The sequence below is a fragment of the Synechococcus sp. MU1642 genome (genome assembly GCF_020514115.1).
In the GTDB taxonomy this organism is placed as follows: Bacteria; Cyanobacteriota; Cyanobacteriia; order PCC-6307; family Cyanobiaceae; genus Parasynechococcus.
Window position 1 is genome coordinate 1 of record NZ_VTKZ01000004.1, and the last position, 54949, is coordinate 54949.

General features: G+C 59.0%; 62 protein-coding genes and 1 tRNA gene (1 of these 63 cut by a window edge). 35 read left to right on the plus strand and 28 right to left on the minus strand.

What is annotated here, in order from left to right:
- The first annotated feature begins 23 nt into the window (after positions 1-23).
- The 11 genes from FZZ85_RS05290 to cbbX all read left to right on the plus strand — a co-directional run bounded on the left by FZZ85_RS05290 (position 24) and on the right by cbbX (position 11512).
- Entirely contained in the window at positions 24-365 is a 342-nt protein-coding gene (locus tag FZZ85_RS05290) for a ribulose bisphosphate carboxylase small subunit (protein WP_006043651.1), read from the plus strand.
- A gap of 101 nt (positions 366-466) precedes the next feature.
- Complete coding sequence (locus tag FZZ85_RS05295) at positions 467-2839, plus strand: CsoS2 family carboxysome shell protein (protein WP_226412940.1); 2373 nt, start codon at positions 467-469, stop codon at positions 2837-2839.
- Positions 2840-2846: 7 nt separating this feature from the next.
- Positions 2847-4592, plus strand: a complete 1746-nt coding sequence (locus FZZ85_RS05300; protein WP_226412942.1) for a carboxysome shell carbonic anhydrase — start codon at positions 2847-2849, stop codon at positions 4590-4592.
- 2 nt (positions 4593-4594) lie between these two features.
- Positions 4595-4906 (plus strand): carboxysome peptide A, encoded by a 312-nt coding sequence (locus FZZ85_RS05305; RefSeq protein WP_006850911.1) that lies wholly within the window; start codon positions 4595-4597, stop codon positions 4904-4906.
- A complete protein-coding gene (locus FZZ85_RS05310) occupies positions 4906-5157 on the plus strand; it encodes a carboxysome peptide B (RefSeq protein ID WP_011363752.1) in 252 nt (83 codons plus the stop codon). Before FZZ85_RS05305 ends, FZZ85_RS05310 begins: the two co-directional genes overlap by 1 nt.
- A 53-nt stretch (positions 5158-5210) precedes the next feature.
- Positions 5211-5747 carry a BMC domain-containing protein gene (locus FZZ85_RS12100; protein WP_304623281.1) on the plus strand — a complete coding sequence of 179 codons (537 nt, stop codon included), beginning with the start codon at positions 5211-5213 and terminating at the stop codon, positions 5745-5747.
- A gap of 111 nt (positions 5748-5858) precedes the next feature.
- Positions 5859-7703 (plus strand): NAD(P)H-quinone oxidoreductase subunit F, encoded by a 1845-nt coding sequence (locus FZZ85_RS05325; protein WP_226412946.1) that lies wholly within the window; start codon positions 5859-5861, stop codon positions 7701-7703.
- 10 nt (positions 7704-7713) lie between these two features.
- Complete coding sequence (locus FZZ85_RS05330; protein WP_226412948.1) at positions 7714-9204, plus strand: NADH-quinone oxidoreductase subunit M; 1491 nt, start codon at positions 7714-7716, stop codon at positions 9202-9204.
- Positions 9201-10337 (plus strand): CO2 hydration protein, encoded by a 1137-nt coding sequence (locus tag FZZ85_RS05335; RefSeq protein ID WP_226412950.1) that lies wholly within the window; start codon positions 9201-9203, stop codon positions 10335-10337. Before FZZ85_RS05330 ends, FZZ85_RS05335 begins: the two co-directional genes overlap by 4 nt.
- Positions 10338-10371: 34 nt before the next feature.
- Complete coding sequence (locus tag FZZ85_RS05340) at positions 10372-10623, plus strand: 4a-hydroxytetrahydrobiopterin dehydratase (protein WP_226412952.1); 252 nt, start codon at positions 10372-10374, stop codon at positions 10621-10623.
- Positions 10607-11512 carry a CbbX protein gene (gene cbbX / locus FZZ85_RS05345; protein WP_226412954.1) on the plus strand — a complete coding sequence of 302 codons (906 nt, stop codon included), beginning with the start codon at positions 10607-10609 and terminating at the stop codon, positions 11510-11512. The genes FZZ85_RS05340 and cbbX overlap by 17 nt, the downstream gene beginning before the upstream one ends.
- Here cbbX and FZZ85_RS05350 read toward each other — a convergent pair.
- From FZZ85_RS05350 to FZZ85_RS05365, 4 genes are read right to left on the minus strand one after another with little or no spacing between them, the layout of a single operon-like run.
- The gene (locus FZZ85_RS05350; RefSeq protein ID WP_226412956.1) at positions 11466-12692 is read right to left on the minus strand and encodes a chloride channel protein; all 1227 of its coding nucleotides are present in this window, start codon (positions 12690-12692) and stop codon (positions 11466-11468) included. The genes cbbX and FZZ85_RS05350 overlap by 47 nt on opposite strands.
- On the minus strand, positions 12689-12928 hold the full coding sequence (locus tag FZZ85_RS05355) for a 2Fe-2S iron-sulfur cluster-binding protein (RefSeq protein WP_226412958.1): 240 nt from the start codon (positions 12926-12928) through the stop codon (positions 12689-12691). The genes FZZ85_RS05350 and FZZ85_RS05355 overlap by 4 nt, the downstream gene beginning before the upstream one ends.
- Complete coding sequence (locus FZZ85_RS05360; protein ID WP_226413301.1) at positions 12925-14394, minus strand: cobyric acid synthase; 1470 nt, start codon at positions 14392-14394, stop codon at positions 12925-12927. Before FZZ85_RS05360 ends, FZZ85_RS05355 begins: the two co-directional genes overlap by 4 nt.
- Before the next feature lie 23 nt (positions 14395-14417).
- Complete coding sequence (locus tag FZZ85_RS05365; RefSeq protein ID WP_226412960.1) at positions 14418-14861, minus strand: Npun_F0494 family protein; 444 nt, start codon at positions 14859-14861, stop codon at positions 14418-14420.
- On the opposite strand from FZZ85_RS05365, the gene FZZ85_RS05370 reads away from it, so the two are divergent.
- The gene (locus tag FZZ85_RS05370) at positions 14860-15426 is read left to right on the plus strand and encodes a nucleoside triphosphate pyrophosphatase (protein ID WP_226413303.1); all 567 of its coding nucleotides are present in this window, start codon (positions 14860-14862) and stop codon (positions 15424-15426) included. The genes FZZ85_RS05365 and FZZ85_RS05370 overlap by 2 nt on opposite strands.
- Here FZZ85_RS05370 and FZZ85_RS05375 read toward each other — a convergent pair.
- Together FZZ85_RS05375 and rpsD are read right to left on the minus strand one after the other, a co-directional pair.
- Entirely contained in the window at positions 15423-16043 is a 621-nt protein-coding gene (locus FZZ85_RS05375; RefSeq protein WP_226412962.1) for a DUF4079 domain-containing protein, read from the minus strand. The two genes, FZZ85_RS05370 and FZZ85_RS05375, sit on opposite strands and share 4 nt — an antisense overlap.
- A gap of 60 nt (positions 16044-16103) precedes the next feature.
- Positions 16104-16712 carry a 30S ribosomal protein S4 gene (rpsD, locus tag FZZ85_RS05380; RefSeq protein WP_226401654.1) on the minus strand — a complete coding sequence of 203 codons (609 nt, stop codon included), beginning with the start codon at positions 16710-16712 and terminating at the stop codon, positions 16104-16106.
- A 76-nt stretch (positions 16713-16788) separates the two neighbouring features.
- On the opposite strand from rpsD, the gene yidD reads away from it, so the two are divergent.
- From yidD to FZZ85_RS05395, 3 genes are read left to right on the plus strand one after another with little or no spacing between them, the layout of a single operon-like run.
- Positions 16789-17067, plus strand: a complete 279-nt coding sequence (gene yidD, locus FZZ85_RS05385; protein ID WP_226413305.1) for a membrane protein insertion efficiency factor YidD — start codon at positions 16789-16791, stop codon at positions 17065-17067.
- Positions 17067-17339 (plus strand): glutaredoxin family protein, encoded by a 273-nt coding sequence (locus FZZ85_RS05390; protein WP_226412964.1) that lies wholly within the window; start codon positions 17067-17069, stop codon positions 17337-17339. The genes yidD and FZZ85_RS05390 overlap by 1 nt, the downstream gene beginning before the upstream one ends.
- 36 nt (positions 17340-17375) lie before the next feature.
- Positions 17376-18881 carry a UDP-N-acetylmuramoyl-L-alanyl-D-glutamate--2,6-diaminopimelate ligase gene (locus FZZ85_RS05395; RefSeq protein ID WP_226412966.1) on the plus strand — a complete coding sequence of 502 codons (1506 nt, stop codon included), beginning with the start codon at positions 17376-17378 and terminating at the stop codon, positions 18879-18881.
- 34 nt (positions 18882-18915) lie between these two features.
- Here the strand turns inward: FZZ85_RS05395 and FZZ85_RS05400 are convergent, their stop codons facing one another.
- From FZZ85_RS05400 to FZZ85_RS05420, 5 genes are all read right to left on the minus strand, one after another.
- On the minus strand, positions 18916-20082 hold the full coding sequence (locus tag FZZ85_RS05400; protein WP_226413307.1) for an aminotransferase class V-fold PLP-dependent enzyme: 1167 nt from the start codon (positions 20080-20082) through the stop codon (positions 18916-18918).
- A 72-nt stretch (positions 20083-20154) separates the two neighbouring features.
- The gene (locus FZZ85_RS05405) at positions 20155-20382 is read right to left on the minus strand and encodes a hypothetical protein (RefSeq protein WP_226412968.1); all 228 of its coding nucleotides are present in this window, start codon (positions 20380-20382) and stop codon (positions 20155-20157) included.
- Between the two features lie 665 nt (positions 20383-21047).
- Entirely contained in the window at positions 21048-21770 is a 723-nt protein-coding gene (locus tag FZZ85_RS05410; RefSeq protein ID WP_226413309.1) for a GAF domain-containing protein, read from the minus strand.
- 104 nt (positions 21771-21874) lie between these two features.
- The gene (locus FZZ85_RS05415; RefSeq protein WP_226413311.1) at positions 21875-22177 is read right to left on the minus strand and encodes a gamma-glutamylcyclotransferase; all 303 of its coding nucleotides are present in this window, start codon (positions 22175-22177) and stop codon (positions 21875-21877) included.
- Complete coding sequence (locus tag FZZ85_RS05420; protein WP_011128549.1) at positions 22174-22419, minus strand: NifU family protein; 246 nt, start codon at positions 22417-22419, stop codon at positions 22174-22176. Before FZZ85_RS05420 ends, FZZ85_RS05415 begins: the two co-directional genes overlap by 4 nt.
- 80 nt (positions 22420-22499) lie before the next feature.
- On the opposite strand from FZZ85_RS05420, the gene FZZ85_RS05425 reads away from it, so the two are divergent.
- Positions 22500-24008, plus strand: a complete 1509-nt coding sequence (locus FZZ85_RS05425) for a malate:quinone oxidoreductase (protein WP_226413313.1) — start codon at positions 22500-22502, stop codon at positions 24006-24008.
- Positions 24009-24011: 3 nt separating this feature from the next.
- Here FZZ85_RS05425 and FZZ85_RS05430 read toward each other — a convergent pair whose 3' ends face one another.
- The gene (locus FZZ85_RS05430) at positions 24012-24332 is read right to left on the minus strand and encodes a multidrug efflux SMR transporter (protein ID WP_226412970.1); all 321 of its coding nucleotides are present in this window, start codon (positions 24330-24332) and stop codon (positions 24012-24014) included.
- Positions 24333-24403: 71 nt separating this feature from the next.
- On the opposite strand from FZZ85_RS05430, the gene lepA reads away from it, so the two are divergent.
- Positions 24404-26224, plus strand: coding sequence for a translation elongation factor 4 (lepA, locus tag FZZ85_RS05435; protein ID WP_226412972.1), 1821 nt, complete (start codon positions 24404-24406; stop codon positions 26222-26224).
- Between the two features lie 230 nt (positions 26225-26454).
- On the opposite strand, the gene FZZ85_RS05440 is transcribed toward lepA, so the two are convergent.
- A complete protein-coding gene (locus tag FZZ85_RS05440; RefSeq protein ID WP_226412974.1) occupies positions 26455-26901 on the minus strand; it encodes a hypothetical protein in 447 nt (148 codons plus the stop codon).
- Between FZZ85_RS05440 and FZZ85_RS05445 the strand changes: the two genes are divergently transcribed.
- On the plus strand, positions 26901-27773 hold the full coding sequence (locus FZZ85_RS05445) for an ABC transporter permease (protein ID WP_226412976.1): 873 nt from the start codon (positions 26901-26903) through the stop codon (positions 27771-27773). The genes FZZ85_RS05440 and FZZ85_RS05445 overlap by 1 nt on opposite strands.
- 19 nt (positions 27774-27792) lie before the next feature.
- Positions 27793-28008 (plus strand): hypothetical protein, encoded by a 216-nt coding sequence (locus FZZ85_RS05450; RefSeq protein ID WP_226412978.1) that lies wholly within the window; start codon positions 27793-27795, stop codon positions 28006-28008.
- A 2-nt stretch (positions 28009-28010) separates the two neighbouring features.
- On the opposite strand, the gene FZZ85_RS05455 is transcribed toward FZZ85_RS05450, so the two are convergent.
- Together FZZ85_RS05455 and trmH are read right to left on the minus strand one after the other, a co-directional pair.
- Positions 28011-28184, minus strand: coding sequence for a hypothetical protein (locus FZZ85_RS05455; RefSeq protein WP_226412980.1), 174 nt, complete (start codon positions 28182-28184; stop codon positions 28011-28013).
- 63 nt (positions 28185-28247) lie between these two features.
- Entirely contained in the window at positions 28248-28937 is a 690-nt protein-coding gene (trmH, locus tag FZZ85_RS05460; RefSeq protein WP_226412982.1) for a tRNA (guanosine(18)-2'-O)-methyltransferase TrmH, read from the minus strand.
- A 96-nt stretch (positions 28938-29033) separates the two neighbouring features.
- On the opposite strand from trmH, the gene FZZ85_RS05465 reads away from it, so the two are divergent.
- Positions 29034-29402, plus strand: a complete 369-nt coding sequence (locus FZZ85_RS05465; protein WP_226413315.1) for a methylated-DNA--[protein]-cysteine S-methyltransferase — start codon at positions 29034-29036, stop codon at positions 29400-29402.
- A gap of 3 nt (positions 29403-29405) precedes the next feature.
- Positions 29406-30743, plus strand: a complete 1338-nt coding sequence (locus FZZ85_RS05470; protein WP_226412984.1) for a 16S rRNA (cytosine(967)-C(5))-methyltransferase — start codon at positions 29406-29408, stop codon at positions 30741-30743.
- Between the two features lie 9 nt (positions 30744-30752).
- On the opposite strand, the gene FZZ85_RS05475 is transcribed toward FZZ85_RS05470, so the two are convergent.
- Genes FZZ85_RS05475 through FZZ85_RS05485 form a run of 3 tightly spaced genes read right to left on the minus strand, consistent with a single transcriptional unit; the run spans position 30753 to position 33975 of the window.
- Positions 30753-32798 carry a PBP1A family penicillin-binding protein gene (locus FZZ85_RS05475; RefSeq protein ID WP_226412986.1) on the minus strand — a complete coding sequence of 682 codons (2046 nt, stop codon included), beginning with the start codon at positions 32796-32798 and terminating at the stop codon, positions 30753-30755.
- Positions 32795-33748, minus strand: coding sequence for a chlorophyll synthase ChlG (chlG, locus tag FZZ85_RS05480; RefSeq protein WP_226412988.1), 954 nt, complete (start codon positions 33746-33748; stop codon positions 32795-32797). The genes FZZ85_RS05475 and chlG overlap by 4 nt, the downstream gene beginning before the upstream one ends.
- 11 nt (positions 33749-33759) lie before the next feature.
- Positions 33760-33975, minus strand: coding sequence for a DUF2862 domain-containing protein (locus FZZ85_RS05485; protein ID WP_226412990.1), 216 nt, complete (start codon positions 33973-33975; stop codon positions 33760-33762).
- 56 nt (positions 33976-34031) lie between these two features.
- Between FZZ85_RS05485 and hisF the strand changes: the two genes are divergently transcribed.
- The 6 genes from hisF (at position 34032) to FZZ85_RS05515 (ending at position 38056) form a co-directional block, all read left to right on the plus strand.
- A complete protein-coding gene (hisF, locus tag FZZ85_RS05490; RefSeq protein WP_226412992.1) occupies positions 34032-34802 on the plus strand; it encodes an imidazole glycerol phosphate synthase subunit HisF in 771 nt (256 codons plus the stop codon).
- On the plus strand, positions 34799-35500 hold the full coding sequence (gene ubiE, locus FZZ85_RS05495) for a bifunctional demethylmenaquinone methyltransferase/2-methoxy-6-polyprenyl-1,4-benzoquinol methylase UbiE (protein ID WP_226412994.1): 702 nt from the start codon (positions 34799-34801) through the stop codon (positions 35498-35500). Before hisF ends, ubiE begins: the two co-directional genes overlap by 4 nt.
- 82 nt (positions 35501-35582) lie before the next feature.
- A complete protein-coding gene (locus FZZ85_RS05500; protein ID WP_226412996.1) occupies positions 35583-35933 on the plus strand; it encodes a hypothetical protein in 351 nt (116 codons plus the stop codon).
- Between the two features lie 42 nt (positions 35934-35975).
- Positions 35976-36866 carry a glycine--tRNA ligase subunit alpha gene (gene glyQ / locus FZZ85_RS05505; RefSeq protein ID WP_226412998.1) on the plus strand — a complete coding sequence of 297 codons (891 nt, stop codon included), beginning with the start codon at positions 35976-35978 and terminating at the stop codon, positions 36864-36866.
- A gap of 268 nt (positions 36867-37134) precedes the next feature.
- The gene (locus tag FZZ85_RS05510; protein ID WP_226413000.1) at positions 37135-37890 is read left to right on the plus strand and encodes a hypothetical protein; all 756 of its coding nucleotides are present in this window, start codon (positions 37135-37137) and stop codon (positions 37888-37890) included.
- 79 nt (positions 37891-37969) lie between these two features.
- Positions 37970-38056, plus strand: a tRNA-Ser gene (locus FZZ85_RS05515).
- Between the two features lie 382 nt (positions 38057-38438).
- Here FZZ85_RS05515 and FZZ85_RS05520 read toward each other — a convergent pair.
- Positions 38439-38780, minus strand: a complete 342-nt coding sequence (locus tag FZZ85_RS05520; protein ID WP_226413002.1) for a hypothetical protein — start codon at positions 38778-38780, stop codon at positions 38439-38441.
- Positions 38781-38838: 58 nt separating this feature from the next.
- On the opposite strand from FZZ85_RS05520, the gene FZZ85_RS05525 reads away from it, so the two are divergent.
- From FZZ85_RS05525 to FZZ85_RS05540, 4 genes are all read left to right on the plus strand, one after another.
- Positions 38839-39615 carry a hypothetical protein gene (locus FZZ85_RS05525; RefSeq protein WP_226413004.1) on the plus strand — a complete coding sequence of 259 codons (777 nt, stop codon included), beginning with the start codon at positions 38839-38841 and terminating at the stop codon, positions 39613-39615.
- Positions 39616-39649: 34 nt separating this feature from the next.
- On the plus strand, positions 39650-39913 hold the full coding sequence (locus FZZ85_RS05530) for an AlpA family transcriptional regulator (protein WP_226413006.1): 264 nt from the start codon (positions 39650-39652) through the stop codon (positions 39911-39913).
- Between the two features lie 1303 nt (positions 39914-41216).
- Positions 41217-43976, plus strand: a complete 2760-nt coding sequence (locus tag FZZ85_RS05535) for a Calx-beta domain-containing protein (protein ID WP_226413008.1) — start codon at positions 41217-41219, stop codon at positions 43974-43976.
- 117 nt (positions 43977-44093) lie between these two features.
- The gene (locus FZZ85_RS05540; RefSeq protein ID WP_255616026.1) at positions 44094-44261 is read left to right on the plus strand and encodes an AlpA family transcriptional regulator; all 168 of its coding nucleotides are present in this window, start codon (positions 44094-44096) and stop codon (positions 44259-44261) included.
- A 352-nt stretch (positions 44262-44613) separates the two neighbouring features.
- Here FZZ85_RS05540 and FZZ85_RS05545 read toward each other — a convergent pair whose 3' ends face one another.
- Both FZZ85_RS05545 and FZZ85_RS05550 read right to left on the minus strand, forming a co-directional pair.
- Complete coding sequence (locus FZZ85_RS05545) at positions 44614-44937, minus strand: hypothetical protein (protein WP_226413012.1); 324 nt, start codon at positions 44935-44937, stop codon at positions 44614-44616.
- Positions 44938-45133: 196 nt separating this feature from the next.
- Positions 45134-45403: a hypothetical protein gene (locus tag FZZ85_RS05550; RefSeq protein WP_370631148.1), complete on the minus strand. Its 270-nt coding sequence runs from the start codon at positions 45401-45403 to the stop codon at positions 45134-45136.
- A gap of 111 nt (positions 45404-45514) precedes the next feature.
- On the opposite strand from FZZ85_RS05550, the gene FZZ85_RS12185 reads away from it, so the two are divergent.
- The 3 genes from FZZ85_RS12185 (at position 45515) to FZZ85_RS05560 (ending at position 47496) form a co-directional block, all read left to right on the plus strand.
- Positions 45515-46243: a hypothetical protein gene (locus FZZ85_RS12185; RefSeq protein WP_370631141.1), complete on the plus strand. Its 729-nt coding sequence runs from the start codon at positions 45515-45517 to the stop codon at positions 46241-46243.
- 76 nt (positions 46244-46319) lie between these two features.
- Positions 46320-46706, plus strand: coding sequence for a glycosyltransferase (locus FZZ85_RS12190; protein WP_370631142.1), 387 nt, complete (start codon positions 46320-46322; stop codon positions 46704-46706).
- A 31-nt stretch (positions 46707-46737) separates the two neighbouring features.
- Positions 46738-47496, plus strand: coding sequence for a sugar transferase (locus tag FZZ85_RS05560; RefSeq protein WP_226413016.1), 759 nt, complete (start codon positions 46738-46740; stop codon positions 47494-47496).
- A 7-nt stretch (positions 47497-47503) separates the two neighbouring features.
- Here FZZ85_RS05560 and cbiB read toward each other — a convergent pair whose 3' ends face one another.
- The 5 genes from cbiB to FZZ85_RS05585 form a co-directional block, all read right to left on the minus strand.
- Positions 47504-48523, minus strand: coding sequence for an adenosylcobinamide-phosphate synthase CbiB (gene cbiB / locus FZZ85_RS05565; protein ID WP_226413018.1), 1020 nt, complete (start codon positions 48521-48523; stop codon positions 47504-47506).
- A gap of 119 nt (positions 48524-48642) precedes the next feature.
- Positions 48643-49638: a ketol-acid reductoisomerase gene (ilvC, locus tag FZZ85_RS05570; protein ID WP_226413020.1), complete on the minus strand. Its 996-nt coding sequence runs from the start codon at positions 49636-49638 to the stop codon at positions 48643-48645.
- 62 nt (positions 49639-49700) lie between these two features.
- Positions 49701-50303, minus strand: coding sequence for an ATP-dependent Clp protease proteolytic subunit (locus FZZ85_RS05575; protein ID WP_011363833.1), 603 nt, complete (start codon positions 50301-50303; stop codon positions 49701-49703).
- Positions 50304-50356: 53 nt separating this feature from the next.
- The gene (locus FZZ85_RS05580; protein ID WP_041435522.1) at positions 50357-51025 is read right to left on the minus strand and encodes an ATP-dependent Clp protease proteolytic subunit; all 669 of its coding nucleotides are present in this window, start codon (positions 51023-51025) and stop codon (positions 50357-50359) included.
- A gap of 24 nt (positions 51026-51049) precedes the next feature.
- Positions 51050-52207 carry a PIN/TRAM domain-containing protein gene (locus FZZ85_RS05585; RefSeq protein WP_226413022.1) on the minus strand — a complete coding sequence of 386 codons (1158 nt, stop codon included), beginning with the start codon at positions 52205-52207 and terminating at the stop codon, positions 51050-51052.
- A gap of 39 nt (positions 52208-52246) precedes the next feature.
- On the opposite strand from FZZ85_RS05585, the gene hemW reads away from it, so the two are divergent.
- Positions 52247-53446 (plus strand): radical SAM family heme chaperone HemW, encoded by a 1200-nt coding sequence (hemW, locus tag FZZ85_RS05590; RefSeq protein ID WP_226413024.1) that lies wholly within the window; start codon positions 52247-52249, stop codon positions 53444-53446.
- A gap of 373 nt (positions 53447-53819) precedes the next feature.
- Here the strand turns inward: hemW and FZZ85_RS12195 are convergent, their stop codons facing one another.
- Together FZZ85_RS12195 and panB are read right to left on the minus strand one after the other, a co-directional pair.
- A complete protein-coding gene (locus FZZ85_RS12195; RefSeq protein ID WP_370631143.1) occupies positions 53820-54155 on the minus strand; it encodes a hypothetical protein in 336 nt (111 codons plus the stop codon).
- Positions 54156-54216: 61 nt separating this feature from the next.
- On the minus strand, positions 54217-54949 hold the 3' portion of the coding sequence (gene panB / locus FZZ85_RS05600) for a 3-methyl-2-oxobutanoate hydroxymethyltransferase (protein WP_226413026.1). It continues 77 nt past the right edge of the window; only the last 733 of its 810 coding nucleotides appear in the window; its start codon lies beyond the right edge, outside the window — the gene reads right to left on this strand; its stop codon occupies positions 54217-54219.

The following is a 54949-nucleotide window of genomic DNA, read 5'->3' on the forward strand; positions in this document are numbered from 1 at the left end:
TTTTTCTTAAACCCAGGATCCCCATGCCTTTCCAGAGCACCGTGGGTGACTATCAAACAGTCGCCACCCTGGAGACCTTCGGCTTCCTCCCGCCGATGACCCAGGACGAGATCTACGACCAGATCGCATACATCATTGCCCAGGGTTGGAGCCCGCTCGTTGAGCATGTCCATCCCAGCAACTCCATGGCCACCTATTGGTCTTATTGGAAGCTCCCCTTCTTCGGTGAGAAGGATCTGAACGTTGTCGTCAGTGAGCTCGAGGCTTGCCACCGCGCATACCCCGACCACCACGTGCGCATCGTCGGTTACGACGCCTACACCCAGAGCCAGGGTGCATGCTTCGTGGTCTTCGAAGGACGCTGATCCTTCGGACCCATGGTTCTGAGCCCTGACTTGATCAGGGCTCCAGCTTTTTCCGGAGGGGCAAGTGCCCTTCCACCTCACGACGACTCCCTCGGGCGGACATGGCAAGACTCTCCAGTCGCGAACTCGCACTAGAACGCCGTAAGGCGCTGACCACTTCCGGTAAGAAGTCCTCAGCTGCAGCTGGTACTGGCGCCAACCGTGTTCGCACCGTTGATGACGCCCGTCCCACCCGCACGAATGCGGCTGCAGTTGCAGAACCTGTTTCTGCACCTGTTGTTCCCGCTGCTGTAGCTCCGCAGCGAACAACTTCATTCACCGCTGCTCCTTCCAGGCGCAGTTCACAGGTCAAGCCGCCTCGCGATGCAAGCCGCGATCTGGTGCTTGCTCGTCGCGAAGCCCTGTCCCGTCGCGGCAAAACCGCAGACACCAGCCGCGATCGCAACCGCGCTGATGTTGCCCGTCAGACCAAGGCTGCTGCTCCTGCAGCGGCACCTGCTGAAACCACCAAGAACTGTGGCTGCGGCGGCAAGCGTGCTGCCGAGAAGACCGCACTGACCTCATTGAGTGCCTCGGCCCCCAAGCTTTCCGTTCGCACAGAACGTCGTGCAGCGGCCCCTAAGCGCCGCGCTATCGAGAATCCCAGCCGCGCCCTGGTTTTGGCCCGCCGCGATGCCATGGCAAAGCATGGCAAAACCGCAGGCAAGCAGTCCACCAGTGCCGCTGCAGTTGCTCGTCAGGCCAATCCCGATCTCACCAGCCGTGAGCTGGCCCAGCAAGTGCGCGAGCTGCGCACCAAGGCAGGAGCCCGCAACAAGCAAAGCGCTGGTGTGACCCGCCCAACCGGTCCCAACCGCCACGGCGCCAAGCAAGCCGCAGCTGCTGATGCCCATTGGAAAGTTGGTGAAAGCACTACCACGGCTGGCCAGACCGTGACTGGAACCCAGGCCAACCGCTCGGTCAAAACCACCGGCAATGAAGCCAGCACCTGCCGTTCCATCACAGGCACGGAGTACTTGGGTGCTGAAGTCTTCCAGACCTTCTGTCAGACGGCTCCAGCTGCCACAACTCCCGCCAAGGTGCGCGTCACCGCCACCAGCCACGGCAACCGCGTTACTGGTAACGAAGTCGGCCGTTCCGAAAAGGTCACCGGCGATGAGCCTGGCACCTGTAAGAGCGTGACCGGCACCGAATACATCTCAGCCAACCAGTCTGCTGCCTACTGCGGTGGTGGTACGACTTCCCCTCGCAAGGTGGGTCACAGCCTCACCGAACAGGGTCGTCCCGTGAGTGGTGTCATGGTTGGCCGCTCCGCCAGCGTCACTGGTGATGAGGCCGGCGCGAATCGCAGCCTCACTGGCGATCAATACCTCGGTTCTGACCCCCTTCCTGAAGGTCGTCCGGCAGCCAAGGTTGGTTTGTCAGGCACCCTTTCTGGTACTGGCGTTACTGGAACTTTGGTGGGTCGCTCCTCCCAGGTCACCGGTAATGAATTCGGCTCCTGCCACCGTGTGACCGGTGATCAATACATCAGTGCTGAGCAGGTCAATTCCTTTTGCGGCGGCAAGCCTGAGCCTGAAGCTGCCAAGGTTGGTTTCAGTGTCACCAACCGAAACCAGGTGGTGAGCGGAACCCGCACCGGCCGCTCGGAGCACGTCACAGGTGACGAGCCCGGCAGCTGCCAGGCCGTAACAGGAACTCCTTATGCAGGCCTCGAGCAGGCCGGCCAACACTGCGGCACTCCCGCCGTCAAAGCCATTCGTGAGCGCACTCCTGTTCGTGTCGGCACCCCTTCTGCTGCCATGACGGGCATCCAACCTGGTGTGGGTGGTGTGATGACCGGCGACAAGCGCGGTGCTTGTGAAGCAGTCACCGGCACTCCTTATGTGGGTGCTGACCAGCTGGCTGCTGCCTGCGGTGCTGATGCCCCTGCCGGCACCGATACCCACGGTCAAGCCCCTGAGGGTGCTGCTTGGACCCGCTTCAGCGTGGTGTCACCAGCCCGCGCTGCTCAGCAGCAACGTGAGGCCAATGCCGGCGTGACCGGTACGTCTTACGAGGATGGCAATCGCATCACCGGCCCTTTTGACATGGCTGGCGGCAAGGTGACCGGTACCGAGCAGTTCCGCTTCGATAACCGCGAGTTCCAGAACCGTCAGCAGCAGCGCCAGTTTCAGCCCACCGTGGCTGTGGTCAGCGAGCCCTCTGAAAAGCCAGCATCTCGGGTGACCGGCGAGGGTTCCTCCACCAAGATCACTGGCGACGACTGGGATCGTGGGGAGCATGTCACCGGCACTGAGGGTGCTTCGGCCCGCCGTCGTAACCCCAGCCGTCCTGGCCCGATGAGTGCCATGTCTTCCTTCGAGCGCAAGCGCAACGAGGAGACCGAATGGCCTGTGAGCCGCGTGACCGGCTCCAGCGGTAACACCGAGAAAGGCTCCTTGATAACCGTCTCCGGCGGCGCACGGGGCTGATTCACTGATGGTTCGCTCCAAGCCTCTCCGTGGCGGGCGACCTCAGGCCCCCTCGGCACCCACTCGACGCCAGCTTCAGCAGCTGGCCACAACGTCTGATTTCGCTCAGACCGCTTCTGAGGTGGAGTCTTCCACCCGCCGAGCCGCTCTGGAAAGACGCCGTGCCCTCACCACATCGGGTAAAGCCGCTCAACTGGGTGGCGGCTCATTGGGAGGTGGTCGGATTCGCTCCAGCAACGACGTCAAGCGTCCCGCTCCTTCACAGCCGGGCTGGGTACGACGTGAGAAGGCAGCCACCCGGGCGGTTCCTTTCAATCTGAGCCGCAGCTCTCTGCCGATCACCCATCGGCGCCATCCCTTAACGGATGCAGCGGCCAATGCCTGTCTTCTGGCCTACGAGTTGGAGATCAAGGGACGTTTTGATCGGATCGTTCCCCTGCTCCAACAGGTTTCAGCGCTTCAGCACGAAACCGATTTCATCCCCCAAGCCCAGCGGTTGTGCCGGGCCGAACTCGGCTTTGATCTGCCGGATCACATCCTGCAGCGGGCATGGGTTCGCCCCCTCGACATGCGCGCCCTGTTCGCCTGGTGTGTCTTTGAAAGCCACCGACTGTTTAGTGATCGCTTTTTTCAAGACGACCCACTGGATGCCGGCACAGGCAGTGCTGCCGCTAGAGAGTTCGAACAGTTTTTGCTCGACTGCGGGATCCATCTGCTCGACCTGACGCCCTGTGCCGATGGTCGCTTGGCCCACACCGTGGCCTACGCCCTGCGCATTCCCTTTAGCGCTGTGCGTCGCCGTTCCCACGCTGGTGCCATGTTCGACGTGGAGAACACGGTGAACCGCTGGGTCAAAACCGAGCATCGTCGCTATCGCGAAGGTTCACCCAATCCCTCCACGGAACCGACCCGTTACCTGAAGGTGGTTACTTACCACTTCAGTTCCCTCGATCCTTCCCACCAGGGCTGCGCTGCCCATGGCAGCAATGACGAACTGGCGGCAGCGGCAGGTCATCAGCGCCTGCTCGATTTTCGTGAGTCGGTGGAAAACAGCTTCTGCTGCGGTGCCTCCGTTGATCTTCTGCTGATCGGCCTTGACACCGACACCGACGCGATCCGGGTGCACCCCCCAAGTCGTGACAGCGAAATGGTGCTCGACCGTTGGCTCTGCGCCAGGGAACTGCATGCCGCCACAGCATCCATGAGTGCCGATCAAGCGATGGCACAGGTTGCTGAAGCTGTTGAGAGCGCGGCTCCCGGCCCCATGGATGCCGGCATGGTTTCGTTCCTGACCCGGTTGCTCGCCAATAACTTCTCCCAGATCGATTACGTGCAGGATCTGCACGGTGGCACTTACCCCGATGCCGGACACGCAGAGCGTTTCATTGGCGTTGGCATCGGCTTCAAAGAGGTGCATCTGCGCAACCTCACGTATTTCGCTCACCTCGACACCGTCGAGGAGGGCGCCCCTGATCTCGATGTGGGCGTGAAAATTTTCAAGGGTCTGAATGTGTCCCGGGATCTGCCTATTCCGGTTGTGGTGCGTTTCGACTATTCCGGTCGGGTGCCCGGAGCTCGGGAACGGGCCATTGCTGATTGCCAACGGGTCAACCAGGCCATCGCCGATCGCTACGCAGCCCTCGTTCATGAGGGTCTGCTCCACACTTGTCTCACCATTCGCGACCGCAACCAGACGGCTCCAGCCGAGGTCGTCGGTTCCACCCTCGACCCGCAACTTCCGGAGGCTCACTGATCATGCTCATCGTCAAGGTCGTCAAGCCGCTTGTTTCCACCAACCGGATCCCCGATTTCGAGCACAAGCACCTACAGGTGGTGCTCGATGGCAGCACCAAGAAGGTGGCTGTCGATGCGGTGGGTGCGAAACCTGGTGACTGGGTGATCTGCGTCAGCAGCTCGGCCGCCCGTGAAGCCGCCGGCAGCAAGTCCTATCCCAGTGACCTCACCATTGTGGGGATCATTGACCACTGGGAACCCGACCCTCCGAAGACCTCCGCTCCCTCTCCATCCCCCAGCCCCAGCAAACCCGCAGGAGGCAAAGCCAGCTGATGGAAATCATGCAGGTGATGGGAACGCTGGTCTGCTCCTACCGGGTTGCCGGTTTGGATCACATGCACCTGCGCATTCTCAAGAACAACAAGGGCAAGAAGTTGGTGGCCGTTGACCCCGTGGGTGCCCGTGAGGGCAACTGGGTGTTCACCGCCAGCGGTTCCGCTGCCCGGCATGCCTGCCCTGACAACACCGTTCTCACCGATCTCACCATCGGTGGAATCATCGATTTCTGGAATCCGGACGGATAGGGATCCTTCATTTCCCTCCGCCGTTTCCGTTCCGCTTCCACACCTTCCAATCCATGGCCACTCCTTCCCCCACCCCCCGTCGTCGCACCACCCGCAGCACCGCTGCAGCAAACAAGACCGTGGATGTGAAGCCTGTGGCCAGCACCCCTGCTCCCGCTTCAACTCCCGCCAAGGCAGCTCCTGCTTCAACCACCCGTCGCGCGTCCACAACAACGCGTCGCAGCAGCGCCTCCAACACCGGATCCGGCGGCGGATCAGCTGTGGCCAAACCCTCTGCAACCCCTTCCCCCATCGTTCCCGGTGTGGCCCTGGGGATGATCGAAACCCGCGGCATGGTTCCCGCCATCGAGGCAGCCGATGCGATGACCAAGGCTGCGGAAGTCACCCTGATCTGCCGTGAGTATGTGGGTGGTGGCTACGTCACCGTGATGGTGCGTGGTGAAACCGGTGCCGTGAATGCCGCTGTTCGTGCCGGAGCTGATGCCTGCGAGCGGGTCGGTGACGGCCTCGTTGCCGCTCACATCATTGCTCGCCCCCACAACGAAGTGGAACCAGTGTTGGCCGGCAGCGGCGCAGCCCGCCGTAGCTGAAGGACCAAAAGCCACCTCATTGCCGTTCACAAAGAGCACTTTTGCTGATGACCGGTTCTTAGATTCGCCGGCCATCTAGCGACAAGCTCGATCATCATTCCGCTCGCTGTTTTGACTCCGGAGCTTTCGCTACCTCAGCAGACCGCCTGGTTGATCCCGCTCTACGGGTTCATCGGGATGTTGGTCTCTTTGCCGTGGGCCTGTGGCTGGTTCAGGCGTGATGCGCATCGACCGGCGGCGTATCTGAATATTTTTCTGACCCTGGTGGCCTTCGTTCACGGAAGCCTGATCCTGCAGGAGGTGTACCAATTAGGGCCAGTGGATCTGGCATTCCCTTGGCTCACTGTGGCCGATCTGGAGCTGGATATCAGCTTCAGTCTTTCGCTCACCAATTTGGTAGCCCTGGAACTGATTACGGGCCTCAGCTTGCTGTCCCAGGTGTATTCCCTGGGATACATGGACAAGGAGTGGGCGTTGGCTCGCTTCTTTGCACTGCTCGGATTTTTTGAGGGGGCGATGAGCGGCGTTGTGCTCAGCGACTCCCTGTTCCAGAGCTATTTCTTGCTGGAAATGCTGACCCTCTCCACCTATCTGCTGGTGGGTTTCTGGTATGCCCAACCCCTGGTGGTGACCGCAGCCCGGGATGCCTTCCTCACCAAGCGCGTTGGTGATGTGTTGCTTCTGATGGGTGTAGTGGCGCTCTGCAGCTATTCCGGAGTGATGGGGTTCAACGACCTCTATGCCTGGGCCGCCCAGGACACCCTCTCTCCTCTGGCCGCGACGCTGTTGGGTTTGGGCCTGGTTGCCGGCCCGACGGGCAAATGCGCCCAGTTCCCTATGCACCTCTGGCTGGACGAAGCCATGGAGGGCCCGAATCCCGCCTCGATTCTCCGCAATTCGGTTGTGGTGACCTGCGGCGCGATTGTGCTGTTGAAGGTGATGCCGATCCTGCAGCTCTCTCCCATCGCTATCGGCGTGATGCTCGTGATCGGCAGCATCAGTGCGATCGGCGGCTCCCTGGTGGCCCTGGCCCAAGTTGACATCAAACGCACGCTGTCGTACTCCACGACGGCTCATATGGGGCTGGTCTTCATCGCTATCGCGCTGCAGATCCCGGTGCTGGCCCTGTTGCTCCTGTTCACCCATGCCGTCTCCAAAGCTCTGCTGTCGATGAGCATTGGTGGGGTGATTGCTTCCACCAACTGCCAGGACATCACCGAGCTGGGTGGCCTGGGCAGCCGGATGCCTGCCACCACCACAGCCTTCCTGGTGGGGGGTGCCGGCCTGATCGGGTTCCTTCCTTTGGGTGGTTTCCTGGCGCTTGCTCAGTCGATCGAGTTGCTGAGCGTGCGCTCGGTCCCCTTCATGGCCGTGTTCCTGCTCACCAATGCCCTTACAGCAGTTGGGTTGGTGCGGGTGTTCCGCCATGTGTTCATGGGCAATGCATTGATCAAGTCCCGCCGGGCTGCGGAGGTGAACTGGCAGATGGCCCTGCCGATGGTGGCGCTCACCGTGATTGTGCTGATCACTCCGCTCCTTTTGGTGCGGCTTGAATCCCTGGATGGTTTGTTGGCCTTCCCCCTCTGGGCAGCAGCTCTGGTGGTGGGAAGCGGACTACTGGGCCTTCTGGCCGGCGCCGTGCTCCCCTTAAGCAAGGCATGGTCCCGCTCGCTGAATCCTGTGCTGCGCTGGTGGCAGGACCTGCTGGCCTACGACTTCTACACCGAGCGCTTTTATCGCCTCACGATCGTCAACGTGGTGGCTGGCTTCTCTCGCCTGGCCTCCTGGTTCGACCGAAATGTGGTGGATGGTCTTCTCAATGGGGTGGCTCGCTTCTCACTGGCCAGTGCCGACAGCCTCAAGCTCAGCGTCAGCGGCCAGAGCCAGTCCTACGTGTTGACGGTGCTCCTGGCCATCGTTCTTTTCCTCACCGCGGTGAGTTGGTTCCTCACCTGATCGCCCCGAGATGCTTCTTTCCCTCCTGCTTCTGATTCCCTTCCTCGGGGCTCTGGCTCTGATCCTCTGGCCGGGATCCCCTTCCAGTGCGCGCCTGCGTGATGTCTCCATCGTGCTGCTGGTGATGCAGTGCCTGGCGAGCTTTGCCCTGCTGTTGCCCTTCGATGCAGCCGATGCTGGTTTGCAGTTGGTGGAACAGGCCCGCTGGGTGCGTGCCATCGGGCTTGATTACGCATTGGCCCTGGATGGTCTGTCGTTACCGCTGGTGCTGATGAACGGGGTGCTCTGCCTTGTTGCGGCCATTTCATCGCGCACGATCGAGAACCGACCTCGGGTTTACTTCGCCCTGCTGCTTGTGATTTCAGGAGCGGTGAATGGGGCCTTCCTGGCCCAGAACCTGCTGCTCTTTTTCTTGTTCTACGAACTGGAACTCATCCCCCTCTGGTTGTTGATTGCCGTTTGGGGCGGTGCCAACCGTGCCTACGCCGCCACCAAGTTCCTTATCGTGACGGCCGTTTCAGGCGTTCTGATTCTCGGCGCGTTCCTCGGAATTGCGTTTGTCACTGGAACCATGGACTTCAGCCTGCGGCCGATCCTGGCTGGTGAACTGGGCATGACCACCCAGCTGGTGCTTATGGGCGCTCTGCTGATCGGCTTCGGTATCAAGATTCCCCTCTTCCCTTTCCACACCTGGCTGCCGGATGCCCACACCGAGGCTTCCACACCAGTGTCGGTTCTTTTGGCCGGCGTGCTGCTCAAGCTGGGCACCTATGGCCTGCTTCGCTTCTGCCTTGGCTTGTTCCCCGATGCCTGGCAGGTGGCTGCTCCCTGGTTGGCCGGCTGGGCAGCGATCTCGGTGCTCTACGGATCCCTGGCGGCGATTGCCCAGAGCGACATGAAGCGCATGGTGGCCTACAGCTCTGTTGGACACATGGGCTATGTGCTGCTGGCCGCCGCCGCCGCCACGCCCCTTGGGTTGATGGGAGCCCTCTTCCAGATGGTTAGCCATGGCCTGATCTCCGGAGTGCTCTTCCTGGTGGTGGGTGTCGTTTACGCCCAGACCGGCACCCGCGACCTCAACGTGTTGCGTGGCCTGCTCAATCCCCAGCGCGGCCTGCCGCTGACTGGATCTTTGATGATCATCGGCGTGATGGCCAGTGCCGGAATTCCTGGTATGGCCGGCTTCATTTCCGAATTCCTGATTTTCCGCGGCAGCCTCCAGCCCTTTCCCCTGGCCACGCTGCTTTCGATGGTGGGATCGGGCCTGACGGCGGTGTATTTCCTGCTGTTGGTCAACCGCGCCTTCTTTGGTCGCCTGGCGATCGCTCCCGGCGAGGTGGTGAATCCCCGTATCCTCAACCGCGTGGCGCTGCGGGAGCAGGCTCCGGCCATCGCCCTCAGCCTCGGTGTGCTGGTGCTTGGCCTCGCTCCGGAGCTGCTCTCGAATCTCAGTGAGGCAGCCACCACGGGCCTCAGCCTGATCACCGGAGATATGTCATGACCCCGACCGCGACCCCCGTGCACCCCCCGGTTCTGCCGAATCAGGAAGAGCTGATCCGTCGTCTGCTCAGCGATACTCCGCTGCTCAAGGACACCCCCGACCATCTGCTGCAGGTGGTGAATGTGCTCGAGAGCTATGGCCTGGTTCTCGATGCCTACAGCAAGAACCTTGTGGATCAGGGGGAGCAGCAGATGCTCAATCCTTTCCCGGTGTTCCGCTTTTTCCACGAGGGGTTCAGCCTCAAGCGCTTCTGGACCCACCTCATGGGGGATCGGATCAACTTCGAATACGCCGAGTACTGCCAGAAGGCGATGTTCTGGCATGGCACCGGCGGGCTCGATGCCTATCTCGATACACCTGAATTTGCAGAGGCCTGCCAGCGGATCATCAAGTGCAAGTCGGCGCGCGACCCTCTGCTGGCCCTGAACAACCGCCTCTATCCCGACTTCGCCCCCGAGGCCATCCGTTCACTCACCACCATTTACTGCCTCGGTCTGTTCTGGCGGGTCATGAGTGACATCTTTGTCGACCTAGCCCGTCGTTACGCGATCAAGGAAGTCACTTGCGTCAACGATGTGGTGCATCACATCCGTGATGGCTTGGTAGCGGCGGCGGGAAGCCCGATTGAATACAAGGTGTCGATCGGTGGTGAAGAGATCTGGGTCCTCCCCCCCGAGGCGGGTCTCACCTTCCTTGTGGATGTGGCGGTGCCCTACGTGGAGGCTGTCTTTTTCCGCGGCATGCCTTTCCTGGGAACGGTGTCGTACAACGCCCAGGCCCGGCAGATCTCACCGGACATTAGTGATTTCAAGTACGGCGCCCTTTACGCCGATCCGATTCCCAGCATGGGTGCGGGGATTCCCCCCAGCCTCTGCATGCAGGACATGTACCGCCACCTACCCGAAGAACTCAGCCTTTGGTACGACGACAATGGCCGTGGGCAGACCGATGTGCACGTTCAGATCTGCGTCAGCTTCCAGAAGTCGATGTTCTGCGTCACCAATGCAGCCATCGCCGGCACGATGCCGCATCCGCTGGATTCCGATGATCCTGAGCAGCAGGCCGCCAATCGGGCCTACGCCAAGGCCTGGTCTGGGCGCCTGATGGGCTGTCAGCGGGTGGCGCTCCTCTAGGTTTTCAGCAGGTTCAGGCTGAACGGGGGCTCTGATGAATCAGTGGCAGGAGCGGAAACGACCCGTATGCCTCGAGTGTCGTTTCGAGTTCGACAGCTACGACGCCACCCGCGATTTCCTCGACAAGCTTGGCCAGCACAGCGAGGCGACCCAGCGCTTTCCTGACATCAGCTTCGGGCGCACCTACGTGAACATCACGATCCGCCCGGAGGATGACGGCCCGGAGGCCCAGCTGAGCGAAGCCGATCGCGCCTTCACAGCAGAGATCGATGCCCTCCTCGGTTGATCTGGCTTCTGCCTACGCCGATTCCGGTGTGGCTGAGGTGTTGGACCAACTGGACCGTGAACTGATCGGCCTGGCGCCGGTGAAGACGCGGATTCGTGAGATCGCTGCTCTGCTGCTGGTGGATCAGGCACGGCAGCAGCTGGAGTTGCCCAGCACCGCGCCCAGTTTGCACATGTCGTTCACCGGCCATCCCGGTACCGGCAAGACCACCGTGGCACAGCGGATGTCGCAAATCCTGCATCGCCTGGGCTACCTGCGCAAAGGCCATGTGGTGACGGCCACCCGCGACGATCTCGTAGGTCAGTACGTGGGGCACACCGCCCCAAAAACCAAGGAGATGCTCAAGCGCGCCCAGGGGGGTGTGCTGTTCATCGATGAGGCCTATTACCTCTACAAACCAGACAACGAACGCGATTACGGCGCCGAAGCCATTGAGATTCTCCTGCAAGAGATGGAGAGCCGGCGCAGCGACGTGGTGGTGATCTTCGCGGGCTATAGGGATCGGATGGAGACCTTCTACAGCTCTAATCCAGGCCTGTCCTCAAGGGTGGCGCACCATCTCGATTTCCCCGACTACAGCAACGACGAGCTGATGGCGATCGCAGGCCTGCTCCTGGAGGCACAGCACTACCAGTTCAGTGCCAAGGCCGAGACAGCTTTTTTCGAGTACGTCTCGCGCCGGCGTCAGCTGCCTTTCTTCGCGAATGCGCGCTCGGTTCGCAATGCCTTGGACCGGGCCCGTCTGCGCCAGGCCAACCGGTTGTTTTCGCGGATGGGGGAAGCCCTCACCAAGCAGGACCTAACCACCCTTGAGGAGGGAGATATCCGGGCCAGCCGTGTGTTCAAGGGCGAAGTGGAGGGCCACCATCCAGCTCAGAACGGCACCTGATCAGGTGCGCCATGCCGAGGCCCACCAGCAGGCCGGCTGTGCCGTGGCCCTGCAGGAGGGCAACCCCGAGCACAAGAACCGCCAAGGGTGCATGAAGCACGCAGCGGTACAACGCACCTGTGAGGGCGCCGCACCAGCTGCCAAGGCTGCCCAGCTCCGGCAGCAAAAAGTGGAGTCCCATCCCAAGTGCGCAGGCGACCAGGAACAAGGGAAAGAACACCCCTCCGCGCCAGCCGGTTTCCAGGCAAAGGCCCAGCATCAGCAGTTTTACGATCGCTGAGAGGAGTAGGACCCAGGCCTCACTTGAGTTCTGGCCCTCCAGCAGGGGCCGCAGCTGGTCTTCCCCGGCAAAGGGAACCAACGGTAACCAGTGCATACAGGCGCCCAACAGCAGGCCGGTCAGCAGCGGCCACCAGGGCCATCGGGCCAGGAGTTGGCGCTGCTCCAGCCAGCCTCGCCACTGCAGCAACAGCCAGCCCAAGCCGCAACCAACCACTCCCCCCAACAGGCCTGCGCTGAGGGTGCCGAGATCTTCCCCCAGGCTGCTGGGCCAGGTGTATGGGAGCCGTTGCAGCGATCCACCGCTGGCAGTTCCCAAGCCATTGAAGGCGGCAAACCCGGCAACACCGCCGAGGCTGCCAGGCAACCAGCGGTCGAGGAATGTCTGCCTGCGACTGTTTGGGTGAGAGCCCCCGCCAACCAAAGCCCCCCCCAGTAATGGAGCTCCGAAAAAGGCGAGGCTCCCTGCCACTGTTGCCTGCTGAAGCTTTTGGTCACGACCACGCCAAATCCTCTGGCTGATCAGTGCGGCCATACGGCTCATTAGGGCTTCCGGTCCGACGGCACCTCCACCGATCTGGGCCAAGGTCGCTCCAAGAAGACCACGGCCTTCATCGCGCTTCGGAGCCTGGTCCGGATGATTCAGATCGTTCAGGGTCTCCCGGAGCTCAGGCAGCAATGTGGTGGGGCCGGGGCGATGCAGCAGCGAAAGGATCAAGCCGCTGCCGCCGCAGATCAGCAGCGACCAGCCCAGGGGAAGGCCGCGATCTAAGCCCTCGAGCACTGGATCTCCCCAGAGCAGCTGGATCAAGCCGCCGATCCAACCCATCACAACAGCCACGCCGGCGCCGCTCAAGGCGCCGGTGAGCAGGGCTATCAGGCTGAGGCGAAGGGGAGTCACCAGTGCGGGTCGGTTGCGAATTCAACGGTGAGTTTCGCTGATTTCGACGCCGGAACGGTGCTGATGCAGGCACGCACCGTTTTGCCGTTCACGTCGATCTCGCAGGCCCCGCAGCTGCCCCCAAGGCAACCGGTGGGAATGCTGATGCCCGCTCCACTGGCGGCCACCAACCAGTCCTGGCCAATGGTTTCGTGGGTTGTGCTCCCATCGGGCCACCGCACAGGAATCGAAGTCATGACTGGAGCAACGGAGCGAGGTTCACATGTTGCTCGAAGGCATCTGCCAGGCGATCGAGCAATAGATCACGATGGGCGCTGTGGTTCTTGGGATCGTTGGCTAACGGTTGCAGCCCCCGTTGATCGCGAAGCCTGTTGAGCCAGGCCCGTCGCCATGGGCCGTTGTCCAGCAAGCCGTGCAGGTAAGTGCCCACCACGCTCGACCCCTTAGGGCCGGGAGCCCACCAACCCAAACCAGGGTCGCTGCTTAGGGGCTGAAGACCGAGATCCGGGGTGGTTGTTCCGTAGTGCAGTTCAAATCCGCTCAGCGGCGTCTCCATGGGCCAGAGGCCATCGATGCTGCGCTGACTCAGCCGTTTTGTGCCGCTGAAGATGGTCTCCAGGGGCAGGAGTCCCAAGCCGTTCTGGGGCCCCCTCTGATCCGTTCCCTCCAGTCCCTCCGGATCGCTCAAGCTTCTGCCCAGCATCTGCATTCCGCCGCAGATGCCTAGGACGGATCCCCCAGCGCGGGCGTAGGTCCGGAGTTGATCGGCCAGTCCACAGCTGTTCAATGCCTCCAGATCCCGCAGCGTCTGTTTGCTTCCCGGAAGAATCACGGCATCCGGCTCGCCCAGGGGTTCTCCGGGTTGAATCCAGTGCAGCCTCAGACTGGCTTCGGCTTCGAGCGGATCGAGATCGGAAAAGTTGCTCAAGGAGGGCAACCGCAGCACTGCGATCTCCAGATCGGTGGCTCCCCGGGTGGGTTTGCGTTCCAGCAGATCGAGAGAATCTTCAGGTGGAAACAGCTCGTTCAGCCAGGGCATCACTCCCAGCACTGGTACCCCGGTGTTGGCTTCCAGCCAGCGGCGACCCTCGTCAAACAGTTCCCGCCGACCGCGGAAGCGGTTGATAAGGATGCCTTTGATGAGCGGGCGTTCCACCGGGCGCAGCAAAGCGAGCGTCCCAACGATCTGGGCAAAGACACCGCCGCGCTCAATGTCGGCGACCAACAGGCAGTTGGCTCGCAAGTACTGGGCCAGGCGCAGGTTGGTGAGGTCGCGACGTTGCAGGTTCACTTCCACAGGGCTTCCCGCCCCCTCCAGCACGAGCCGGCCTTGGGGCCATTGCTGCTGGAGCTGCATCAGTCCGGTGCGGATCGCCTGCCAACCCGGGCGGAACCAGTCGCGGTAGTAGTGCTCGGCGCGGGCGATTCCCACGCTTTGACCCCCATGGATCACCTCACTGGTGCTGTCTCCCCGGGGCTTCAGCAGCACGGGATTCATGGCGCAGCAGGGTTCAAGACCCGCCGCCCAGGCCTGCATGGCTTGGGAGTAGGCCATCTCGCCGCCGTCGACATCCACCCAGGCGTTGTTGCTCATGTTCTGGCCCTTAAAGGGCAGCGCCTGTTCTCCCCGGCGTTGGAGCACCCGGCACAATGCCGCCGTCATCAGCGATTTGCCGGCACCGCTGGAGGTGCCCAGCACCATCAGGGGGCGCGGCGTGTTGCCGGTCACAGCGGCCAGTGCCGACGCAGGCTGTGGCGCAGCCGATCCAGCACCGGAATCGAACGCTGCAGGAGTGCAGGGTCGTCATCGAGGAGTTGGCGACCCAGGGGGGTGAGCCTGAAGCGGCTGGTCAGCCCCTGACCATCCACTTCGCGGCGCAGCACGCCCACGCTGATCAGCCAACGCAGGTCGTCCTCGAGGGCTTCGCTGTTGCGGAACCAGCGTGTCTTGCGGCCGTAGCGGCCGGGTTCGCTCCAGAGGTCTCCCGCATCCAGGCCTTGCTGCTGAAGATCCCGGTAAAGGGCTTCAGAGAAGGGCAGGCATCCCATGGCCCTGCAAGCCCGGTCACGGCTGCGTCGATCCAGCAGGTCGGTGGGGTGTGCGATGGCGAAGCCTCCTGTCCCTGGCAGCCTACGGAGCGTTGTTCTGCGGTGTGTTCCCGTGCTCATGCTTGCTTCCGCCTCGCCGGCGCGTCGCCGCTTGCTGGAGCAAGCGGGAGTTCAACATCAGGTGCGCGTCAGCGGTGTGGATGAGGACCAGATCCAGCATGCAGATCCAACAGAGCTGGTGAAATTGCTGGCTCAGGCCAAGGCCACGGCTGTTGCCCAGACGCTTGATCCTGTGGGCGATGCTGAGATCACGGCCGTGCTGGGCTGTGATTCCGTGCTCAGTTTTGAAGGGCAGGTGTTTGGCAAGCCCTCGGGGCCAGCCGTAGCGATGGAGCGCTGGCAGCGCATGGCTGGCGGCTGCGGATCACTGCTGACGGGCCATTGCCTGATCCGAAACGGACAACCTGAGGTGTTGGCTTGCGTGGAAACGGTGGTGCGCTTTGCCCCGCTCAGCAAGGCCGAGATCGAGGCTTATGTGGCCAGTGGAGAACCGCTGCAATGTGCTGGTGGTTTTGCACTGGAGGGCCGCGGCGGCCTCTGCATCGATGGCTTGGATGGCTGTTATTCCAACGTGATCGGCCTCAGCCTTCCCTGGTTGCGTCAGCAGCTTTCGGCTTTCTTTTAGTGCAAAAGCAGATTTCTCGTCCCCGAGATCGCTTGCATGGCCAGCAGCAAAGCCACCAGCAGGTTGCTGCTGATGTGAATGCGCCTGGCCCTCATGGAATGACCAATCAAGGGCTGCAGCGCTGTTGAGCTCAGCAACAGGGTGGTGAGCAACATCCCCATCCAGAAATGGGACTGCCAGAACAGGGGGCTCCAGGGAACATCGCTGAACCGCTCCACGGCGGGTTGCAGCCCCAGCAAAAGCAGGCCGACTGCAGCGGCAACAGCCCAGAGAAAGCGCTGCCAGGCCATCCGGGTCGCCAGCAGGCGTCCGAAGCTGAACATCACAGCGCTGCCGGTGACGACCAGACCCAGGGGATGGCTGCTCCAGAGGCTGTGGCCGAGGCCGATCAGCACCGCCACCAGCACCCCGCCGGTGACCCAGGCCCCATGCTGCGCGTGCTCCAACGGCACCGTGTCGGCGATCGGGTTGATCTTCAATCGTTTTTCCCGCGCCAGGATTCCCAGCCGGATCGTGGCGCCCACCACCGGGTAGACGAACAGGATCATCAGCACGGGGTGGATTAATCCAAGCCAGTCGTGGCTGGTGAGCGCTTGCAGTGCCAGGGGATCAACCAAAAAAAAACGCAACCCTGAATCCAGGGTTGCGCATCGTGGGGTTTGAGCTGCGGATCTGGATCAGACCTTTCTGGAGTAGTACTCCACCACCAGCAGTTCGTTGATTTCCAGGGCAACCCATTCGCGTTCGCAGCGGGCAGTGACCTTGGCGCTCAGCTTGGACTTGTCAAGCTCGAGGTGGCTCGGCACGTTGGCCAGACCAGGGAACTCGAGGTTGCCTTCAGCCAGCTTCTTGCTGCACTTGCGCTCGCGGATGGCGATCACATCGCCAGGCTTGCACTGGTAGCTGGCGATGTCGGTAACACGACCGTTCACGGTGACGTGACCGTGGTTCACCAGCTGACGGGCGCCGGGCACGGTGGGACCGAAGCCGAGGCGGAAACAAACATTGTCGAGACGATTCTCGAGCAGCTTGAGCAGGTTGGTTCCCGTGGAACCTTCCTGGGCGCGCGCTTTCTTCACGTAGCGCACGAGCTGACGCTCGGAGACTCCGTAGTTAAAGCGAAGCTTCTGCTTCTCTTCGAGACGGATCGCGTATTCAGAGCGCTTGCGACGGGCTTGGCCGTGCTGACCGGGGGGATAGGACCGTTTGGCGGCCTTCCGGGTGAGACCGGGGAGGTCTCCCAAGCGCCGCGTGATCCTCAGGCGAGGGCCGCGGTAACGAGACATAAGTGGGAAGGTGTGTTTAGAGATCGTGCGGTTGTTGGCCATGCTGGAACCGGAACAGCCCCAGGCATCTGACGCGATGCACGAATCCACCACTGTATCTGTCGGCCCAATGCCCCAGCTGCGACAGGCATTGAACCAGGCTCTAGCGGCTGTTCTCCTGGCCGGCATTGGCTTTTATCGGCGCTTCATCTCCCCGATGATTGGGCCCCGCTGCCGTTTCACGCCCACCTGCAGCGCCTATGGCCTGGAGGCCATCCAGAAGCATGGCCCCTGGAAGGGGGGCTGGCTCACCGTGAAACGCCTGCTGCGCTGCCATCCCTTCACCCCCTGTGGCTGTGACCCGGTGCCCGATTGATGAAGCAGCTCACCCTGTACAGCCGCGCCGGTTGCTGCCTCTGTGAAGGCTTGGAATCCCGCCTGCGTGCTCTCGATCTCTTGGGGCTGTCGATCGAGCTGACGGTAATTGATATTGATGCGACCGGCATCCCCCAGGAGCTGAAGGCGCGCTACGACCTCGAGGTCCCTGTGCTCGCCCTCGATGGATCTGAGCTTCCCCGGGTCTCCCCGCGTCTGACGGGTGAGGGACTGTTGAATTGGTTGCAACGCTGTCTGTCCACGGCGCTCTGAACGGCGTAAAACTCCCCCAAGCAGAGGGGAGATGGGATGACGCAGGCGTTGCATGCCCTGTTGAGTGATGCAGGCATCGCAGTGCCGGCGGGGCTGGTGAATCCTGGATTGGAGGCGATCACCACCGATTCCCGCCGCGTCGGCCCTGGAACCCTGTTTCTCGGACTTCCCGGCGAACGGGTGGATGGAGGCACGTTTTGGGCTCAAGCCCTTGAGGCCGGTGCCGCCGCTGCCGTAATTGGAGCTGAAGCTGCTTCTGCAAAACCGCCAGGTGCCGATGATCCTGTGGTGGTGATCCAAGATCCGGTGGCGCGCCGGATCGGTGAGATTGCAGCGGCGTACTGGGACCATCCCTGCAGGCGCATGGCCCTGATTGGTGTGACCGGCACCAATGGCAAAACCACCACCACCCATTTGATCGAGCATCTGGCTGCTTCAGCAGATCAATCGGTGGGCTTGTTCGGCACGTTGGTGAACCGCTGGCCGGGCCACAGCATCACGGCCACCCACACCACGGCCTTTGCCGATCTCCTGCAGGGGCAACTTGCCGAGGCGGCCTCCGCCGGCTGCGGCCTGGCGGCGATGGAAGTGAGTTCCCACGCCCTGGCGCAGCAGCGGGTGGCTGGCTGCCGCTTCGCGGGAGCCGTATTCACCAACCTCACCCAGGACCACCTCGATTACCACGTCTCAATGGAGGACTACTTCGAGGCCAAGGCGTCGCTGTTTGCGGATCCTCTTTTGTTGGAAGGTGATGCGCGATCGGTGGTCAACAGTGATGACCCCTGGGGGGCGCGGTTGGCCGAACGGCTCGGCGCCGCCTGTTGGCGCAGCTCCCTTGAGGATCCATCGGCGGAGTTGCACATGAGCGGCCTGCAGATGACGGCCGCTGGGGTGGAAGGTCGCTTGATCAGCCCTTTTGGTGAGGGCCGTTTTCGTTCGCCCTTGTTGGGTCGCTTCAATTTGATGAACCTGCTGCAGGCAGTGGGGGTGCTGCTTCAGCAGCAGTTGCCCTTGCCGGTACTGCTGGAGGCCATCGGCCGTTTCGGTGGCGTGCCGGGCCGGATGGAGCGGGTGATTTTGAACGGTGTGGATGCAGCGAATTTGCCTCCGGTGCTGGTGGATTACGCCCACACGCCCGATGGCTTGAGGAACGCTCTTTCAGCAGCGCGTCCGTTCTGCACAGGGCGGCTGATTTGTGTGTTCGGTTGTGGTGGTGATCGGGATCGGGGCAAGCGTCCGCAGATGGCGGAGATTGCGGCACGTCTGGCTGACCGTGTGGTGGTCACCTCCGACAACCCTCGCACCGAGGACCCTCAGCAGATCCTCGATGACGTAGTAGCGGGGATTCCGGCCGGTAGCGATCTGCTGGTGGAGGGTGATCGAGCCAAGGCGATTGCTTCAGCCATTGCCGAAGCAGAGCCGAATGATCTGGTGCTGGTGGCCGGTAAAGGGCACGAGGACTACCAGATTCTCGGCACCGAAAAGGTGCACTTCGACGATCGCGAGGAAGCGGAACGCGCCCTGCGTTTGAGGTTGTTCTGAAGCAAGTTGCTTTGACGCGGTTGATCTGAACCGATCAAAGGGTGCTGATCGCTGCCACCAGGGCGTTGATGTCGTCGTGTGTGGTGCTGATGTGGGTGCAGGCCCTCAAGCAACTGGGGTCCGCCAGATCGCGAATCCACAGGCCTTGCGCGCCCAACTGCTTCACATGCTCAGCAGGTGGCACATCGCCGTTGATCTGAAAGCTCACCAGTCCGCTGGTGGGTGCCACATCAAGCAGGGTGGTGACGCTCGCTAGCCCCTGGAGTGCCTGCCAGAGCTTGCTGCTGAGGTTTTGAATGCGGTCCCAGCGTTGTGGGGCTGATCCCTCGTTCTCCAGCAGTTGCAGTGAGCTGCGCAGGCCGGCCATCAGGGGTACGCAGCTGGTGGCCACTTCAAAGCGGCGGCTGTCGTGGTGAAACAGATCGCTCCCGTTTAGATCGGCTTTGCTTTCATCGCGCAGGCTGCGCCAGCCGATCACGGTTGGAGCGGCCTCATCCAACACACGCTCGGAAAGCGCCACGCCCCCCAGTCCTTCGGGGCCGCAGGCCCACTTGTGCCCGGTGAAGGCGTAGATGTCGGCCGCGGCAGCGGCCTCTTCAACGGGGATCTGTCCGAAGCTTTGGGCGGCGTCCACCAGCAGAAAGGGCTGTTGGGGATGTTGGTTGAGTTGATGAGCGACGGCGGCAATCGGCATCACCTGGCCTGTATTCCAGAGCAGATGGCTCAGCACCACAAGACGTGTGCGAGGGGTGAGGGCCTCGGCAATGGCCTCAACCACCGCGGCGTCGCACTGGGCTTGATTCCCCCGCAGATGCTTCACCGGCAGCACGTCGATGGCGAGGTTCTGGCGCCGCGCCAGTTCAACGCAGGCACTCACCACACCGGGGTGTTCGCAGTCGCCGATCAGCAGCCGATCCCCTTTGGCAAAGGGAAGTCCCCACAGCGGCAGCACGCAGCCGCTGGTGACGTTCTCGGTGAGGGCAAGCCGATGGGGCGGAACGCCGCAGCACTGGGCCAGAAGGCGGCGTGTGCTGTTGATCTCCTTGGCGATGTAGGGCCAAACATCCGCCGTGAACGGCCCTAACTCCTGAATGCGCGCCCAGCTCGCTGTGATCGCTTCCAGGGATGGGCTGGGCAATGGCCCTTGGCCGCCGTAGTTGAAGTACGTCTTGTTCTGCAGGGCAGGGCAGAGGTCGCGCATGGTCACGGCACTGGCGTGAGCCGAAAGATGGGTGCCACCACGTTGGCAGTGCCATCGAGTCGCAGCCAGGCGTTAAACGGTGAGCCGGCTGCGTGATCGCTTGAGAGCTGGGTCAAACCGTTGGACCCCGGCATGGCCTTCTCCGGCAACGGCCAACCCTTCGAAGGCGCCTGAGCTGACGCTGTGACCGACTAGAGCGTTCTGCTGGCCTGGATGCGCTGTGGCACGGCATAGCGTCAAGTCACCGATCTGACTGGCCTGGGGGCGACGCCGGTTCAGCAAGGGCGAATGGTTGAACACTTGGTTCTATAGGTCACCGAACCCTGCCATAGCGCCTGCCCCAGCCCTGTGTCAGGCCCACTTTTTTTTGCACTGTTTTTCCGCTGCTCGTTCCATCTGCCATCCCGACCAACGTCGCCATTCGATCTCGGCTGCCGTCAGGTATTGATCGGTGAGCGATTCAGTTTGGTTTTCCGGCATGCCAAACCGGATGGGGCAAGAAGGACCAGCGTTCACCTCAATCTCCCGACCTGGATCAAATTTGTCGTGCAGGCTGAATTGACGGTGGTTGTTTTCGATACAGAACCTAATTGATCAGTATTTGAACTCAGTTTGCTTTCCAATCTGTGGGTCGACTTGCTTCAGCTTGCCTTGAGGTAAATCTTGCGTCCTTTGGCGTCAACTTTGTAGCGACCACCCCTGGGGCCGATGTGAATTACATCGATGGATGCGTTGATAGGGGTTGGTGGCTCTAAAGGCTCCGGCTCAACCTTGGAGGGGGTTGGAATCTCAGGCGTTTGTATTCTCAGGTGGGGCGCGGCTTTGAAGATATTCAGCCCGAGCTTGCGATACAGAAAATCTGCAATTCGCATGACGCGTTACTGGAACTACCTTTTATTTTCTGGCGATGTCAAGTGTCCGCGGTGTTGCCGATTGCCAATGTCCATCGCCCAGCTCCAATTGGCTCAACCGTGATTGTTTGACGACTCCGCTCGACTGCTTTGCACGTCGGGAAAGTGCTCGTTCATGCATTCGGGACAGATGCCATGGCTGAAATTCAGCGTGCTGTGCTGCATTAGGAATCGTTCGATGGGTTGCCAGAACCCTTCCCTGTCGCGGATGGATTTGCAGTAACTGCAAGTGGTGACCAAGCCTTGAGCGTGATGCATCTGACAGAACTCATCCATCAGGGCCAAGGATCGGCGTCTGAGTTCCAAAAGAGTGGTGGCCTGTTCCGCCAGGCCTTCCATCACCTTGTATTGCGAATTGGTGAGTGATTTGGGAATCCGATCAATCACGCAAAGCGTTCCAATGCGGTGATTGATGTCGGTTTTCAGGGGGAAGCCTGCATAGAGCCGGATGTGGGGTGCTTCCTGCACGAGGGGATTGTCGCGGAATTTCTCATGAAACAGCGCGTCCTCCACCACCAGAGGCTTGGAATCGAGGATCGTATGGGCGCAAAATGAGATGTCTCGGTCGGTTTCGCTGGCCTCAAGGCCCACCTTCGATTTGAACCACTGACGCTTTTCATCCACCAGGGAGATCAGGGCGATCGGAGATTGGCAGATCTCTGAGGCCATCCGGGTGATGTTGTCAAAGGCTTTTTCAGGTTTTGTTCCCAGAATCCGGTATTCACTGAGTGATCTCAGTCGGGCTGCTTCGTTGATCGGCTTTGGTGCTGCCTGCATGGGCATACCTCGCTAGGCATGCCTTTGGTCTAAGACATGAATTTTTTGTTTTCTGTAAATGTGCAGTGCGAAAAATTTCGCTTTGTTGATTTTATTTTCTGCGATTAATTAATTCTTGGCGCTGCTTCGTAGAGCCACACGCTGCGGCCATCCCGAAGGGTTGCGCTACTGCGTTGGTACACATCAGGTACTTCCTCCCAATCATCTAAGGCGGTCCAGCAAGAGTCGGGCACCCGATACACCTCTCCTGAGATGGACCCATTGCTCCGCTGCAGCATCGGGTAGCCCGGGTAGTCGATTTCGATGAAGCCATCGACGATGCCGTCGCGACCGCGTTTGGCGCCCTTCAGCAAGTGATGGGCGCTGCCATTACTTTTTAGTGTCCCGTAGACGAAGAGGCGCTTCAGAGCACCTGCACCACTTCGCTCACTTCAGGAATCGATTCACGCATCTTGCGTTCGATGCCCATCTTCAAGGTCATCGTGCTACTGGGGCAGCTGCCGCAGGCGCCTTGCAGGCGCACCTTCACGATCGGGCCGTCCAGTTCCACCACTTCAACGTTGCCGCCGTCGGCCATCAGGAAGGGGCGCAGCTCATCCAGCACCTTTTCCACGTTCTCAAGCGTGAGGGCCATGGTTTCAGTGCTCATGGAGATGAACCAGAGATCAAGGCATCAAGGTTACGGAGTGGCCCCATAGGGTGACGAGAGCGGTTAACCCTCCAGCTCCGGTGCAGCACGACGGTTCGTTCAACCCAGAGGCCCGTTACGACGCCGTGCTTGTGGGAGCTGGAATCATGAGCGCCACCCTGGCGGCGCTGCTGCATGAACTCGACCCGCAGCTGCGGATTCTTCTGGTGGAGCGCCTCGAAGCGCCTGCTCTCGAGAGCAGCGCTGCGGTGAACAATGCCGGCACCGGCCATGCCGCCAACTGCGAGCTGAATTACACCCCGATTCAGGCGGATGGAACGGTGGCGACGGCCAAAGCGGTGGCCATCAATGCTTCGTTTGAACGCAGCCTCGAGTTCTGGGGGTCGTTGCGGGAGCGGGGCGACCTCGACACCAGCAGCTTTCTCCACCAGGCGGCTCACATCAGCGCCGTGTGGACGCCGGAGAACATTGCCTTTCTGCGGCAGCGCTTCAGCCAGCTGAAGGAGCTGCCGGCCTTTGCCCGGATGCGCTGGAGCGAAGACCAAAGCGAGCTCACCGAATGGATGCCCCTGGTGATGGCGGGGCGCGATCTCAAGCAGCCGGTGGCGGCCACGCGCATTGATCGAGGCACGGACGTTGATTTCGGCACCCTCACCCGGGCCTACCTGATGCCCTTGCAGCAGAGCGGAGCGCTCACTGTTGAGTACGGCACTCAGGTGCACGACCTCAAACGTCTGCGCCGCAGCGACATGACTGAGGCTGACTGGCGCGTGGTGCTCAAGGGGCCCTCAGGCAAAAAAGAAGTGCGGACTCCCTTTGTTTTCCTCGGTGCCGGTGGTGGTGCCCTGCCGCTGCTGCAACGTTCCGGGATCCCAGAGGCGGCTGATTTCGCTGGCTTCCCAGTGAGTGGCCTCTGGTTGGTTTGTGGTGACGCGCAGCTGGCCGATCGTCAGCGGGCCAAGGTCTACGGCAAGGCGGCGGTGGGGGCCCCACCTATGTCGGTGCCCCATCTCGACACCCGTTGGATTGATGGCAAGCGTTCGCTGTTGTTCGGCCCCTTTGCCGGCTTCAGCAGCAAGTTCCTCAAACAGGGCTCCCTGCTGGATCTGCCCGCTTCCGTGCGGGCCACCAATCTTGTGCCGATGCTGCAGGTGGGTGCCACTAACTTTGAGCTGGTGCAGTACCTGATCAATCAGCTGCGCCAGACCCCTGCGGAGCGGCATGAGGCGCTGCAGCAGTTCATGCCCACCGCCCGTGCCGAAGACTGGACCCTCTCGGTGGCGGGCCAGCGGGTGCAGATCATTAAACGAAGCAAGCAGGGCGGACGGCTGCAGCTGGGGACGGAAGTGGTGGCCTCCGGCGATGGCTCCTTGGCAGCGCTGCTGGGTGCCTCCCCAGGAGCAAGCACGGCGGTGACTATCATGTTGGAGGTGCTTCAGCGCTGCTTCAAGCAACGGCTCGACAGCGAGGCCTGGGAGCAGCGACTGCAAGCGCTGTTACCCAGCATCCATGAAGACCCTCAGCAGGATCCGCAGGTGCTGCTGCGGATGCGGGAGCGCAGTGATGCCTTGCTGGGGCTGACCCCCTGAGGCTTATTCCCCCAGATTCACCAAGACCACACCGGCGGTGATTAAGCCGATCCCGATCAACTGCGCGGGCTGTAGCGTCTGGCTGTAGGCGAAACGCCCCACCAGCACAATCACCACGGTGCCTATGCCGCTCCATAGGGCGTAGGTAATCCCCAGGGGGATACTCAGCACCACCTTGGAGAGCAGAGCCATCGCAAGGGCGTAGGCGCTGAACACCAGCAGGGTGGGCAGCGGTCGGCTCATGCCCTCCGACAAGCGCAGGCAGGAGGTGCCGATCACCTCAGCGCTGATCGCTAGCAGTAGCAACGTCCAGGGATTGCTCATCAGCACTGGTGTCGCTCCTTAGGATTGTGGCAACGACGCTTTCTGGACCCGAGACGGGATTCCGCCGCTGCATGACCGACGCTCCCGTCTCACGGATACGCAACTTCTGCATCATTGCCCATATTGACCACGGCAAGTCGACACTGGCTGACCGGTTGCTGCAGGACACGGGCACCGTGGCAAACCGGGACATGCAGGAGCAGTTCCTGGACAACATGGACCTCGAGCGGGAGCGGGGGATCACCATCAAGCTCCAGGCCGCCCGGATGAACTACACGGCGGCCGATGGCCAGGGGTACGTCCTCAACCTCATCGACACACCTGGCCATGTCGACTTCTCCTATGAGGTGAGCCGCAGCCTGCAGGCCTGTGAAGGGGCATTGCTGGTGGTGGATGCCAGCCAGGGGGTGGAAGCACAGACCTTGGCCAACGTTTACCTGGCCTTGGAAAACGATCTCGAGATCATCCCGGTGCTCAACAAGATCGATCTGCCTGGAGCGGATCCCGATCGGATCAAGGAAGAGGTCGAGGCGATCATCGGTCTCGATTGCAGCAATGCCATTTCCTGCTCGGCCAAGACCGGCTTGGGTGTGCCCGAAATCCTGCAGGCGGTGGTGGATCGGGTGCCCTCGCCGAAGGATGCGGTGGAGGAGTCCACCAAGGCGCTGATCTTCGACTCCTATTACGACCCCTACCGGGGCGTGATCGTTTATTTCCGGGTGATGAGCGGCCGGATCAGCTGCAAAGACAAAGTGCTGTTGATGGCCAGCAAGAAGACCTATGAGCTCGATGAGATCGGAATCATGGCGCCCGATCAGAAGAAGGTGGACGAGCTCCACGCCGGAGAGGTGGGCTATCTGGCGGCTTCGATCAAGGCCGTGGCAGATGCCCGGGTTGGCGACACCATCACTTTGGTGAATGCACCAGCGGATGAGGCTTTACCGGGTTACACCGAGGCCAAGCCGATGGTGTTCTGCGGTTTGTTCCCCACCGAGGCCGATCAGTACCCGGATCTGCGTGATGCTCTCGACAAACTGCAGCTTTCGGATGCGGCACTGAAGTACGAGCCGGAAACCAGCAGCGCCATGGGCTTCGGTTTCCGCTGCGGCTTCCTCGGCTTGCTGCACATGGAGATCGTGCAGGAGCGGCTGGAGCGCGAGTACGACCTCGATCTGATCGTCACCGCGCCATCGGTGATCTACAAGGTGAACATGATTGATGGCTCCGAAGTGATGGTGGACAACCCCGCCACCCTTCCCGATCCGCAGAAACGCGAGTCGATCGAAGAGCCCTACGTGAAGATGGAGATCTACGCGCCCAACGAGTACAACGGCGCCTTGATGGGCCTCTGCCAGGAACGACGTGGCGATTACATCGACATGAAGTACATCACCACCGATCGGGTGACTTTGATTTATGAATTGCCGCTAGCAGAGGTGGTGACCGATTTCTTCGATCAGATGAAGACGCGCACCCAGGGTTATGCCTCGATGGAATACAGCCTGATCGGTTACCGCAAGAACCAGTTAGTGCGCCTCGATGTGCTGATCAACGGCGAGCGGGCCGACGCCCTCACCACGATCGTTCACCAAGACAAGGCCTACAACGTGGGCAAGGCGTTGGTGGAAAAACTCAAGGAACTGATTCCTCGCCAGCAGTTCAAGATTCCGATTCAGGCGTCCATCGGAAGCCGAATCATTGCCTCCACCAGCATCAGTGCTATTCGCAAGGATGTGCTCGCCAAGTGCTACGGCGGTGACATCTCCCGCAAGAAGAAACTGCTGAAGAAGCAGGCCAAGGGCAAGAAGCGGATGAAGGCCATGGGAAAGGTGGATGTGCCCCAGGAGGCCTTCATGGCTGTGCTCAAGTTGAATGATGGTGGCTCTGCCTAACTGTCTTGTGGCTTGGTTTTCTCCTTGGCAAAAATCATTAGGCAAATAATTCCTCTAATTGTTTGAGTTTTTCCTTTGCTTGGGCAATTCCTAGCCAAAAATCTTCTCTGGTTGCCGTCTTGCTCTTGCCAGCCTCGTCTGATTTTTAATTATTCAAAAAAACAGCTGCTCAATGTTGGGTAGCTGTTTTTTGTCTTTGTGGCTGAATTAGGTCCCTGCCTTTGAAGGGTCTAGCTCAGATTTTCTTCTTTAATAGTCTGAGTGCTCAACCCAGTCGTTGTGTTTGTTGATGTCATAAAGCCAGCTGTCAGGATTGCGGCGTCCGAAAGGTATTGGTGGATGCGGGGGTGCACCAAATCGCCCTTGTTGTTTTCGATCCAGAGGGTTGTGTTTGGGCTTGAGTGGAACAGCAATTCCTGTTCAGGACTGGCTGGATCGTCCTGCAGATCCGTGATGGCTTTGTCGCACAGCGCGATGCTTTGGCGGACCAACAGCTGGTCGTTGGCTAGCAGATTGCGCTGATCGATTAGCAGACCCACCGATGAGGCCCCGGTGAATCCGAGGAAGACCACCAAATGGGTGGCCAGCTGTAGCTGGCCTTTGAGACTGCCGAGAAGCCGTTGTGGCCAGTTGTAACGGGACGCAATGGCTTCATTCTTCCGCGGTTCGGGAGACAATGCATCTGCCCGAGGCCAACTTGCCCGTGACCCGCAGCCTCTCCACTCGCATGGCCCGCTGGGGCCTGGTGATCGTGGGGATCTACCTGCTGGTTGCTTTGATCACGCCTTTGTTGGTGAGTGCTGGCATCCTTTCGGATGCCAATGCTGGCTTGAAAAACCCGATCTACTCCGGTCCCAGCTGGAACCATTGGTGTGGCACCGACCGGCTCGGCCGGGATGTGTGTGTGCGCACCATGGCCGGAAGTGGAGTGGCGCTTCAGGTGGTCCTGTTGGCGGTGGGTTTGGCCCTGTTGGTGGGTGTGCCACTGGGCATGGTGAGTGGTTATTTCGGCGGCGCTGTCGATCGCCTGATGGTGCTGCTGATGGACACGCTTTACACCCTGCCGGTGCTGTTGCTCTCGGTGGTGTTGGCTTTTCTGTTGGGCAAGGGCATTCCCAATGCCGCCGCAGCCCTTTGCGTGGTGTATGTGCCGCAGTATTTCCGCGTGGTGCGCAACCAAACCGCTCAGGTGAAGAGCGAGCTGTTCGTGGAAGCCGCCCAGAGTCTGGGGGCGGGCCCGCTCTGGATCCTGCGGCGCTACTTGTTCCGCAATGTGATCACCTCAGTGCCGGTGCTGCTCACCCTTAATGCCGCAGATGCGGTGTTAGTGCTGGGGGGACTGGGATTTCTCGGCCTGGGCCTGCCGGAGACTGTGCCCGAATGGGGTGGTGATCTCAACCTGGCGCTGGCCGCAGTGCCCACTGGGGTGTGGTGGACGGCGCTCTTCCCTGGCCTGGCGATGTTTGTTTTGGTGCTAGGGCTGTCCTTCCTTGGGGAAGGCATCGAGGCCTGGGTGAGCGGCACAGAAACCCGGCCCGCGTCAGACTGAACCCATCGGCTCGGGTTTGATGGCCTGGTGGATCAGCTTGATTTTACTGAGCATGGCCGTGTTGCTCTGGAAAAAGAGTTGCGACAGCTCCGATGACGTGATCGCTTTGCTCGAGCGGATCTTGGCCACCACCTTGGTTCTGGTGGTGGTGCTGGTCAGTCGCAATCTGCTGCTGGAGACGGCGGTGTTGATCGCCGCGGTTCAGTTGCCTGGGGTGCCGCGGCGACAGCGCTGATCTCAGGCTGGTTTCGGTTCCTTCACCTCACGGATCGAAATCCGGCAGGAGCTGGGGAATATGGCGTGGGCCGCTTCCACGGCATGGCTTAGATCGTCGGACTGGAGCATTTCTTCGCCCCACTCATTCCCGCAGTGATAAGTGACCGCGTACTGGTGCAGCTGTTTGTTGTCCATTGCTGACAATCCGCTTCTTTGGTTATGGCCCAGGGTTCGTCGAGATACAAGTCTTCCGTCGGATCAGCAGCGCAGCTTCACAGTTCGCGGTAACTCCTCCATCAGCTCTCCCTCCTCACTTAAGGCGGGGTAAGGCCGTTGCTGCTCCCGGCACCAGTGGGCCACCTCGGGGTAGGACCACTCAAAAAGCAACTGCTGGTATTGCTCTGGCTTCAGGCCTTCTCCCTGGGTTGGGGCTAGACCGGCCACCTGGCGTTGGCGCAGCGCCTCAAACAACAGGGTTGCGGTGGCGACCGACACGTTCAGGGACTGCACCATGCCGCGCATGGGGATGAACAGCGCTTCATCCATCAGATCCCGGGCCTGATCGGTCAGCCCCCATTTCTCGGCCCCGAGCACGAAGGCGGTGGGTCCGGTGAAGTCGCATTCCCGGTAGTCCTTGGCATTCACTCCGAGATGGGTTCCGTAGAGGCGGAACCCTTTTGCTTTGAGCTGGCGGATGGCTGTTTCTGTATCGGGATGGTCATGCAGGGGCACCCATTTCTGGCTGCCCTGGGCCGTGCTGTTGAAGGTGCGTGGCCGCCCGTCGAAACTCACCGCGTGGGCTTCCAGCGCCCCGACGGCATCGCAGCTGCGCAGGATGGCGGAGAGGTTGTGGGGTTTCTCCACGTGTTCGAGCAGCACCGTCAGATCCGCCATGCGGTGGTTCAGCACGGATTTCAGCCGCTCAAACCGTCGCGGCAGCAGGGGCATGGGAGATCAATCGAGTGAGAGCAACAAATTGGGGGTCTTCCATGCTTAGGGGACTGGAACGACAATCAAGCAGTCAGCGCTTCTGTCGCCATCCAGATCCCGCCCAAGAATCCCTCCGTTGAACCGTACGTCTCCGGCGGCACGTTTGATCAGCGTGTCTGGAGTGAGGTGGAACGCATCCCCCACGGTCGGTTGGCGACCTACGGCCAGATCGCTGAGTTGATCGGTGTCTTTGGTTGTGCGCGTCAGGTGGGTTGGGCGTTGCGGCGTCTCAAACTCCCCTCCACCGTTCCCTGGCATCGCGTGGTGAACGCTCAGGGCCGGATTTCGATGAGCCTCAGTCGTGAGGGCAGTGACTGGATCCAGCGGGATCTTCTGCTGGCAGAGGGCATTCCGGTGGATGCGGAAGGACGCCTGCCGCTGCGTCAGTTCCTCTGGCACCCGTACGCCCATGCTAGGGATTGATGCGTGGTGCACTTGTCTGACTCGGCTCCGATTGGGCTGCTACCGCGACGGCTCGCCTGGGATGTGTTGCAGGCGGTTGCGGCTGGGGCCTACGCCGATGTGGCACTGGAGCGGGTGCTGCGGGAGCGTGAGCTCAAGCCTTCCGATCGAGGGTTGGTGACCGAGCTGGCCTATGGCGCCATCCGCCAACGGCGCACTCTTGATGCCTGGCTGGATCGGTTGGGCAAGGTGCCGGCCGCGAAGCAACCGCCCATGCTGCGCTGGCTGTTACATGTGGGTCTCTATCAACTGCTGTTGATGGAGCGGATTCCAGATTCAGCAGCGGTGAACACCGCTGTGGAGTTGGCCAAAGCCAGCAAGGGCTTGGCCCGGTTGGCCCCTGTGGTGAATGGTGTTCTGCGGGCGGCGCTGAGGGTGCGGGATGCCGGCGAAACCCTGCAACTGCCCAACGATCTGGCGGCCCAGCTGGCTCAGGCCCATTCCTTGCCGGATTGGTTCACCCAGTTGTTGATCGAGTGGCGCGGGGCAGAGGGGGCCGCGGCGGTGGCAAGCGCCTGCAACCGGGTTCCGGACCTGGATTTGCGAGTGAATCGGTTGCGATCGAGCCCTTCGCAGGTGCAGCAGGATCTGGCCGCGGCTGGCATCAACAGTGAGCCCATCGTTAATTGTCCCGCTGGCCTGCGCATCTCAGGCCACAGCGGTGACCTGCGCCAATGGCCCGGCTACACCGAGGGCCATTGGTGTGTGCAGGATTGTTCGGCGCAATGGATTGCACCACTGCTCGATCCCAAGCCAGGAGATCGCATCCTGGATGCCTGCTCGGCTCCGGGGGGGAAAGCGACCCATTTGGCGGAGTTGGTGGGGGATCAGGCCGAGATCTGGGCTGTGGACCGTTCAGCCGGACGGCTCAAGCGCGTTGCGACGAATGCTGCCCGGCTGGGCCTCTCCTCCATCAATGCCCTGGCAGCGGATGCCGCCAATCTCTTGGAGCAGCGCCCTCAATGGGGTGAATCCTTCCAGCGGATTTTGATTGATGCCCCCTGTTCAGGGCTTGGAACCCTTGCCCGTCACCCCGATGCCCGTTGGCGGGTGACACCCGAATCCATCCGTGGCCTTCTGCCCCAACAACAGGCCCTTCTGGACGGGCTTCTGCCGTTGTTGGCTCCTGGAGGTTCGTTGGTCTATGCCACCTGCACCATTCATCCCGATGAGAATCAAGCACAGATCCAGGCTCTGTTGAAGCGTCACCCAACGCTTCGACTGGAGCATGAAAACCAGCTCTGGCCTGACCAAGCCAGCGGGGGAGATGGGTTCTATTCAGCTGTGCTGCAGCGGGCCTAGGGCCTTGGCTCAATCCCGGGCCCAGCGTCGTCCTGGGCGAATGTTGCGGTCTGGATTGCTGTTTCTCCAGAGGTAAGGCTTCTGGCGAGCAGGAGCTGCAACGGGCGTGGGTCTGGGTTGGTCCGTTCCCACCGTAGGTTGAGCTGCATCAGGCTCGCCTTTGCCTTTCTCCTTCTGCTCTGGTTTGGTTTTCGGTGGCTTGGCGATCGTTTTCGGATCGACAGCCAAACGCACTTTTCGCTTCGTCTTGGGTTTGTCGGGGAAGGCGCGGCCGGGGATCTCGTCCTTGATTTGAAGCATGAATTGCTTCCAAGTCCATGCGGCCTCGCCGCTGGTGCTCTTGGTGGAGCGGTCGTCGTCATATCCGAACCAGACGCCCGTTGTGAGCTGAGGAATCGAGCCGATGAACCAGAGGTCACGAGTGTTCTCAGACGTTCCCGTTTTGCCGGCCACCTGTCGATCGTCGAGTTTGGCGGCGATACCGGTGCCGCCGGTCACCACCCGTTGCAGCATCCAGTTCATGGTGTCCGCCACGTCACTATCAACCGCCCGTTTGCCTGGGCTTCCGCTCAGTCGCCGACTCCAAAGCAATTCATTTTTGGGTCCGCGAATTTCCTCAAAGGGGCTGGGTGTGAAGTACAGGCCGCGATTGGCCATGCCGGCATAGGCGGCGGTCATGTCGAGGATGGTTTGCTCGTAGGCCCCAATGGCCATGGGGTAGTACTTGCCGAGAGGCCGCTCGGTGCCGATGTTGAAGTTGTTGGCAATATCAATGACGGCATCAAATCCAACGATGTCTTGCAGTTGAACCGCCACCGTGTTGAGTGAGTTCTTCAGAGCATCGGCAAGGGAGATGTTGCCGTAGTACTTGTTGCCAAAGTTTTTGGGGCAGTACCCGTTCCAGCAACGCTGGGCATCAAACACTTTGGTTTCGGGCTTCATGCCCCGATCAATGGCCGCTGCGTAGGGAAACAGCTTGAAAGTGGAGCCCGGAGAGCGCAGCGCCAGGATGGTGCGGTTGAACTGGCTCTTGGAGAAATCCTTGCCGCCCACCATCACCCGCACCAGTCCGTTGCTGGGATCAATCGAAACCATCGCGCCTTCTGTGTCGAAGGGGGCATTGGCTCGAATTACCTGCTGAGCTTTCTTTTGCCAGTCAAGATTCAGGCTGGTGCGCACCTTGACCCCGCCCACTTCCAGTTGTTCGGGCGTCAAGAACTTGGGCAGCTCCTGCGCAATCCAGGTGGTGAAGTAAGGCGCTGAACTGTTGAAGTACTTGGGTGTTGCTGGCTTCAGTCCAAGGGGGCTGTTGCGACCAAGATCGGCCTCGCTGGTGGAGATGAAGCCGGCCTGGGCCATGCGATCCAGAACAATCGAACGCCGTTCCTTGGCCAGATCTGGGTTCACCAGGGCTGAATAAATCGATGGCGCAGGCGGCAGCCCAGCGATCATGGCTGCCTCAGGAACCGTGAGCTGTTCCGGGGTTTTGGAGAAGTAGATCCAGGCCGCATCGGCTACGCCATAGGCCCCGGACCCCAGATAGACGTAGTTGAGGTACTGCTCGAGAATCTGTTGTTTGCTCAGCTGGCGCTCCAGCTTCATGGCCAGAGCCGCTTCCTTGAGTTTGCGGGTGATTGTGCGGTCTTGGCTCAAAAAGACAGTTCGAGCCAGCTGCTGGGTGATGGTGCTCGCCCCTTCCCGAACAGAACCCTGGCGGACGTTGGTGACGATGGCCCTGGCTATGCCCCAGCCATCCACACCGTCGTGCTGATAGAAGCGCCGGTCTTCTGCAGCGATGAAAGCTTCAGCCACCGTTGGCGGCATCGCACCGGGCTTCACCTTCTCTCGCGTTGCTGGCCCCAGCTTCTGGATCACCTTGCCATTGGTGGAGAGCAGTGTGATCGTTCCCGGCCGGTTGAAGCTGGCAATCCCTCGGGCATCCGGAAGCGTGGCGTCCACAAGCTCTGTCAGAGCGCGCATGCCCAAGGCAGCTCCCACACCCACCGCAGCTGCTGTGCCAGCGATCAATGCCCAGTGCAGGCGGGAACGCTTCACATCACCTGGGTTAAGGGGCTGTGGCCCACGGCCAGAGCGGTCACCAGCATGCCGAGAACAAGGAAGGGCTGTGCACTGGCCTGATATTTGACGTCAAAGGCCACGGGGTCTCTCAATAACCAGATGTCCTGGAAGGTGATCTGAGGAACAATCAACAGAACCAGCAGAACCGCTGCGAAATGCTGGCCGATCCCGATCAAGACGGCAACCATCGCCAATTGAAAAACATCAATCATTCCGGCGCTGATCCAGCTGGCCCGCTCGATGCCGAACACCACCGGCAAAGACTGAAGTCCGAGTTCACGGTCGCCTTCAACGCTTTTGAAGTCGTTAACAACAGCAATCCCGAGTCCCGCAAGGCTGTAGGCCAGGGTGAGCAGTGCTGTGCCCCAGGTGAGCTGGCTAAATAGGGCCTGGCCGGCCCACCAGGGCAGGGCGATGTAGCTCGCACCGAGGGCATAGTTGCCCAGCCAACCGTTCTGCTTGAGCTTCAGCGGCGGTGCTGAGTAGATGTAGCTCACAAAGGAGCCACCCAACGCCAGCCAAAAGACCACAGGAGTGGTGTGGCCCGCCCATCGGTCGAGTCCGTAGGACACTCCTAAACCGGCGAGCAGCAGCACCCAGATCTGCAGCTTGACCTGGCCCAAGGGAATCGCTCCTGACGGGATCGGCCGGTAAGGTTCGTTGATAGCGTCGATCTCGCGGTCGTAGTAGTCGTTGATGGTCTGGGTGAAACCCGCCAGCAAGGGGCCGCTCATCAACATGCAGGCAAAGGCTGCGAGCACGTGGTCAATACGCCACTCGTAGTTACCGCTGGCTGCTGCTCCACAGATCACCCCCCAGATCAAGGGGATCCACGTCACCGGTTTCATCAGCTGCAGCCGCAGCTTCCAGATGTTGGTGGTGCCCGAGGCACCTTTCATCCCAAGCAGCTGACGCGCGTCGCTCACAGAGACAATCCTCAGGCTGCGGCGATTTCGTCTTCGAAGAACCAGCTGGTTGAGCCATCGCTGAGCTCAACAACTACACCGATTCCCTTGCCGTCGACGGTACGGAAATCCTTAACCGTGCCGTTGGCATCATTCTTCAAAAGGTCAACCATCGCCTGGGGAATGCGATCCCGTACGCGGGTCACGCGAACCTTGGAGCCGATCGAGATGGCGTCAGCCTGGGACATGGCCTGCGAGGCTTGGAGAGTGGCGCAACCCTAACAGTCGCTTTTGCGCCGAATCGATGGTTGCTCTGCGTCTGATTCCCTGCCTGGATGTCGCCCGTGGACGGGTGGTGAAAGGTGTCAATTTCGTTGGCCTGCGCGATGCCGGTGATCCAGTGGAGCTGGCTTGTCGTTACAGCCGAGCAGGGGCAGATGAACTCGTTTTCCTCGACATCGCAGCCAGCCATGAGGGGCGCGGCACCCTTGTCGACATGGTGCGTCGAACAGCTGAATCGGTCACGATTCCCTTCACGGTGGGCGGTGGCATCAGCACCGTTGAGGGAATCACCGAGTTGTTGCGGGCCGGTGCCGACAAGGTGAGTCTCAACTCCTCGGCGGTGCGGCGGCCTGAGCTTGTGCGGGAGGGGGGCGATCAGTTCGGCTGCCAGTGCATCGTTGTGGCCATTGATGCCCGTCGGCGTGATGCCGGCGGCTGGGACGTTTATGTGAAGGGAGGCCGCGAGAACACTGGTCTCGATGTTTTGGAGTGGGCCCAGCGGGTGGCCGGCCTTGGGGCTGGAGAGATCCTGCTCACCTCGATGGATGGTGATGGCACCCAGGCGGGATACGACCTCGCCCTGACCCGGGCCGTGGCTGATGCGGTCCCAATACCGGTGATCGCCTCCGGTGGCGCGGGCTGCATGGATCACATCGCTGAGGCGTTGGACGTGGGACCCGAGGGAGGTCACGCCTCCGCAGCCTTGCTGGCCTCGTTGCTGCACGACGGTGTTCTCACGGTGGAACAGATCAAGCAAGATCTGCTTTCCCGTGGCCTGACGATCCGTCCATGAAGCCTGGTGATCCCGTGGCGGTGGAACAGCTGTTTGACGCTGTGGCTTCCCGCTATGACCGCCTCAACGATGTGCTCAGTTTCGGGTTGCATCGCCTGTGGAAACGTCAGTTGGTGCGTGCTCTTAAGCCGGTGGCAGGCGAGCAGTGGCTGGATCTGTGCTGCGGCACTGGGGACCTGGCCTTGGAGCTGGGGCGCTGTGTCCGCCCCGCTGGTGCGGTTACCGGTCTGGATGCCGCCGCTGCTCCCCTGGAGCGGGCCCGCCAGCGTCAGCGTCAGCAGCCCTGGTTGCCGGTGACCTTCCAGCAGGGGGATGCTCTGCAAACCGGCATGCCCAGTGCCTGCGCTGATGGGGCCGTGATGGCCTACGGACTGCGCAATCTGTCGAACCCCCTGCAGGGGCTGAAGGAACTACACCGGCTGCTGAAGCCTGGCGGGCGCGCCGGGGTGCTGGATTTCAACCGTCTGCCCCAAAGCGGAGCGGCGGCGGCCTTTCAGCGCTTCTATCTGCGTCACCTCGTGGTGCCCGCTGCCGCCTCTGTGGGGTTACGGGAGGAGTACGCCTACCTGGAGAAAAGTCTGGAGCGCTTCCCTGCGGGGCCTGAACAGGAGCGGCTGGCACGTCAGGCGGGTTTTTCTGAAGCGACCCACCGCTCGCTGGTGGCTGGACAGATGGGGGCTTTGATTCTCAGGACATGAATCTTTGCCTGTGTCGCTTGCGACACGCCCCGACGCTGATCTAGAGAAGTTGAAGAGAAGATGAAGTGGGGGAGGTTCCGGTTTGGCGTTTCCGCTGCCGAAGCTGCTGCCCCGCATCGAAGAGCTGCTTCAGGAAGTGCAGTGGCTGGATGGTCTGATCCTGATCACCGACTCGGACCGCGCCTGTTTTGTCTCCTTCTCGCAGGTGGATCCTTTGCTGCGTCGCCTGCGCCAGCGTCCAAAGGGGCCGGAGGTGGCTGAAAAGCTCTGCATGTCCTTGCTGGATTGCCATGGCAAGGGAGGTGCAAAGCCCGTGCTGATTTTTCAAGGGGATGGCAGTTTCTGGCTCGGAATGATTGGTCCCAGCGGCAACAATCCACATCGCCATCACGCCATTGCACACTTGCACCGTTGCCTGGCCCTGGAGGGCTGACCGGCTACTGGGCAGAATTGGAACACAGGTAGCCCCGGTCCAGTGCATTTTCAGGACATCATCAGCACGCTCAACCGGTTCTGGGCGGACCAGGGGTGTCTGTTGCTGCAGCCCTACGACACCGAGAAGGGTGCCGGCACCATGAGCCCCCACACGGTGCTCCGGGCTATTGGGCCTGAGCCTTGGGCGGTGGCCTATCCCGAACCCTGCCGTCGCCCCACCGACGGCCGTTATGGCGATAACCCCAACCGGGCCCAGCACTACTTCCAATACCAGGTGCTGATCAAGCCATCCCCAGACGGTATCCAGGAGACCTATCTGGCGTCACTGGAGGCGCTGGGCATCAAGCCCGCTGACCACGACATTCGTTTTGTTGAAGACAACTGGGAGTCGCCGACCCTGGGCGCCTGGGGTGTGGGCTGGGAAGTGTGGCTCGACGGTATGGAGGTCACCCAGTTCACCTATTTCCAGCAATGCGGCGGCATCGATTGCAAGCCCGTTTCGATTGAGATCACCTACGGCCTCGAGCGGCTGGCGATGTACTTGCAAGACGTGGAGAGCATTTGGGATCTCAGCTGGAACAGCGAGCGCAGTTACGGCGAGATCTGGCTGCCGTTTGAAAAGGGGCAGTGCCACTTCAACTTCGAGGCCTCCAATCCCGAGCGGCTCAAGCAGTTGTTCGCCATCTATGAGGCGGAAGCTGCTGATCTGATCGAGAAGCAACTGCCGGCACCGGCCTTGGATTTCGTTTTGAAGTGCAGTCACACCTTCAACCTGCTGGAGGCCCGTGGTGTGATTTCCGTGACGGAACGCACGGCCACCATCGGTCGGATCCGCAACCTGGCCCGCAAGGTGTCCGAGGCTTGGTTAGCGGAACGTGAGGCCCTTGGTTTCCCGCTGCTGAAGGGGGGAACTCTCGAGACAGCGGCCTAATGATTTCTGCGTCGACGTTGTTCTGCTGATGAAATTGCCCTCTGTCTTCTGGCGCTCCTTGTGCTTCGAGGGGTGCTGTGGGGGCGCCGCCGACGCCGCGCCGATCTGATCCATCTCGCCTGATCCAGGCGCCGTCTACGACCGTGGCGATCAGCGGTCGCTTGCTCGCCGATGTTCGCCGATTCCCCTCGGGGTGTTCCGGCTTGTTGGAGGTGGATCGGATCGAGGCTCGCCGGGTCGAGGGACGAGCCGAGCTGCAGCTTTCTGATTGCTCTGGACGCTGCCGCTGCTGGCACCACTCAGGCTCCCGGCCATGCTCTCGGCACTGTTGGTTCTCGTGGCGCCGCCATCAGTGCTGCCCGTGCTGCTAGGGCCCGTGCATCAGTTGGCGGGCCTGGTGATGATCATGGTCAGCTGCATCAGCCACTGGCCTGGAGCCCAACTGCTCACCGGACATCCCGAGGCGTGGGTGGTTGCCCTGCTGGTGCTGGGCTTGTTGCCTTGGTTGCTGGGAGCAGAGCGCTGCCGCCGGCGTTGGTCGCTGATCACCGTGGCAACCGCCCTGTTCCTGCATGGCCTGGTGGCGGTGGAGCGGTTCGGTCGCAATTGGTTGCTGGCTCGCCATCGTGGGCGTGCTGCGTTGGTGAGCAGCCATGGCGATGCGCGCAGTTGCCGGATGGCACAGAGACTCGCCGCTGTGCACGGCCACGTTCGCCTTGATTGGGCGATGCTCTTGGATCCTGTGGCAACAGACGTTCTCCCCTGTTGGCAAGAGCTGGCCCACTGCGTCGAGGCTCCCCAGTCAGGCCAAGCCCCCATCGCCATCGGCCAGGTGCTGCGGACCACTGGCTTGGCAGCGCAGCACCTGCAGCTTCGCTCTGAAGCATTGCTGTTGCAGGTTGGACCAAAGCGCTGGCAGCTGTTTCCCAGCCCTCAGGCCTTGTGGACACTTCAGGAGCAGCAGAGATCAGAACCCCGCCAGGTGATCACCAGAACATGGCTTGGCTTCAAGCCGTCCGCTTAACAGCGGCGTTGGCTTCTGCAGCATGGGGCTGGCTTACGGTTCGTCGGCCTTTAAAGTGCTCATACGCCCGAGGGCGTGTGGAGAGGTGGCAGAGTCCGGTTGATCGCGCACGACTCGAAATCGTGTAGGGGTAACACCCTCGTGGGTTCGAATCCCACCCTCTCCGTATCAAGTACTTCTCAGGAAGTCCTCTGAAGTCCCATTCTCTTGTGAGGGTGGGACTTCTCAGCATTTAGGTGGTTCTGGTTAGACCCAGGAAGCACCAAGACACCCCGAAGATGTGTTGATGGAAATGTTAGAGGGAGATTTGAGTATTGAATATTTCGGATTGCAGCCGAATTCGCCGTCTACATAGCAAGCACTAATTTCCATACTGATTGGAATAGATATTCGTTGTCTCTAAGCGTTTATGAGGTTTCACGGAGAGATTTGGAAAAGTCAGTCGTTGAATCAATAAATGACCGAGTATTGTTGATACTCTAATAAGGTATTGCTTTGATATAAAAGCCGATTTTTTAGGCATGCCTTAAAGTTCTTCATAGAGGGTCTTATCCAATCTTTGCACCAATTGAATTAAGCATTATTTGTGCATTATCTTGCAACTCCTTTTGCATCTCTGAACCAAAGCCGTAGCCACCTATTCCACCTATGAGTAAGCCGATAGCACCCATTGTCAAAGCTCTTTTCTGTTTATTTGACATTTGTGATTCGTCAATTGTATTTAGTTCGTCTATCGAGCATCCGCCAAGTTTTACTCCTCCCCATCCACCGACCAGCGATCCTCCAATTAGCCCAACTATAGGACCGTGCTCAGAAATCAAAAAACCTGCAAGCCCAATTGCAAGAAAGACGCCAATTAGTGAACCACATCCGCAAACATTATTGTTCATCTGCTAGGTGATCAGGGATAGTGTGATATAATATAGCCTTCAAAATAAGGTCAAATTAATGACTGATGGTAAAGGCAAGAAAATTAAAAGCTTTGTGAAATCATTTTATGAGCGTCTACTGCCGCACCTAAAGCGGTCCAAAGATAAAGTAGTCCCGTATGTAGAAAAGGCAAAGATCAAGGCTTCACCATATTTTGATAAGGCTAAGCCTTATGTAGACAAAGCAATTCCCTATATCGATAAAGCTAAGGACAAAGTAAAGCCGTTTGCAAAAAATACTTTGATCCCATTTGTTAAAAAGAGACCTATCGTTTCGTCTATTGCTGTTTTGATGGCAATAGGCGCTTTATCTAGTCTTTTTGGCAATGATCAGCCTGGGGTTGTGGAGATAGATTCTGCAAGTAAGGGTTTAGCTGGAAGTTATGAAGCGCAGGAACGACTGCGACTGAAAAACAGACTTTCTTGCCTTAAAATTGTCGAAAATCCGACCCACATTGTAACTTCGGGTTGGGGTAGTCGATATTATAATGTTAGCGGAAATAGCGTTACACCACTTACGCCCAAATGGTTTAGTCGTGACTATGGCTTGTGTGAAGCGTCATTTAGCTTAAAAAAGGATATAGTTTCTAGTTCAGATGGAGATATAGACACAGAAAGATGGGAAATCAGGAATGGAGATCTTGTTAAATATAGCTCGACAAAGTATATGAGTTCAGGATGGGAAAAAGGTAACATAAAAAAAACTGTCTACCCAAAAGCAACTCAGCTACAGATTGAGCAGTATCTCGAAAGTTACACAGAAAAAATAGAGCAGGAAAAATCAAAGTTAAACTGATATTCCCATGATTATATAGATTTTTAAGAGCCTGTTGGATCTTTTGTTTAATACGTTGATTTATGGGGAAATTCACTTGTTTCCCCATTTCTACCAAACGATGGAAATTCATTCCAAAGCGCCACGATTCCTTCGCCTCCCAGAGGTCTTAAACCTCGTCGGGGTGACCCGTTCCACCCTCTATCGCTGGATGGATGCAGGCACCTTCCCAAAGCAGATCTCAGTGGGTGGGAACACCGTCGTCTGGGTGGAGTCTGCTGTCACTGACTGGATGGAAGACCAGATGGCATCCAGATGACCCCGTCGGGTGGGGACCTAAATACCAACAGAACTCTCCTAAGGCAGGGCACTCAAGGGTGCTCTGCCTTTTTTGCGCCTGCCCTCTGTCATTTTATTGCTTCCTCTCAAAGAACTCTCTGAAGAACTGCTTTCGCTTTTGCATCAGACCTTCGCCCTTGATTGCTTCCAACGGACATAATTTCGCCCATCTCATGAATGGGTTTCCATGAACCGTTTGATATTTCGGGTATCCAGTGAATTCTCCCTCTCTATAGAAGACATCCTGTTCCCAAGCATCGCTTCGGTCAGGCTTCTTGCTGCTTGCAAACCGTTCCCCTTCGCAGTCGGCAAACAACCAGAGGTCCTGAACTGGGGGACCTGCTCTGCCTGAGGCAGGTTCGTCAACGCATTTCATAGGGCTGGTATTCCAATTGCAACTGACAATCCGTGTGCTCTGTCTGACCTTGATTCTGATCCAACCGTCTGGCATTTTCTCTGGCAGGGATAACTGTTCTGTTTCTACCCTGCACCCTGTCCCACACCCAAATATAGGAAGGATATGTTCCTGAGTCACTGTAAAAGCTTGTGTGGTAGTCAGGAATAGAAGGAGAAGTGAATTCACTTGTTATCTTCTTGGATTTTCTCCGTAAGAGCATTCCTCAGCCCGTCTCGAAAAGTCTTTTCGTTCATCTCCGGAATAATGGAATTCTTTCTCTGTTGTAAGAGATCTGCTAAGGTTTGTCGATTTTCTGGGTTGGTCAAGATGAGAACCCAAGACCAGGTCTGATAATTTTTTTTCAGTTGGACGAGACCACATCAACGACATTCTCCGTGTTGTGGTATTTGTTGTGGTATTTCCGAAACGATTTGGGAAATCCTTCCCAGGTTGTGTCATGCCGTCCCATTTAGGGCGAAGTCGACTTCCACCCTCTCCGTTCGTAGCAGTCCGCCAAAGTTCGCCAAGTTCCGCGGGCAACTGCAGATGAGGTTTTTGTCTGATCCAAAGGGACGTTGAAGTCCGCAGTCGATTGCAGACGTGCGGGCGCGTTCCCTGCTCTTCTGGCTCCCAATACCGCGGCAGTGGCTTCTGCAGAGCCACAAAGCCGAACTACCAGTTCTTCCGCGCTGGAGGCAGCAGTGGGACGTCCTGCCCCAGCGGATCTCAGTACAAGGGCAATGGCTTCTGCCTGGCGCGCTGAGCAGGGCTGAGATCCATTCCCCTGGAATGGATCTGAACAGGCAGACATAACCATCGGTTTCGTAGCGAGACCCATGCGTCTTAAGCTTCTCGCAAGATTTCAAGAGCTTTTAAGGAAGGACGTATGGGTCTCTCAATTCTTAATTACAGATGGTCTCCAACTACTTCCGCAGTAGAAGGCGAAACGGTACTTGTTGGGTATAAGCATGATGGGACAGGATCTTTAATTCCAAAAAATGGAAAGGCTTATTTAAGAGTCACAGGAATTGACAGAAACCACGATTATTTCCTGAACGGAGGATCATTCAGCGGTAGCAATGGCTATTTTGGAGAAATAAATTACAGCAGCAGTGGATCAATACACAGGACGGTTGTCATTCGGAATGATTACAAGAGAGAAGGCGATGAGAAGCTAATTCTTGGATTGTATTCAGATCGCAACTTAACGCAACAAATAGGGAGCGACCTGGAGCTAAATATCAGTGATTCGTCTATAGATCCAGCGGTCAGCGCAAGCAAGAAAGTGCTGGACGAAGGAGAATCTTTTTCAATTTCTATATCTGATTTAGCTCTACCAAAAATTCACCCAGTCTATTTACAACGCCTTTGGGACAAGATCACGTGGAAAGTTGAGGGCGAAGGCATTGAATCGTCGGATTTTGAAGTCGGAAAAACTACTGGAGAAATAAACCTTAGAAGCGAGTTCAATACTTTAGACTTTAAAATTTCCAATGACTTTGAGACGGAAGGGGACGAAGAGTTCACTTTTAGATTATTTTACAGTCATAAAGATGTTGATCCAAATTACCACGAAAGAGATATACAGCACCAGGTAGGTGAGACAATATTATTCAGAATTAAAGATACATCTAATTCGCCCATTTCATACTCCCTTGACCCAGAACTTGCTGCGATCGATGAAGGGCTAAAGCTAAGAACTAATGTCACAACAACAGGTGTTGATGCAGGGACCAGGCTTTACTGGGCCCTTAGTGGAAACGGCATTGATGCCGATGATTTTTCCACTGGTGACCTCAAAGGGTCAAGCGTTGTCAAATCCGATGGCACGATCAACTTTGCTCACACCCTCGCTGCTGATACGAAAACAGAAAAGTCAGAAACCTTAGAGATCAAGCTCTTTAGTGATTGGGCAAGAACCACTCAGGTTGGTGACACTGCTACCGTCACCATCAATGACACTTCCCTCACGCCCGCTAAATCAACTTTTCAGCTTCATACAGGCACGATTGAAGAAGGGCAGGAAGGTAAAATGAAAATATATAGAAGCGGAGACACCAGTCGTAAAGCAACAGTCGAGGTTTTTACTGAGGCTCATTTTCCTATGGAAACTGCCAGGACTGGTATAGATTATTTGTCACCCGCAGAAGGGGGACTTGAACTCATTTTTTCTCCAGGAGAAACGCAAAAATCTTTCATTATAGAAGCTCTTGAGGATGGACTCGAAGAGATGCCGGAGTTTCTTGATGCTTGGATTGGTAGAATAGATGACTCCAACTACACGAAGTTAGAAAACAATTGGGATACTAGTTATAGTTGGTTATCCGATCACTCGGCGCGAGTTTTCATAATCGACTCTACCGCTCCTGCCGAATCGACCTTCTCAATCGACGGCACAAACGTCTGGGAAGGTGATACCGCTCAGATTTTGATCACACGTAAAGGCAATACATCTGCTGCGATCGATCTGACCGTCAACACCGTCAATGGCACCGCCAAAAGCGGCTCTGATTACACCCAGCTCAAAGACAAGACCATTCGCTTTGGTGCTGGTGTTAAAAGCAAGAAACTATCCATCGCCACCAAAGAAGACTCTGCCGTTGAATCGGATGAGACCTTCAAGGTCAAAATCGCATCCTCCGATGATCTCGCGCAGTTCAACACCAAGGCTGCCACCGTCACGATCGAGGATGACGATCAAGCCGTCGTGAACAACACGACCAATAAAACCAACATCACCTACAACTACTTCAACTCCAACAACACCACGGTCGGCTCCAACAACACAACGACAACCATCAACTCCAACAACAAGAACAACACCGTCAATTCCAACAACAAACTCAGCAGTTGGAACATCTACCGCGTTGATCAAACCGTTAAAGCCAGAGACATCGTTGGTCAGTGGTTCTCTGACTCCACGCCCATCAGCGCCTTATCCCAGGACGTCAATGACACCAAGCTGATGGACGTGGTTGAGAAGACCTGGAGCGACAAGGTCCAGATCAACCGCGTTGTTCAAGCCAAACAAGGTGGCGGTGAACTGATCCAGGGCAAGCAGATCAACAAGAGCGCCTGGGACGGAGTGCCCAAAGGCTCTGTCCTCAATGGCAGCTCAGGTGGTGAGACCCTCAGGGGTCTTGCCGGTTGGGACGTCATGGATGGCGGTGATGGTGATGACCTGATCCACGGCGGCAACGGGCGCGACATCATCACCGGTGGTGCTGGCTCTGATGAACTGCACGGAGACTTCGGCTGGAACACCTACAAAGACCAACGCGATGGCTCCACAGACCTGATCGCGATTAAGTCCGATCAACACCTCAACAATTGGTGGTACGGCACCTCAGGCAACAGCCCCAACGGCGAGAAAGCCGACTTCATCGAGGGACTGGATGCCAAAGACCAAATCAAGATCATTGGTGTCTTCTCCCAGGACCTCTCCTTTAAAGAGAACGTCACCGCCAGAGGTGTCTCCGGCATTGGCATCTATGCCAAAGGCACCCTGGAAGCGGTTTATACCGGCGGCAACTTGAGCATTGGGCAGCTCACCCAAATGACCAGTGGTGATGGTTCAACAGCAGCGATGAACAACCAGATGTGGAGCTACTGGGGCAGCAACACCGTTCCCTCTTTGCAGGCGTAAGGCAAAACAGGGCTACGAACAGCTACTGGGCTCTGGCTGACTTGAAAGAAGAGCTCTGTCATCAGGGCTCTTCTTTCATTCGCAATGCCATCAGGCAATAGAGCTCTTCCCCGTTTCTTGCGGCTTGCAGAGGTGCTTGAGATGACGGGTATGGGCAAGACCTTCATCTACGCCCGCATGAAGGACGGAACCTTCCCCAAGCAGATCCAGTTGGGTTCCCGTTCAGTGGTCTGGAACGAGCAGGAGGTCATCAAGTGGATGGAAGACCAGATGGCATCCAGATAACTCAATGAGGGTCGTTCGCCGGCGTTCGTGACCTGCCGCATCCTTTTGGTGTAGGAAATGGTGTAGGAAATTCCGACGATTTCGGAAAAATCGTTCGTAGCCGTTCGCTGAGGTGCGTCAGGGAGTGAAATCGTCTTCCACCCTCTCCGTTATTGAATGAAAGCCGAGCTATTGAACAATATTGAACTCACTCCCGCTCAGAACTTCTTGAGAAGGAGGTATCGATTTCAAGAAAGACTGATCAAATGTGTTGATCGTGCAGCAGCCTGCGCACCATGATTTTTTGTTTTCAGCAACCATTTTTGTATTCTCTGTAATGCAGGAATTTTGAGATTTTTCTGCTGGCTTTTGCTTAAAGGGCAATCAGCGCTGCTCTCATTGATGGTTCATTCTCAGTATGGAGGAGATCAAAAATGCGTTGTCGCCATTCTTTCGGCGAGGTGTCAGGGTGATCATGTCGAGCTGCTTGGTTCGCTTTGAAATCTGCCGCAGCATCTTCGAATTGGTGTTGTGATTGATGCTCGTCAGATCGATATGAAGCAGCAGGCAGTGTTTCGGCTTCCATGTTTTTCGTTTTTTTGAAGTTGACTGGATCCATCAGCCACTTCATTCGTTCAACTATGGAGCGTTTCAGGAGTTGATTCGGATCACAGCCCAGTCGCTCCAGCACGTTCAAGGTGAACGCATCGTGATGCGCCTGCAATCACAATCACGTGGCGAGCCCGTTGTCCTTATTGCTCATCCTCATTTCGTCCCTTGTCCAGTCGTTGGCTGCGATCTTGCATGCAGGAGATGTTTCATTTGAATATGCATTATTAGAGAACTATGGCGTGGGTTCCCGTCTAATTTTTTAGCAACCTCTCTTGATCCTTTCAGGAGTGGAACAAAAGCACCAGTCCTTGTTCCACCTGATGGAACTCCCGTTCCTCTCGGCTGAGGTCGAGCCCCACATTGAGCCCTTCTTTTAGTGCGTCCTCAAAGGGCGGTGTTGATGGCGGAGCGCTGTTAATCCAAAGTGCCGCAATACCCACCGCTGTGGCATGCCAACGGAATCGGCTCGTTGTGCCGATGTCCGGTTCATTCAACGCCTCCTCCAGGAGGATGTTGATGGTGAGGTTCGTACTGGACATGTGCACCAGCATCGTGATCTTGGCCTGCTCCTGCAATGAGCTGAGAGACTTCGTAGCGTTCGCTTGATTCCATAGGAATGTCCTTGGCTTCGGATCACCTCCCATAGCGCATCGCTCTGGTTCATGAGTGCTCACCGCCTCGTTCTGTCTGTGGTGCAGAGCAGGTTGTTCAAGAGGTTGATTCCCTGCTGCGCAGCCTTGGATGTGAGCCGTAGATGGCGGCCCTCATTGACGCCGAATCTCCACAGCCCGGTAGTTGGTCGTACGGACCACCTGTCCTCACCAGCCCGATTCAGCGCCTGCGTTGGGTCGCAGCCATGTGCAGCAGTATCTCCGCTGTTCCCCTTTGCGATCGAACAGATCGATCTCCGCGCTGCTGAGCTGGCTATCAGCAGCAGCCACCTGGTGGCCGAGGGAGTGTTGACGGCTCCGGATCAGCTGCGCGTCAATTGCATGCACACACCCGTGCGTTACGCCTGGGATCAGATGCACGCATATCTGCAGCGTTCGGCGCTCGCTCGGAGTGTTCTGGGCCCTTTGATTCGCTGGCAGTTGCATGCTCTGCGGCAATGGGACCAACTCAGTGCTCAGCGGGTGGATCACCTCATCGCCAACTCCCGTTTCACGGCGCGTCGAATCCGCAAATACTGGGGGCGGGAGGCCAGCGTGATCTATCCACCACCCCCCGTGGAATTGGAGCGCTTTTGTTGTGACGCCGATCGAGACGACGTCTACCTCTGCCGGTGCCGTTTAGTCCCTTGCAAGCGGGTGGATCTTGTGGTGGAAGCCTTCAACTGTCTTGGTCTTCCCCTGCTGGTGGTTGGCGATGGCCCTGAGAGGGGACACCATTAGAAGTTCTGGCTGGTGGCCCCACCGTCACCTTGCTCGGGCGTCAGTCCCAGCAGCAGGTGGAAGAGCTCATGGCCCGTTGTCGGGCATTTGTGTAGCCGGCCTGGAGGAGTTCGGCATTGCTCCGGTGGAAGCGATGGCGGCCGGAGCGCCGGTGATTGGGTTGGGGCGGGGCGGTTTGTTGGACACGGTGCGTTGTGCGTCCGCCGAACTCAAGGAGCCTTCCGGGGTTCTGTTCCCGGACCAGAGCGTCGAGTCGCTGGTGCAGGCCGTGGAGTGGTTTGAACAAGAACGGATTTGGCGTTCTCTGGATTCGGAATCCATCCGTGCGTGGGCCAAGCGCTTTCGGGCGGAAGCTTTCGCGGCTCGCTTTGAATCGGCACTGCGTATGGCCTGGAGCACTCATCAACGGGGCTGTGCCGTTGCAGCGAGTGACCCTGCGGAGATGAAAGGGCTCCGCCTGTGACGTTGAGTGTGGTGAGACCCAGGTTGAGCCTTTGACCTCGGCCTCTCGGCCATCCTTGATTGAGACCGCAGGGCGTGCAGCTCGCCGTGGCAAGTACAAGCCACACCTTGCGCTGATCTCAGCCCCGCCCTCGGTTCTCTCGACCGGCACTCTGATTCGGCATCAGAACAGATGGGGTCGTGCATTCAAGCGCACAGGAGACATTGTTTTTTCTCTCGCCGTACTCAGCATCGGTTCACCGGTGCTTTTGCTTCTGGCGGGATTGGTGAAGCTCAGTTCGCCGGGACCTGTGTTCTACGTCCAGCGTCGGGTGGGCCGGAGCTACCAACGTTTTGGCTGCATTAAGTTCCGCACCATGCGGGCCGAGGCGGATGCCGTACTGGCGCGTGTGCTTGAAGCCGATCCCTCGCTGCGCGCTGAGTTCGAGCGTGACTTCAAGCTCAAGCGTGATCCTCGGATCACTCCTGTTGGCCGTTTCCTCCGCCGCTCGAGCCTTGATGAACTACCGCAGTTTCTGAACGTTCTCCGCGGGGAGATGAGTGTTGTCGGTCCACGCCCGATCGTTGACAAAGAACTCGTTCGCTACGGCCCTTACATGGACGAAGTTGCTTCAGTGCGACCCGGTTTGACTGGACTCTGGCAAGTGAGTGGCAGGAACAACTTGAGCTACAAAAAACGTGTCAAGCTCGACCTGGCCTACGCCCGTGGTCGTTCGTTCGGCCTGGATTTTGCGATCATCCTTCGCACGTTTGGTGTGTTGCTCCTCCCGATGGACCGGGGAGCTTACTGATTCGTGTTCAACGGGTGATTGCCCATTGGATGATCCCAAGAGTACTGAGCCAGACGATCTCCAGCCGGCTTGATGCCTTCAGAACAGCTCTGACCGAAGCCACGTTTGCGGTTGGTTGGCCAGCCCCAAGCACCGGTTTCTGAACCAAGCGCTCTCCATACCTGTTTTCGCCGCCGAGTTGGATCCCGATGCAGTGTGCGTAGATCGCTTCCGAACGCCCTGCATTGGGGGATGGATCTGCTGACCCATCCCGTTCTGCAGCTTGCACCCGTCGCGCCCACTGCGTCCAGGGAGGGCAGACCAGGGGCAGCGTCAGCATGACCAGACGACAGGGCAGCCAGGTGAGCAGATCATCGAGGCGTGCTCCGGCTGTTCCTAACCAGCGCAGACGACCGGTGCGGTACCCGAGCATGGAATCCAGCGTGCTGCTGGCCTTGAAGCCCCAGGCCAGGGCCAGGGGGCCAGGGCCAGAGGCCATGACCATCCAGAGCAGCGCACCGATCCCCATCCAGAACAGAGGAGCGAATACGCCATCCACTGCATTTTCCGAAGCGGTTTCGGCTGTGGCCCTGAGCAGTCCTTCTCGATCCAAGCTCTGAACGTCTCGTCCGACGATCCAGCTCAAGTTCCTGCGGGCCGGCTCGAGGTTTCCTGCCTCCGCTGATGGCAAATCATTCAACACCGCCAGCACGCTGTCCCTCAGGCTGCGGGCCGCCAGGGTGCTGGCGAGGCTCAGAGCCAGAACGGGGATGGAAATCCACTGCCATGGGGAGGGAAGCCACAGCAGCCGCTCTAGGCACCAGCCCGTCAGGACGCTGCCAAGCACCAGGATCAGGGTGATCAGGCCTCCCCCAATCCGTAGCTTCATCGGATGGTCACCCGTCCATGGCTCGATCCAATGCCGCAACTGCCGGATGCTCCACCCCATTACCACCACGGGGTGGAGCATCCGACGCGGGTCACCGATCAACTGATCCAGCAGTGCTGCCCCAAGCACCAGCAGGCTTCCCACCGTTTCTGAGGTCATGGGAGGGGCATGATCAGGAACCAACAAAAAGCCCCGCTCTGCACCGTTCGGGCAACAGAGCGGGGGGTGCGGTGAGTGATGGTGTTTGATCCCACCGGGTGTTGAGCGCTTGCGCTGGATCAGACGTCCTTCAGCCAGCTGAACATCGAGCGCAGGCCTTTACCCACTTTCTCGATCGGATGCTGAGAGTCACGATCGCGCACCTTCTTCATTTCGGGCTTGCCGGCTTCGCATTCGGCCACGAAGTTTCTGGCGAATGTGCCGTCCTGGATGTCAGCCAGAACACGCTTCATCTCGGCCTTGGTGTCGGCGGTGATCAGACGGGGGCCGCTGACGTAATCGCCGTACTCCGCGGTATTGGAGATCGAATCGCGCATGGAGGTCAGTCCTCCTTTCACCATCAGATCCACAATCAGCTTCACCTCGTGCATGCACTCGAAGTAGGCAAGTTCGGGCTGGTAACCCGCTTCCACCAGTGTCTCGAAACCAGCCTTCACGAGCTCTGACAGACCGCCACACAGCACAGCCTGCTCACCGAACAGATCGGTTTCGGTCTCCTCTTTGAAGTTTGTCTCCAGGATGCCGGCACGGGTACCGCCGATTCCCTTGGCGTAGGCCATGGCCATGCCGCGTGCATTGCCGGAGGCGTCCTGTTCGATGGCGAACAAGGCGGGCACGCCCTGGCCGTTCTGATATTCCCAACGCACGGTGTGGCCTGGGCCCTTCGGGGCGATCATCACCACATCCACATCAGCGGGGGGCTTGATCAGTTCGAAGCGGATGTTGAAGCCGTGGGCGAAGCTGAGAACCTTGCCTGCACTCAGGTGAGGTGCGATTTCTTTCTCGTAGACGTCCTTTTGGAATTCGTCGGGTAGCAAGACCATGATCCAGTCAGCCTTGGCCGATGCATCGGCCACGCTCAGCACTTCAAGACCATCGGCCTTGGCCTTCTCCGCTGAGCGGCTGCCGTCGTAGAGGCCCACCACCACGTTCACACCTGAATCCTTCAGGTTCAGAGCGTGGGCATGACCCTGGGAGCCATAACCAATGATGGCCACGGTCTTGCCATTCAGCAGACCGAGATCGGCGTCGGAGTCGTAGAAGAGCTGGGCCATCCGGGGCGGGCTTGCGGAACACTGCAGTCGACGAGCTTACGCAGTGGCCTGCCCCGTTCGGTTCAGGCCTCGTTCGGATGGGAGATGACACGGTCGATCAGGCCGTATTCCTTGGCTTCTTCGGCACTGAGGAAGTAGTCCCGGTCGGTGTCCTTCTCGATCTTCTCGAAACTCTGGCCACTCATATCGGACAGGGAGCGGTTGAGCATCTCCTTCATTCGCAGGATCTCCCGTGCCTCGATTTCGATATCACTGGCCTGGCGACGGCTGGTGCCGCCGAGGGGCTGGTGGATCATGATTCGACTGTGGGGCAGGGCGACTCGTTTCCCCTTGGTGCCAGCGGCTAAGAGGAAGGCACCCATGGATGCGGCGAGGCCAACGCAGATGGTGACCACCTCGCTTTTGACGTACTGGATGGTGTCGTAGATCGCTAGGCCCGCCGTGACAGAGCCACCTGGGGAGTTGATGTATAGGTAAATCGGCTTGCTGCTGTCTTCCGAGTCGAGATACAGCATCTGGGCCACCAGGCTGTTGGCGATGCCGTCATTGACCTCAGAGCCGAGGAAGAGAATCCGTTCCACCCCGAGACGGGTGTAGATGTCGACCCAGCGCTCCATCTGGCTGCCAGGCAGGCGGTAGGGAACGCTGGGGGTACCGATCGGCATTGTTCAGAACGTGGATGTAAGAAGTGGAGAAGGGTTGGATCTGATGCCGTGGATCAGACGGGGGGATTGCCAGGAAGGTCTTTGCGGCTACTGAGCACTCGGTCGATGAGTCCGTACTCAACGGCTTGCTGGGGAGTCAAGTAGCTCATCCGGTCGGAATCTTTGCTGAGCTCTTCCACAGACCGTCCTGTGTTGGTGGAAAGGATTTCAAGCATCGCTTGCTTGTTGTGAAGCACTTCTTTGGCCCGGATTTGTATGTCCGTCGCCTGGCCGCGGGCACCGCTGCGGGGCTGGTGCAGAACGATGGAAGAGTTGGGGAGAGCGGCTCGTTGACCTTTCGTTCCTGCGGAAAGGATCACAGCGGCGGTACCCATGGCCTGGCCGATACAGATGGTGTGCACCGGGGGCTTCACATAGCGGAGGGTGTCGCAAATGGCGAAGGCTTCGGTCTCGAAGCCGATCGCTTCACCCGAGTACCAGCTCGTGCCTGTGGAGTTGATGTAGAAGTAAATCGGCTTTTCTGGGTTGTCGAATTCCAGATAAAGAAGCTGAGCAATGATCAGCTCAGTCACGTCGATGCCCATCTGACGCTTGGCGTCGTCGTCAGAGAACAGGGGCAAGCCCAGATAGACGATCCGCTCCTTGAGCAGGAGTGAGGGAAGGTCGGGAGGTGGTGTGCGCATCACGGCACTGTCGCCGTAGTACGGGGCCGAAGTTGTCATCTCCACCATCGCAGTGGGGCGAGCCTAGCCGGGGTCAGCGGGCTTGCGGTTGCTGGTTTTGGCCGGTTTCCCCTGACTTTTCGATTTCGTTGCAGGCTTGGTGTCGGTTGATGCATCCTTCTCGTCCAACCGTGCAAACACCATGCGCCCGGTTGGGGTTTGCAGGGCACCGGTCACCACCACAGGTTTGCGTTGGCCGATCAGCGATTTCGCCTCGTTGACCACCACCATCGTTCCGTCGTCGAGGTAGCCGACCCCCTGGCTTTCCTCCTTGCCTTCACGCACGATCTTGAGTTTGAGTTCGTCGCCGGGTTGCACTTCAGGCCGCAAAGCGATCACCAGCTCACTCAGATTCATCACCTTCAGGTCTTTGACCTGGGCCACCTGCGCCAGGTTGAAGTCTGCGGTCACCAGCGTGCCACCGGTGTCAGACGCAAGCTGCAGCAGTCGGTCGTCCGTTCCCTTGCCGTCGTAACGCGTGCTGTTGATCACCAACCGCCGCCCGTAGGTTTCCCGCAGATCCTTCAGCAGCTTCAGGCCACGTCGGCCCTTTGCTCGCTTTTCGATGTTGGTGGAGTCCGACAGCTGTTGCATCTCATCGATCACCGATTCGGCAACGATCACCTGCCCTTCCAGTAAGCCGCAGGCGAGCATGCCTCGGATCCGGCCATCGATGATCACGCTGGTGTCCAGAATCTTGGCTGTGGCGGGGGTCAGCACCCCATCGGCCACCAGCAGCGCCTCAGTGCTGGCGGGATTGAACAGGCGCAGCAGCGTGCGGCCGTGAACTTCTGCCAGGTTGCTTCCCAGAATTCCGAAAAAGACGTTGCTCACCACCGCCAGAAGGGGTTTGAGCAGAACAATTCCCCCGGAGAAGGGAAGCAGCAGAACGGGCAGCAGTAGCAGGTTGGCCACCAGCAGTCCCAGGATCAGGCCGACAGCACGGCTCACCAGTAGATCGGTGGGCATGGTGCGCACCTGTTGCATTAGGCGCACCCGCAGCTTTTTGAACACCAGGCCTGCGATCAAGCCAACGCCACCGCCAGCTCCGCTGAGCTGAAGACGTAACTGTTCAGCATTTGTGTTTGCACTCACCAGCCCATCGGGCAGCAAGTGAATCCCCATCCAACCGGCAGCTGCACCGGAAACCACAAACAGAAGCAGGATGAGCGGATCCACCATGGGTTCAGGTCGTGGCAGCTCGATCCGGATGCCAAAAGCATGCCTTATCCCATCCCACCTCGCAGCGCCTACCTCCACATTCCCTTCTGCCACCGGCGCTGTTACTACTGTGATTTCGCCGTTGTTCCGCTAGGGGACCAAGCCCGGGCTGACCATGGGCCTGGCAGTCGCTCGATCCGTGAGTACCTGAGCCTGCTGGATCGGGAAATCGCTTCTGCCCCAAGCGGTCCGCCCTTATCCACGGTCTATATCGGCGGGGGAACGCCATCGCTGTTGTGCCCTGATCAGATCGGATCACTGCTCGATGCCTTGGCAGAAAAATTTGGTATTCAACCGGGTGCGGAAATCACCCTGGAGATGGATCCGGCCACCTTTGATTCCGCGCAATTGGCCTCCGTACTGGCCCATGGAGTGAATCGCATCAGCCTCGGGGGCCAGAGCTTTGATGATGCGGTGCTCGAACAGCTGGGGCGTCGGCACCGCCACACCGACCTCCATGCGGCGATTGACTGGTTGGTTCAGGCCTGGCGCGATGGCGCGCTCCGCTCCTGGAGTCTCGATCTCATCCAGAACCTCCCGGGCCAGACCCTGGCTGGGTGGGATGCGCAGTTGGATCAGGCCCTTGCTAGTCAGGCCCCCCATCTCTCGATCTACGACCTTTCGGTGGAACCCGGCACGGTGTTTGATCGCCAACGCTCGCTTGGTCTGTTGAAGCTGCCGGAGGACGACCTTGCCGTGGCGCTGATGGGGCGAACATCGCAACGGTTGGCGGCTGCTGGCCTCAGCCGTTACGAGATTTCAAACCATGCCCGTCCGGGCCATGCCTCTCGTCACAACCGGGTGTATTGGAGCGGTGCCGGTTGGTGGGGATTTGGCATGGGAGCGACATCAGCACCCTGGGGGGTGCGCTTGGCGCGACCCCGCACCCGCGCTGCCTATGCGGCATGGCTGGAGAGCCCTACTGAGGAATCCATCGCGGAGGCTGGTCTCCCATTGGATGATCAATTGCTGGTGGGTCTGCGGCGCCGAGAAGGAGTGACCCTTCAAGGTCTTGATGCCGATGCCCTGGTGCGCCGATGGCAGCCGTTCGTTGAGCGTGGATGGCTGCAGCAGCGAGCAGGCCGTTGGTGCCTCACCGACCCCGAGGGCATGGCCCTCAGTAATCAGGTGCTGATTGAGGTGATTATGTGGTGGGAAGAGGCTTTAGAAGGCCAAAGCCAGTCACATCAAGCGATCTGATTGATCAGCGGTTGCTGTTGCGTTTAGCTCGGACTGCAACGACCTTGCGATCTGTATGGCTGGCTGGTTCAGAAATGTGAATGAATTCGCCCGAAATCCCAAAAAAAAGAGGTAGGCCCCTCAGCCCACCCCCAAACGACGCATTGAAGGCACCACTGCCTTCAGGTTCATCATCGCTGACGAATGGGCCGTCGCCAGGTATCAGTTGCATCTAATTAGGCATTAATGCTTAGCCAGATCTTCTCAAGTTGGCTGTGAGGATGGCTAAGGCGCTAGCACCACTGCAAACGCTTGGGAGACGGAATGTTCGCGGGTTCCCTCGCCCGCGTCTCCCTAAACGCTTGAGACAGTCGAGCCAAAGCTCGAATATTGCTCACAACTGTCTTGAAAGATCAGATGAAGCAGGGTCAGCCAACAACTCTGAGATGTTGGGCATGGGATCAGGCTTCCCATCAGAAATTGCACGTGCACGAAGGTAAAACCAGCTCTCGGTGTCGCCCTTGGCCTCCATGCTCTCGGCGATGGATGTCCAGTTGTTGATCTCAGCTTGATCCATAGGGAAGCAAATAAAAAATCTCCGGAACCCCTCAGAACCGGAGATCGTCCAACGGTCTGGTTGCAGCTCTGCATTCAGACGTGCGGAGCCTAAAAATCGAGAGCAGACGACGGAGGTACGGATGACCGTTGTCGTCTCTCGAAACCCAGCCATTCCTTTCCAGGCTTCGCATCACAGACAGCCCTGTGGCGCTTTTAGGGCTGTGATTCAAGTTCTAATCGGTTTGGGTGTTCTCACCTTTGGTGGGGGGAGTGTGGTTCCGGGTCTGATTGACCCAACCCTTCAACGCGTCGATAAACAATCGGCGGCCATCCACGAGCGCTGGGCTGAAGGGAGGTTGTTTGGCAGTGAGCCCCAGCAGGTCTGCCGTGACGCGCACCTGGCCGTCGCAGCCGTCACCTGCACCGATGCCGATCACCGGGATGGTTAGGGCCTGCTGCACCCGGCACGCCAGCTCCGATGGAACATGTTCCAGCACCAAGGAGAAGCAGCCCTTCTGCTCAAGGGCGCACGCCTGCTCGATCAGGCGTTCTTGGCTGATGGCATCCGTCGCCTGACGGCGGTAACCCAAACGATGCACGGCCTGGGGGGTGAGGCCCAGGTGCCCCATCACAGGAATGCCCATCCGCACCAGACGGTCGATCACAGCAACGACTTCCGGTTCCGCTCCCTCCAATTTCACCGCTGCAGCACTTGACTCCTTCAGCAGGCGTCCTGCAGCCGCCACGGCGAGGTCTTCACCGCACTGGTAGCTAAGAAAGGGCAGGTCGCAGACCAACAGGGGCTGATTGGCGGGCAGGGTCGTCAATCCCCGTGCCACCGCCTGGGTGTGATGGAGCATCTGGTCCAGGCTCACCGGCAGGGTTGTGGCATGGCCCAGCGCCACCATCGCCAGTGAATCACCGATAAGCAGCACATCGGCACCGGCGGCTTCTGCCAGGGCCGCA

Bases quoted from the DNA above. Each gene is read 5' to 3' on its own strand.
- FZZ85_RS05340 (WP_226412952.1), top strand. From the start codon at position 10,372: ATGAATCAGTGGCAGGAGCGGAAACGACCCGTATGCCTCGAGTGTCGT.
- FZZ85_RS12195 (WP_370631143.1), bottom strand. From the start codon at position 54,155: ATGGCTGGGTTTCGAGAGACGACAACGGTCATCCGTACCTCCGTCGTC.
- FZZ85_RS05365 (WP_226412960.1), bottom strand. From the start codon at position 14,861: ATGAGCACGGGAACACACCGCAGAACAACGCTCCGTAGGCTGCCAGGG.
- FZZ85_RS05585 (WP_226413022.1), bottom strand. From the start codon at position 52,207: ATGGTGGATCCGCTCATCCTGCTTCTGTTTGTGGTTTCCGGTGCAGCT.
- ilvC (WP_226413020.1), bottom strand. From the start codon at position 49,638: ATGGCCCAGCTCTTCTACGACTCCGACGCCGATCTCGGTCTGCTGAAT.
- FZZ85_RS05430 (WP_226412970.1), bottom strand. From the start codon at position 24,332: ATGAGCAATCCCTGGACGTTGCTACTGCTAGCGATCAGCGCTGAGGTG.
- FZZ85_RS05455 (WP_226412980.1), bottom strand. From the start codon at position 28,184: ATGGACAACAAACAGCTGCACCAGTACGCGGTCACTTATCACTGCGGG.
- FZZ85_RS05580 (WP_041435522.1), bottom strand. From the start codon at position 51,025: ATGACAACTTCGGCCCCGTACTACGGCGACAGTGCCGTGATGCGCACA.
- FZZ85_RS05420 (WP_011128549.1), bottom strand. From the start codon at position 22,419: ATGAGCACTGAAACCATGGCCCTCACGCTTGAGAACGTGGAAAAGGTG.
- ubiE (WP_226412994.1), top strand. From the start codon at position 34,799: ATGAAGCCTGGTGATCCCGTGGCGGTGGAACAGCTGTTTGACGCTGTG.
- FZZ85_RS05310 (WP_011363752.1), top strand. From the start codon at position 4,906: ATGGAAATCATGCAGGTGATGGGAACGCTGGTCTGCTCCTACCGGGTT.
- FZZ85_RS05445 (WP_226412976.1), top strand. From the start codon at position 26,901: ATGCATCTGCCCGAGGCCAACTTGCCCGTGACCCGCAGCCTCTCCACT.
- FZZ85_RS05400 (WP_226413307.1), bottom strand. From the start codon at position 20,082: ATGCGCGACCTCTGCCCTGCCCTGCAGAACAAGACGTACTTCAACTAC.
- FZZ85_RS05335 (WP_226412950.1), top strand. From the start codon at position 9,201: ATGACCCCGACCGCGACCCCCGTGCACCCCCCGGTTCTGCCGAATCAG.
- cbiB (WP_226413018.1), bottom strand. From the start codon at position 48,523: ATGACCTCAGAAACGGTGGGAAGCCTGCTGGTGCTTGGGGCAGCACTG.
- rpsD (WP_226401654.1), bottom strand. From the start codon at position 16,712: ATGTCTCGTTACCGCGGCCCTCGCCTGAGGATCACGCGGCGCTTGGGA.
- hisF (WP_226412992.1), top strand. From the start codon at position 34,032: ATGGTTGCTCTGCGTCTGATTCCCTGCCTGGATGTCGCCCGTGGACGG.
- FZZ85_RS05550 (WP_370631148.1), bottom strand. From the start codon at position 45,403: ATGCTGGTGCACATGTCCAGTACGAACCTCACCATCAACATCCTCCTG.
- FZZ85_RS05390 (WP_226412964.1), top strand. From the start codon at position 17,067: ATGAAGCAGCTCACCCTGTACAGCCGCGCCGGTTGCTGCCTCTGTGAA.
- FZZ85_RS12185 (WP_370631141.1), top strand. From the start codon at position 45,515: ATGAGTGCTCACCGCCTCGTTCTGTCTGTGGTGCAGAGCAGGTTGTTC.
- cbbX (WP_226412954.1), top strand. From the start codon at position 10,607: ATGCCCTCCTCGGTTGATCTGGCTTCTGCCTACGCCGATTCCGGTGTG.
- FZZ85_RS05575 (WP_011363833.1), bottom strand. From the start codon at position 50,303: ATGCCGATCGGTACCCCCAGCGTTCCCTACCGCCTGCCTGGCAGCCAG.
- FZZ85_RS05450 (WP_226412978.1), top strand. From the start codon at position 27,793: ATGGCCTGGTGGATCAGCTTGATTTTACTGAGCATGGCCGTGTTGCTC.
- FZZ85_RS05370 (WP_226413303.1), top strand. From the start codon at position 14,860: ATGCTTGCTTCCGCCTCGCCGGCGCGTCGCCGCTTGCTGGAGCAAGCG.
- yidD (WP_226413305.1), top strand. From the start codon at position 16,789: ATGCACGAATCCACCACTGTATCTGTCGGCCCAATGCCCCAGCTGCGA.
- FZZ85_RS05410 (WP_226413309.1), bottom strand. From the start codon at position 21,770: ATGCAGGCAGCACCAAAGCCGATCAACGAAGCAGCCCGACTGAGATCA.
- lepA (WP_226412972.1), top strand. From the start codon at position 24,404: ATGACCGACGCTCCCGTCTCACGGATACGCAACTTCTGCATCATTGCC.
- FZZ85_RS05360 (WP_226413301.1), bottom strand. From the start codon at position 14,394: ATGGTGCTGGGCACCTCCAGCGGTGCCGGCAAATCGCTGATGACGGCG.
- FZZ85_RS05535 (WP_226413008.1), top strand. From the start codon at position 41,217: ATGGGTCTCTCAATTCTTAATTACAGATGGTCTCCAACTACTTCCGCA.
- FZZ85_RS05290 (WP_006043651.1), top strand. From the start codon at position 24: ATGCCTTTCCAGAGCACCGTGGGTGACTATCAAACAGTCGCCACCCTG.
- FZZ85_RS05305 (WP_006850911.1), top strand. From the start codon at position 4,595: ATGCTCATCGTCAAGGTCGTCAAGCCGCTTGTTTCCACCAACCGGATC.
- FZZ85_RS05295 (WP_226412940.1), top strand. From the start codon at position 467: ATGGCAAGACTCTCCAGTCGCGAACTCGCACTAGAACGCCGTAAGGCG.
- FZZ85_RS05525 (WP_226413004.1), top strand. From the start codon at position 38,839: ATGACTGATGGTAAAGGCAAGAAAATTAAAAGCTTTGTGAAATCATTT.
- FZZ85_RS05330 (WP_226412948.1), top strand. From the start codon at position 7,714: ATGCTTCTTTCCCTCCTGCTTCTGATTCCCTTCCTCGGGGCTCTGGCT.
- FZZ85_RS05520 (WP_226413002.1), bottom strand. From the start codon at position 38,780: ATGAACAATAATGTTTGCGGATGTGGTTCACTAATTGGCGTCTTTCTT.
- hemW (WP_226413024.1), top strand. From the start codon at position 52,247: ATGCCTTATCCCATCCCACCTCGCAGCGCCTACCTCCACATTCCCTTC.
- FZZ85_RS05300 (WP_226412942.1), top strand. From the start codon at position 2,847: ATGGTTCGCTCCAAGCCTCTCCGTGGCGGGCGACCTCAGGCCCCCTCG.
- FZZ85_RS05395 (WP_226412966.1), top strand. From the start codon at position 17,376: ATGACGCAGGCGTTGCATGCCCTGTTGAGTGATGCAGGCATCGCAGTG.
- FZZ85_RS05355 (WP_226412958.1), bottom strand. From the start codon at position 12,928: ATGACTTCGATTCCTGTGCGGTGGCCCGATGGGAGCACAACCCACGAA.
- trmH (WP_226412982.1), bottom strand. From the start codon at position 28,937: ATGCCCCTGCTGCCGCGACGGTTTGAGCGGCTGAAATCCGTGCTGAAC.
- FZZ85_RS12100 (WP_304623281.1), top strand. From the start codon at position 5,211: ATGGCCACTCCTTCCCCCACCCCCCGTCGTCGCACCACCCGCAGCACC.
- FZZ85_RS05485 (WP_226412990.1), bottom strand. From the start codon at position 33,975: ATGTCCCAGGCTGACGCCATCTCGATCGGCTCCAAGGTTCGCGTGACC.